This window comes from Umezawaea sp., from assembly GCF_057122925.1.
Window position 1 is genome coordinate 1 of the sequence record NZ_DBNGPQ010000085.1, and the last position, 56211, is coordinate 56211.

56 protein-coding genes and 1 pseudogene (1 of these 57 only partly in view) are annotated in these 56211 nt (G+C 72.7%); 25 read left to right on the plus strand and 32 right to left on the minus strand.

Features of this window, described 5'->3' with window-relative positions; genetic code table 11:
• Positions 1-367: STAS domain-containing protein (locus tag AC156L_RS19120; protein ID WP_484407124.1), on the plus strand; the 367-nt coding region annotated here is incomplete at its 5' end.
• On the opposite strand, the gene AC156L_RS19125 is transcribed toward AC156L_RS19120, so the two are convergent.
• Positions 364-516: a hypothetical protein gene (locus AC156L_RS19125; protein WP_330883251.1), complete on the minus strand. Its 153-nt coding sequence runs from the start codon at positions 514-516 to the stop codon at positions 364-366. The two genes, AC156L_RS19120 and AC156L_RS19125, sit on opposite strands and share 4 nt — an antisense overlap.
• A 172-nt stretch (positions 517-688) precedes the next feature.
• Between AC156L_RS19125 and AC156L_RS19130 the strand changes: the two genes are divergently transcribed.
• Positions 689-1126: a response regulator gene (locus AC156L_RS19130; protein ID WP_330883260.1), complete on the plus strand. Its 438-nt coding sequence runs from the start codon at positions 689-691 to the stop codon at positions 1124-1126.
• Positions 1127-1132: 6 nt separating this feature from the next.
• On the opposite strand, the gene AC156L_RS19135 is transcribed toward AC156L_RS19130, so the two are convergent.
• On the minus strand, positions 1133-1489 hold the full coding sequence (locus AC156L_RS19135) for a DUF6292 family protein (protein WP_330883249.1): 357 nt from the start codon (positions 1487-1489) through the stop codon (positions 1133-1135).
• Between the two features lie 95 nt (positions 1490-1584).
• Positions 1585-2028, minus strand: coding sequence for an Hsp20/alpha crystallin family protein (locus AC156L_RS19140; protein ID WP_330883247.1), 444 nt, complete (start codon positions 2026-2028; stop codon positions 1585-1587).
• 101 nt (positions 2029-2129) lie between these two features.
• Between AC156L_RS19140 and AC156L_RS19145 the strand changes: the two genes are divergently transcribed.
• Positions 2130-2693 carry an HSP18 transcriptional regulator gene (locus AC156L_RS19145; RefSeq protein WP_330883246.1) on the plus strand — a complete coding sequence of 188 codons (564 nt, stop codon included), beginning with the start codon at positions 2130-2132 and terminating at the stop codon, positions 2691-2693.
• A gap of 31 nt (positions 2694-2724) precedes the next feature.
• On the opposite strand, the gene AC156L_RS19150 is transcribed toward AC156L_RS19145, so the two are convergent.
• From AC156L_RS19150 to AC156L_RS19190, 9 genes are all read right to left on the minus strand, one after another.
• Positions 2725-2865 carry a hypothetical protein gene (locus tag AC156L_RS19150; protein ID WP_330883244.1) on the minus strand — a complete coding sequence of 47 codons (141 nt, stop codon included), beginning with the start codon at positions 2863-2865 and terminating at the stop codon, positions 2725-2727.
• Between the two features lie 779 nt (positions 2866-3644).
• Positions 3645-4850, minus strand: coding sequence for a cytochrome P450 (locus AC156L_RS19155; RefSeq protein ID WP_330883242.1), 1206 nt, complete (start codon positions 4848-4850; stop codon positions 3645-3647).
• Positions 4847-5128: a hypothetical protein gene (locus AC156L_RS19160; protein ID WP_330883240.1), complete on the minus strand. Its 282-nt coding sequence runs from the start codon at positions 5126-5128 to the stop codon at positions 4847-4849. The genes AC156L_RS19155 and AC156L_RS19160 overlap by 4 nt, the downstream gene beginning before the upstream one ends.
• Before the next feature lie 97 nt (positions 5129-5225).
• A complete protein-coding gene (locus AC156L_RS19165; protein WP_330883238.1) occupies positions 5226-5426 on the minus strand; it encodes a ferredoxin in 201 nt (66 codons plus the stop codon).
• A gap of 14 nt (positions 5427-5440) precedes the next feature.
• The gene (locus AC156L_RS19170; protein WP_414720118.1) at positions 5441-6148 is read right to left on the minus strand and encodes a TetR/AcrR family transcriptional regulator; all 708 of its coding nucleotides are present in this window, start codon (positions 6146-6148) and stop codon (positions 5441-5443) included.
• Positions 6142-7410, minus strand: a complete 1269-nt coding sequence (locus tag AC156L_RS19175; RefSeq protein WP_330883234.1) for a cytochrome P450 — start codon at positions 7408-7410, stop codon at positions 6142-6144. Before AC156L_RS19175 ends, AC156L_RS19170 begins: the two co-directional genes overlap by 7 nt.
• 72 nt (positions 7411-7482) lie before the next feature.
• The gene (locus AC156L_RS19180) at positions 7483-8142 is read right to left on the minus strand and encodes a TetR/AcrR family transcriptional regulator (RefSeq protein WP_330883232.1); all 660 of its coding nucleotides are present in this window, start codon (positions 8140-8142) and stop codon (positions 7483-7485) included.
• Between the two features lie 183 nt (positions 8143-8325).
• Positions 8326-8904, minus strand: a complete 579-nt coding sequence (locus tag AC156L_RS19185; protein WP_484407126.1) for a TetR/AcrR family transcriptional regulator — start codon at positions 8902-8904, stop codon at positions 8326-8328.
• A 126-nt stretch (positions 8905-9030) separates the two neighbouring features.
• Positions 9031-11334: a LuxR C-terminal-related transcriptional regulator gene (locus AC156L_RS19190; protein WP_330883228.1), complete on the minus strand. Its 2304-nt coding sequence runs from the start codon at positions 11332-11334 to the stop codon at positions 9031-9033.
• A gap of 237 nt (positions 11335-11571) precedes the next feature.
• Between AC156L_RS19190 and AC156L_RS19195 the strand changes: the two genes are divergently transcribed.
• Entirely contained in the window at positions 11572-12258 is a 687-nt protein-coding gene (locus AC156L_RS19195) for an IniB N-terminal domain-containing protein (RefSeq protein ID WP_330883225.1), read from the plus strand.
• Between the two features lie 124 nt (positions 12259-12382).
• Here AC156L_RS19195 and AC156L_RS19200 read toward each other — a convergent pair whose 3' ends face one another.
• Positions 12383-14692, minus strand: a complete 2310-nt coding sequence (locus AC156L_RS19200; protein WP_330883223.1) for a M20/M25/M40 family metallo-hydrolase — start codon at positions 14690-14692, stop codon at positions 12383-12385.
• A gap of 111 nt (positions 14693-14803) precedes the next feature.
• On the opposite strand from AC156L_RS19200, the gene AC156L_RS19205 reads away from it, so the two are divergent.
• The 3 genes from AC156L_RS19205 to AC156L_RS19215 all read left to right on the plus strand — a co-directional run bounded on the left by AC156L_RS19205 (position 14804) and on the right by AC156L_RS19215 (position 18169).
• A complete protein-coding gene (locus AC156L_RS19205; RefSeq protein WP_330883221.1) occupies positions 14804-14980 on the plus strand; it encodes a hypothetical protein in 177 nt (58 codons plus the stop codon).
• Positions 14981-15016: 36 nt separating this feature from the next.
• Positions 15017-16060, plus strand: coding sequence for a Gfo/Idh/MocA family protein (locus tag AC156L_RS19210; RefSeq protein ID WP_330883219.1), 1044 nt, complete (start codon positions 15017-15019; stop codon positions 16058-16060).
• Between the two features lie 246 nt (positions 16061-16306).
• Entirely contained in the window at positions 16307-18169 is a 1863-nt protein-coding gene (locus AC156L_RS19215) for a glycosyl hydrolase family 28-related protein (RefSeq protein WP_330883217.1), read from the plus strand.
• A 27-nt stretch (positions 18170-18196) separates the two neighbouring features.
• Here the strand turns inward: AC156L_RS19215 and AC156L_RS19220 are convergent, their stop codons facing one another.
• The 3 genes and pseudogenes from AC156L_RS19220 to AC156L_RS19230 all read right to left on the minus strand — a co-directional run bounded on the left by AC156L_RS19220 (position 18197) and on the right by AC156L_RS19230 (position 19600).
• The gene (locus tag AC156L_RS19220; protein ID WP_330883215.1) at positions 18197-18325 is read right to left on the minus strand and encodes a hypothetical protein; all 129 of its coding nucleotides are present in this window, start codon (positions 18323-18325) and stop codon (positions 18197-18199) included.
• Positions 18326-18395: 70 nt separating this feature from the next.
• Positions 18396-18626, minus strand: a pseudogene (locus AC156L_RS19225) (MmyB family transcriptional regulator); the annotation flags it as partial.
• A gap of 80 nt (positions 18627-18706) precedes the next feature.
• Positions 18707-19600, minus strand: coding sequence for an alpha/beta fold hydrolase (locus tag AC156L_RS19230; RefSeq protein WP_330883213.1), 894 nt, complete (start codon positions 19598-19600; stop codon positions 18707-18709).
• Between the two features lie 84 nt (positions 19601-19684).
• Here AC156L_RS19230 and AC156L_RS19235 point away from each other — a divergent pair, with 84 nt between their 5' ends.
• Complete coding sequence (locus AC156L_RS19235) at positions 19685-20146, plus strand: MarR family winged helix-turn-helix transcriptional regulator (protein ID WP_330883211.1); 462 nt, start codon at positions 19685-19687, stop codon at positions 20144-20146.
• Between the two features lie 151 nt (positions 20147-20297).
• Here the strand turns inward: AC156L_RS19235 and AC156L_RS19240 are convergent, their stop codons facing one another.
• From AC156L_RS19240 to AC156L_RS19250, 3 genes are all read right to left on the minus strand, one after another.
• The gene (locus AC156L_RS19240) at positions 20298-22535 is read right to left on the minus strand and encodes a bifunctional SulP family inorganic anion transporter/carbonic anhydrase (RefSeq protein ID WP_330883209.1); all 2238 of its coding nucleotides are present in this window, start codon (positions 22533-22535) and stop codon (positions 20298-20300) included.
• Between the two features lie 202 nt (positions 22536-22737).
• Complete coding sequence (locus AC156L_RS19245; RefSeq protein WP_330883207.1) at positions 22738-23358, minus strand: NAD(P)-dependent oxidoreductase; 621 nt, start codon at positions 23356-23358, stop codon at positions 22738-22740.
• On the minus strand, positions 23355-24161 hold the full coding sequence (locus AC156L_RS19250; RefSeq protein ID WP_330883205.1) for an inositol monophosphatase family protein: 807 nt from the start codon (positions 24159-24161) through the stop codon (positions 23355-23357). Before AC156L_RS19250 ends, AC156L_RS19245 begins: the two co-directional genes overlap by 4 nt.
• Positions 24162-24255: 94 nt before the next feature.
• On the opposite strand from AC156L_RS19250, the gene AC156L_RS19255 reads away from it, so the two are divergent.
• Both AC156L_RS19255 and AC156L_RS19260 read left to right on the plus strand, forming a co-directional pair.
• Positions 24256-25176 (plus strand): LysR family transcriptional regulator, encoded by a 921-nt coding sequence (locus AC156L_RS19255; RefSeq protein WP_330883203.1) that lies wholly within the window; start codon positions 24256-24258, stop codon positions 25174-25176.
• Positions 25173-26030: an SCO6745 family protein gene (locus AC156L_RS19260; RefSeq protein ID WP_330883201.1), complete on the plus strand. Its 858-nt coding sequence runs from the start codon at positions 25173-25175 to the stop codon at positions 26028-26030. The genes AC156L_RS19255 and AC156L_RS19260 overlap by 4 nt, the downstream gene beginning before the upstream one ends.
• Before the next feature lie 31 nt (positions 26031-26061).
• Here the strand turns inward: AC156L_RS19260 and AC156L_RS19265 are convergent, their stop codons facing one another.
• A complete protein-coding gene (locus tag AC156L_RS19265; RefSeq protein ID WP_330883199.1) occupies positions 26062-27405 on the minus strand; it encodes an extracellular catalytic domain type 1 short-chain-length polyhydroxyalkanoate depolymerase in 1344 nt (447 codons plus the stop codon).
• A 349-nt stretch (positions 27406-27754) separates the two neighbouring features.
• Between AC156L_RS19265 and AC156L_RS19270 the strand changes: the two genes are divergently transcribed.
• The gene (locus AC156L_RS19270; RefSeq protein ID WP_330883197.1) at positions 27755-29137 is read left to right on the plus strand and encodes a cellulose binding domain-containing protein; all 1383 of its coding nucleotides are present in this window, start codon (positions 27755-27757) and stop codon (positions 29135-29137) included.
• A gap of 3 nt (positions 29138-29140) precedes the next feature.
• On the opposite strand, the gene AC156L_RS19275 is transcribed toward AC156L_RS19270, so the two are convergent.
• Complete coding sequence (locus AC156L_RS19275) at positions 29141-29878, minus strand: SDR family oxidoreductase (RefSeq protein WP_330883195.1); 738 nt, start codon at positions 29876-29878, stop codon at positions 29141-29143.
• An 86-nt stretch (positions 29879-29964) separates the two neighbouring features.
• Between AC156L_RS19275 and AC156L_RS19280 the strand changes: the two genes are divergently transcribed.
• The gene (locus AC156L_RS19280; protein ID WP_330883193.1) at positions 29965-30564 is read left to right on the plus strand and encodes a TetR/AcrR family transcriptional regulator; all 600 of its coding nucleotides are present in this window, start codon (positions 29965-29967) and stop codon (positions 30562-30564) included.
• 310 nt (positions 30565-30874) lie between these two features.
• A complete protein-coding gene (locus AC156L_RS19285; RefSeq protein WP_330883191.1) occupies positions 30875-32236 on the plus strand; it encodes a glycoside hydrolase family 43 protein in 1362 nt (453 codons plus the stop codon).
• A 97-nt stretch (positions 32237-32333) separates the two neighbouring features.
• Here AC156L_RS19285 and AC156L_RS19290 read toward each other — a convergent pair whose 3' ends face one another.
• From AC156L_RS19290 to AC156L_RS19300, 3 genes are all read right to left on the minus strand, one after another.
• Positions 32334-33713: a glycoside hydrolase family 10 protein gene (locus AC156L_RS19290; RefSeq protein WP_330883189.1), complete on the minus strand. Its 1380-nt coding sequence runs from the start codon at positions 33711-33713 to the stop codon at positions 32334-32336.
• An 818-nt stretch (positions 33714-34531) separates the two neighbouring features.
• Complete coding sequence (locus AC156L_RS19295) at positions 34532-34789, minus strand: hypothetical protein (RefSeq protein ID WP_330883187.1); 258 nt, start codon at positions 34787-34789, stop codon at positions 34532-34534.
• Positions 34790-34886: 97 nt separating this feature from the next.
• On the minus strand, positions 34887-35696 hold the full coding sequence (locus tag AC156L_RS19300) for an aldo/keto reductase (RefSeq protein ID WP_414720117.1): 810 nt from the start codon (positions 35694-35696) through the stop codon (positions 34887-34889).
• Positions 35697-35797: 101 nt separating this feature from the next.
• On the opposite strand from AC156L_RS19300, the gene AC156L_RS19305 reads away from it, so the two are divergent.
• From AC156L_RS19305 to AC156L_RS19325, 5 genes are all read left to right on the plus strand, one after another.
• Positions 35798-36715: a CPBP family intramembrane glutamic endopeptidase gene (locus AC156L_RS19305; RefSeq protein ID WP_330883183.1), complete on the plus strand. Its 918-nt coding sequence runs from the start codon at positions 35798-35800 to the stop codon at positions 36713-36715.
• Positions 36712-37470, plus strand: coding sequence for an ABC transporter ATP-binding protein (locus AC156L_RS19310; RefSeq protein ID WP_330883181.1), 759 nt, complete (start codon positions 36712-36714; stop codon positions 37468-37470). The genes AC156L_RS19305 and AC156L_RS19310 overlap by 4 nt, the downstream gene beginning before the upstream one ends.
• A 3-nt stretch (positions 37471-37473) precedes the next feature.
• The gene (locus tag AC156L_RS19315) at positions 37474-39993 is read left to right on the plus strand and encodes an FtsX-like permease family protein (RefSeq protein WP_330883179.1); all 2520 of its coding nucleotides are present in this window, start codon (positions 37474-37476) and stop codon (positions 39991-39993) included.
• 64 nt (positions 39994-40057) lie between these two features.
• Positions 40058-41266, plus strand: a complete 1209-nt coding sequence (locus AC156L_RS19320) for a sensor histidine kinase (protein ID WP_330883177.1) — start codon at positions 40058-40060, stop codon at positions 41264-41266.
• Between the two features lie 3 nt (positions 41267-41269).
• The gene (locus AC156L_RS19325) at positions 41270-41914 is read left to right on the plus strand and encodes a response regulator transcription factor (RefSeq protein WP_330883175.1); all 645 of its coding nucleotides are present in this window, start codon (positions 41270-41272) and stop codon (positions 41912-41914) included.
• A 12-nt stretch (positions 41915-41926) separates the two neighbouring features.
• On the opposite strand, the gene AC156L_RS19330 is transcribed toward AC156L_RS19325, so the two are convergent.
• The gene (locus AC156L_RS19330) at positions 41927-42379 is read right to left on the minus strand and encodes a DUF4395 domain-containing protein (protein ID WP_330883173.1); all 453 of its coding nucleotides are present in this window, start codon (positions 42377-42379) and stop codon (positions 41927-41929) included.
• A 494-nt stretch (positions 42380-42873) separates the two neighbouring features.
• On the opposite strand from AC156L_RS19330, the gene AC156L_RS19335 reads away from it, so the two are divergent.
• Together AC156L_RS19335 and AC156L_RS19340 are read left to right on the plus strand one after the other, a co-directional pair.
• Positions 42874-44052, plus strand: a complete 1179-nt coding sequence (locus tag AC156L_RS19335) for a glycosyltransferase (RefSeq protein WP_330883171.1) — start codon at positions 42874-42876, stop codon at positions 44050-44052.
• A gap of 186 nt (positions 44053-44238) precedes the next feature.
• A complete protein-coding gene (locus AC156L_RS19340; RefSeq protein WP_330883170.1) occupies positions 44239-45834 on the plus strand; it encodes a DUF1996 domain-containing protein in 1596 nt (531 codons plus the stop codon).
• A 66-nt stretch (positions 45835-45900) separates the two neighbouring features.
• On the opposite strand, the gene AC156L_RS19345 is transcribed toward AC156L_RS19340, so the two are convergent.
• Positions 45901-47625 (minus strand): serine/threonine-protein kinase, encoded by a 1725-nt coding sequence (locus AC156L_RS19345; protein WP_484407129.1) that lies wholly within the window; start codon positions 47623-47625, stop codon positions 45901-45903.
• 132 nt (positions 47626-47757) lie between these two features.
• On the opposite strand from AC156L_RS19345, the gene AC156L_RS19350 reads away from it, so the two are divergent.
• Positions 47758-48492 carry an SDR family oxidoreductase gene (locus tag AC156L_RS19350; RefSeq protein WP_330883166.1) on the plus strand — a complete coding sequence of 245 codons (735 nt, stop codon included), beginning with the start codon at positions 47758-47760 and terminating at the stop codon, positions 48490-48492.
• Position 48493: 1 nt separating this feature from the next.
• On the opposite strand, the gene AC156L_RS19355 is transcribed toward AC156L_RS19350, so the two are convergent.
• Positions 48494-49621: a cellulose binding domain-containing protein gene (locus tag AC156L_RS19355; RefSeq protein WP_330883164.1), complete on the minus strand. Its 1128-nt coding sequence runs from the start codon at positions 49619-49621 to the stop codon at positions 48494-48496.
• A gap of 178 nt (positions 49622-49799) precedes the next feature.
• Here AC156L_RS19355 and AC156L_RS19360 point away from each other — a divergent pair, with 178 nt between their 5' ends.
• Together AC156L_RS19360 and AC156L_RS19365 are read left to right on the plus strand one after the other, a co-directional pair.
• A complete protein-coding gene (locus AC156L_RS19360) occupies positions 49800-50057 on the plus strand; it encodes a hypothetical protein (RefSeq protein WP_330883162.1) in 258 nt (85 codons plus the stop codon).
• A gap of 73 nt (positions 50058-50130) precedes the next feature.
• Positions 50131-50457 (plus strand): DUF6204 family protein, encoded by a 327-nt coding sequence (locus tag AC156L_RS19365; RefSeq protein WP_330883160.1) that lies wholly within the window; start codon positions 50131-50133, stop codon positions 50455-50457.
• A 144-nt stretch (positions 50458-50601) separates the two neighbouring features.
• Here the strand turns inward: AC156L_RS19365 and AC156L_RS19370 are convergent, their stop codons facing one another.
• The gene (locus tag AC156L_RS19370) at positions 50602-51120 is read right to left on the minus strand and encodes a molybdenum cofactor biosysynthesis protein (RefSeq protein ID WP_330883158.1); all 519 of its coding nucleotides are present in this window, start codon (positions 51118-51120) and stop codon (positions 50602-50604) included.
• A 32-nt stretch (positions 51121-51152) separates the two neighbouring features.
• Between AC156L_RS19370 and AC156L_RS19375 the strand changes: the two genes are divergently transcribed.
• On the plus strand, positions 51153-52040 hold the full coding sequence (locus AC156L_RS19375; protein ID WP_330883156.1) for an NAD-dependent protein deacetylase: 888 nt from the start codon (positions 51153-51155) through the stop codon (positions 52038-52040).
• A 1-nt stretch (position 52041) separates the two neighbouring features.
• Here the strand turns inward: AC156L_RS19375 and AC156L_RS19380 are convergent, their stop codons facing one another.
• A complete protein-coding gene (locus AC156L_RS19380) occupies positions 52042-53346 on the minus strand; it encodes a cation:proton antiporter (protein WP_330883154.1) in 1305 nt (434 codons plus the stop codon).
• Between the two features lie 172 nt (positions 53347-53518).
• On the minus strand, positions 53519-54424 hold the full coding sequence (locus AC156L_RS19385; RefSeq protein WP_330883152.1) for a LysR family transcriptional regulator: 906 nt from the start codon (positions 54422-54424) through the stop codon (positions 53519-53521).
• Positions 54425-54541: 117 nt separating this feature from the next.
• Here AC156L_RS19385 and AC156L_RS19390 point away from each other — a divergent pair, with 117 nt between their 5' ends.
• Positions 54542-55216 carry a type 1 glutamine amidotransferase domain-containing protein gene (locus AC156L_RS19390; RefSeq protein WP_330883150.1) on the plus strand — a complete coding sequence of 225 codons (675 nt, stop codon included), beginning with the start codon at positions 54542-54544 and terminating at the stop codon, positions 55214-55216.
• 9 nt (positions 55217-55225) lie between these two features.
• On the opposite strand, the gene AC156L_RS19395 is transcribed toward AC156L_RS19390, so the two are convergent.
• Together AC156L_RS19395 and AC156L_RS19400 are read right to left on the minus strand one after the other, a co-directional pair.
• A complete protein-coding gene (locus AC156L_RS19395; RefSeq protein WP_330883148.1) occupies positions 55226-56047 on the minus strand; it encodes a GAF and ANTAR domain-containing protein in 822 nt (273 codons plus the stop codon).
• Positions 56048-56204: 157 nt separating this feature from the next.
• Positions 56205-56211: the final stretch of an STAS domain-containing protein gene (locus AC156L_RS19400; protein ID WP_330883146.1), read on the minus strand. Its footprint extends 398 nt past the window's final position; 7 of the gene's 405 nt are visible here — the last part of the coding sequence; the start codon falls outside the window, past its right edge; the stop codon is at positions 56205-56207.

Below are 56211 nucleotides of genomic sequence, written 5' to 3' on the forward strand. Positions count from 1 at the left end.
CGCCATGTCGGGGGGCGGGACCGGCCTGGAGGCGGGGGAGCCCCTGGCCGACGCCCGCGACCTCGGCGCCGACGCCTCCCTCGCCAAACCCTTCACCGTGGACGACCTGCGGGCCGCGGTGCTCCACCGGATCGACGGCGCCGACCAGCCCCGCACCGACGTCGACCTCACCGGTCTGAGCTACCTGAGCAGTTCCGGGATCGCGCTGCTCCTGGAGGCCGCGACCGCGGCCTCGCGCAACGGCCGGTCCCTGACCGTGCTGGCCGGGGAGGGGTCCACGCCCGCCCGGATCCTGGAGCTGTCCGGGCTCAGCGGGGTCTCGACCGGTCGGGACCTGGTGGTCAGGACCGTCGCGCCGGAGCGCTAGAAGATGATGACCAGCAGGAGGACCACGGCCAGCACGATGGCCAGCACCATCCAGTGGAAACCCGGCTTGCGGCGGTGGTGCGCCTGCACGGTGGTCGTGCGGAACCAACTGCCCGGCAGACGGCGTCGGTGTCGGTCAACCCAAGGCATGTCCGCTCCCCTGCTTCCGGTGTGCCCCTCGGCACGGTCGACTGGGGACTACCCCGCACAGGCCTCCGGAACACCTCGGATTTGAAATATCTTCAAATCCCCTGTTCCTCCTCTGTGGAGCGACGTGGCAGAATTTTCGGGTCCCGCACCCGTTCGAACGGACCGGCCGTTGATCGAGACCAGCGCGAAGGTGGTCACCGTCCTGCTCGTGGAGGACGACCTGGAGGACGCCTTCATGACGCAGGAGGCCTTCGAGCACCACCGGGTGGCCAACCCGCTGCACGTGGTGCGCGACGGCGTCGAGGCGATGGCGTTCCTGCGGCGCACCGGCGAGCACACCGACGCCCCGCGCCCGGACCTGATCCTGCTGGACCTCGGCCTGCCCAGGATGGACGGCCACGAGGTGCTCGCGCAGGTCAAGTCGGACGACGGCCTGCGCACCATCCCCGTGGTCGTGCTGACGACCTCCGACGCCGAGGGCGACGCGCTGCGCGGCCACCTCCCGCGCGCCGACGCCTACGTGACCAAGCCGATCGACTTCCAGGCGTTCACCGGCACCGTCCGCGAGTTCGACGACTTCTTCGTCGCGGTGGTGCGGTCGACCGGCTGAGCGGCCTCACACGAGCGCGGGCAGGTGCCCGCTCGGCACGTGCCCGTCGCCCAGGAAGTCCTGTGCCCACCGCGCCACCTCGTGCGGCGACGGCACCGGGTCCCCGCCCATCCGCGCCAGCACGACCGGCTCCTCCACGCCGTCGGGTTCGACCGCGACCGCCCACCCCTCGTCCTCGCGCCACAGCAGGGCGACGTCCCAGTTCGGGAAGCTCGGGACCCTGCCGTCCAGCGCCAGGTAGGCCCCCAGGGGCCGGTCCACCTCGACGCACGAGCACTCACCGCTCAGCCCCAACGCCCGACCCACGCGCCTCACGTAGTCGCGCAGTCCGCGAACCGAGCCGTCGTCGAAGTAGACGTCCACCGACACCACCGTCCTTCACGGAATGAACGTGCGACCGGTTCACGCGCCACGACAGGGGTCCGGCACACCGGACCCCGCGCGGCACAGCTCCCCGGTCAAGCGTCGATCTGCTTGACCTCCTCGGCGCCACCGCTGCTCGTGATCGAGATCTTGCGCGGCTTCGCCTTCTCCTGCACCGGGATCCGGAGCGTGAGGACACCGGCGTCGTAGTCGGCCGTGATGCGCTCGGCGTCGAGGGTGTCGCCGAGGAACAGTTGACGGGAGAACACGCCCAGCGGCCGCTCGGCGACCTGCATCTCCACGTCCTCCTTGCCGATCGCGGGCCTGCGCTCCGCCTTGACCGTCAGCACGTTGCGCTCGACGTCCAACTCGATCGCGTCCGCCGCCACACCCGGCAGGTCGAACGCCACCACGAACTCGTCGCCCGTCCGGTAGGCGTCCATCGGCATCGCCGTGGGCCGCGACCACGTACCCGGCCCGGTGAACACCTGCTGCGCCAGCCGGTCCAGCTCCCGGAACGGGTCAGTGCGCATCAACATCCGGCACCTCCTCGTACGTTCTCGACTCCTGTCAACGCGCACTTCTGTTGTAACATGTCATCCAAGTGATGACAACCCCCATGTCGTCGAAAGGATGACAAATGCCGATCGGTGACTACGAGACCCTCCGCGCCGCCGCCTCCACACCCGACCTGAGCGCGGCACAGGCGTTGAGCGCACTGGAACTCCTCCGCGAACTGCGAGCCGAACTGGCCGACTGGGAACCGAGGCTGATCGCCACGGCTCGCGACCACGGCGCGAGCTGGGCCGACCTGGCACCCGCGCTGGGCGTCGCCAGCCGCCAGGCGGCGGAACGCCGCTACCTGAGACTGCGCACCTCCGACATCGGCGAATCCACGGGCGAGGAACGCGTGCGGGCGGAACGGGACCGCAGAGCGGGAGACCGCGCGGTCTCCCAGTGGGCCAGGGCGAACTCAGCCGTGCTCCGCAGCCTCGCAGGCCAGATCGGCGACCTGGACCCGTCCGTGCACAGGGCACTGGGCGAGAACGACGCGGCAGCGCTCCTCAGCCCGCTGGCGGGCGCGCACGACCACCTGCGCACCACCCACCCCGACCTGGCGGACCGGATCGGCCTGATCGGTGAGCACACGGACCGAGTCCGCCGCGACACGCAAACCCAGCGGGAGGAACGCGGCCCCCGGTGAACCGACGCCGTTGGCGGCACCGGGTCGCACGTCAGGGATTGGCAGAACGAAGCGCTCCAGCACTGCAATGAACGCTGAACCCCAGAAACTCGAACTGCTGGACCACGGGCCGATCGAACTCCAGGATCTCCAGGTCAACATCGTCGACGAGAGCGGTGGCGGTGGTGCTCATGGTGTCTCCCCAAGGGTTTCACACGGACGGTCGCCGTGGCCGTGACCTGAAGTCTGCTGACCGGAACAGCAGCCCGGTAGTTACGCCGTAACACGGACCGACATGAAGCCGTCACACCCCGAATCCGGCGAATTCACACCCCACCAGCGGTATCCACAGAACTCACGACAGCCGACGCCCCACCCCGCCAAGGAGGACCACCAACCGAACCCACCACCAAGGAGGACCAGCAAACAAGACCCACCACTGCCAACGGGGACCACCAAACCAACCCACCACCGTCAACGGGACCACCAAACCGGACCCACCACCGTCAACGGGACCACCAAACCGGACCCACCAATGTCAACGGGGCCAACAGAACCCAGCCCTCTACCCAACCAGACCCCCCAACCGCCCCCACCGGCCCCCTCCGCCGCCCCGCTCCCCAGCGCCCTCACAGCTTCCGACGTTTGTCAAGGCATCTTTCCCGCCTTGACAAACGTCGGAAGCTGTACGAGACAATCGCGCGAGCGGGGTGGTGGAGGGGTCTCACGAACCACGACTTCCAACAGTGCGATCCCAGCGCCCCCAGCGAAACCCCACCGCAACTCCCAGCGGAGGTGACCGACAAGACTCGGGGCCCCCTGGATCTGCCCCTCGACCGGGCTTGCGAGCAGAGGCGGTGGCCTGCCCGATCAAACAATAAGGGGCAATCCCCGAGCAAATCGGCCGCGGTTCAGGGAAGGCCCTGTCCTGCTTGTGCCGTAGCGCTACCAGGTGCCCCTTGTGCCGTAGCGCTACCAGGTGACCGGCAGCGAGTAGACGCCGTAGACGAAGCCGTCGTGCTTGAACGGGATGTCGTCGAAGTCGGCCGCCAGCCTCAGTTCCGGGATGCGGCGGTAGAGGGTGCGGTAGACGGTCTGGAGTTCGAGCCTGGCCAGTGGTTGGCCGAGGCACTGGTGCACGCCGAACCCGAACGCGAGGTGGTGGCGGGCTTCGCGGGTGAGGTCGATCGTGTCCGGGTCGGTGAAGACGTCCGGGTCGCGGTTGGCGATGTCGTTCGGGAGCACCAGGCCTTCTCCCGCCTTCACCAGTTGTCCGGCGACCTCGATGTCCTCCAGGGCCACGCGGCGCCTGCCGCCGTGGGTGATGTTGAGGTAGCGCAGGAGTTCGTCGGTCGCCGTCACCGCGATGTCCGGGTCGTCGGTGTCGCGCAGCAGCGCCAGCTGTTCCGGGTCGCGCAGCAGGGCCAGCGTGCTGAGCGCGATCATGTTGGCGGTGGTCTCGTGGCCCGCGATGAGGAGCAGCACGGCCATCTCGGTGGCGCCGCGGTGGGTCAGCTCACCCGCCCGGACCTTCTGCCCCAGCCTCGACAGCAGGTCGCCGCCGGGGTTCTCGATCTTCTCGGCCACCAGGCGGCCCAGGTACTCGGCGAGCGCGCCGGACGCGGCCGCGCGCTGGTCCGGCGTGGAGTTGCGGTTGATCATGGTCTTGCTGTTGCCCTGGAAGAAGTCGTGGTCGGCGTACGGGACGTCGAGCAGGTCGCAGATCACCAGCGACGGCACGGGCAGGGCGAACGCCTCGACCAGGTCCACCGGCTTGTCCCCGGCGAGCAGGGCGTCCACGGCGTCGTCCACGATCTTCTGCACGGCGGGCCTCATGGCCTCGACGCGCTTCACCGTGAACGTGGAGCCGACCATGCGCCGCAGCCGCGAGTGCTCGGGGTCGTCCATGCCGATGAAGCTCAGCGTGGCGTTGCCCGGCGCCTGGCGCGGGTAGGTCGGGTGGGTCATGTCGGCGCTGACCCTGGGGTCGCCGAGCACGGTGCGCTGGTCGGCGTAGCGGGTCACGAGCCACGGCGTGCTGCCGTCCCACAGGCGCACGCGGGTCAGCGGGGCCTCCTCCTGGAGCGCGCGCAGCTCCGGCGGCGGGTCGAACGGGCAGCCCCGCGCCCTGGGCATCGGGTACTCCGGGACCCCCGCGGGGTCCAGCGTGGTGGTCATGGTCGTCCTTCCGGGATCGGTGCCGCGACGGGACGCGGCGCTGGGTGGTGCAGGCGGAGCCGTCGGGCCTGCGTGGGCGTGTTCCAGCCCAGGACCCCGACCGGGTCGCCGAGGGCGAACCGCGCGTCGAGCACCTCCGGCACCCCGGCCGTGCGCGGGTGGGCCCGCGCGGGCGTCCACGTCCCGGCGGGCACCCGCTCCGACGACGACGACAACGACAACGACGACAACAACGACGACGGCGGCCGGTCGTGCGGCGGGTGGACCTCGTCGCCCACCAGCGTCAGCGAACCGAGACAACCCCGCGCCGCAACGCCTCCGCCGTGACGAGACCGGCGGCGGACGCCCCGACGACCACGACCCCGGAGGGTGTGGTCACGCCGTCCCGTCCAGCGTGATCGCCGCCGCGGGGCACACGCCCGCGGCCTCGCGGACGGCGTCGTGCAGGTGCTCGCCGGGCCGGTCGTCCAGCAGCACCACGACACCGTCCTCGTCGCGCTGGTCGAAGACGTCGGGCGCGACCAGCACGCACGAGCCCGCGCCGCAGCACCTGTCCTCGTCCACGGAGACCTTCATCGGTTGTCGCTCCTTCACCGGCGGGCGTCCGGGGACCCGGCGCCCGCCTCCTGGGTGGTTCTTCCGGGTCGCGCGCCGGTCGCGGTGACCGGTGCCAGCCACAGCCCGGTGATCGCGTCGACCAGGCCGGCGGCCGTGTCCTCCCAACTGGACCTGGAGGTGGGGGTCCCCTCGGCGAGCGCCCGCTCCCGCTCGGCGCACGTGTGCGTCATCAGGGTGCGGGCCATCGCGCTGCGCTCGACGTGCACCGCGAGCGGCAGCGCGGGCAGGCACCGGTTGAGCCCGTCCAGCACCCGCTGGATCGGCTCGGTGGCGAGCGCCTCGTCGACGATGATCTGCCGCAGGCCGGGGTCGGTCATCACCTGCGCGCCGAACCGGGCGTACCAGGTGGGGACGCCGAGGTCGGCCAGGTGCCCGGTGAACGGCCGGATCAGGCACGCCACCCAGTCGCGCACGGCGGCGCCGCGGCCGATCCCGGCGAGCATGCACGACCGCGCCTCCTCCACCGGTTCGGCGTGGCGGCGCACGATCGCGCGCACCAGCTCGGCCTTGGCGCCGAAGTGGTAGCCGACGGCGAAGTTGTTGCCCTGCCCCGCCGCCTCCCCGACCTGGCGGTTCGACACGGCGAACACCCCGTGCTCGGCGAACAGCCGCTCGGCGGCGACCAGGATCAGCTCACGCGTCCCGACCGCCCGCTCGGTGCGACCGCCCGACGTCACCAGCGCACCGGCACTTCGGCCAGCCCGCCCACGACGAGACCGTCCACGCGCTCCAGCTCGTCGACCGCGACGGCGAGGTCGAGACCGGGCAGCCTGCGCAGCAGCACGTCGAGCACGGCCTGGAGTTCGGTGCGCGCCAGCGACTGCCCGAGGCAGGAGTGCGCGCCGAAGCCGAACGCCAGGTGCGCGTTGGGGCTGCGGTCCAGGCGCATCTCGTCGGCGCCGTCGAACGCCTCCTCGTCGCGGTTGGCGGCGGCCAGGTTGCACACCACGGTGGTGCCGCGCGGGACCACGACCTCGCCGACCTCCGCGTCCTCGGTGATGTAGCGCGGGATGCCGAAGCCGGGGTTCGCGTCCAGGCGCAGGACCTCCTCCACGGCGGACCGCACCAGCGTCCGGTCCGCGAGCAGCCGTTCCCAGCGGCTCCGGTCGGCCAGCAGCATCCCGACCATCTTGCCGATCATGTTCGCGGTCGTCTCGTGACCCGCGACCAGCAGGCCCTGCGCGGTCGCCAGCAGCGCGTCGTCCGGCATGACGTGGCCCGCCCCCGCCGCGGCGGTGATCAGCTCGCTGACCAGGTCGTCGCCCGGATCCTCCCGCTTGGTCGCGATGTGGGCCGACGTGTAGGCGGCGAAGTCGGCCTGCGCGGCGTCGACCTCCTCCTGCGTGTACCGGGTCAGGCTCAGCAGGGTGTCGGACCAGTGGGCGAAGCGGTCGCGGTCGCTCGCGGGCACGCCGAGCATCTCGCAGATGACCCACACCGGCAGCGGGAAGCCCAGTGCCGCCTTCAGGTCGGCGGGCGCTCCGGCCGCGACCATCTCGTCGACCAGCTGGTCGGCCATCGCCTCGATCCCCGGCCGCAGCGCGGACATGCGCTTGGCGGTGAACCACCGGCCCACCATCCGCCGCCAGAGCTGGTGCGTCTCCTCGGGCAGCGCCTTCGCCATCGACCCGTTGAACACGCCGCCGGACTCGGTGTCGGACACGCGGGCCGCGTCGTCGGCGTCGAGCCGCCTGCGGAAGCGCGGGTCGGCCAGGACCTGCTTCACGTCGTCGTAGCGCGTCAGCAGCGAGGCGCCGTCGCCGCTGGGCAGCCTGACGTCGGCGACCGGGCAGCTCCTGCGCAGTCGCGCCCACTCCGGCGGCGGCTCCAGCGCCGTCGGCGACGGGATCGGGTAGTCGATGACCTGATCTGCCTCACCGGGTGCCACGTCGACCTCCTCCACGATGATCTCGGTCGACGCCCAGCTAACCGGGTTCCCCATTTTGAGTCAAGCGACTGACTTAAGCATGCTTCCCACCTCGGCGCCCACCGGTCGAGCACGGGGAGAAGTGGATCAGGCGCGGGGCGTGACGGGCGCGAGCCACAGCCCGACGACCGCGTCGACGAGCCCGTCCGCCGCGTCGTGCCAGGTGGCCCTCGGCGTGGCGATGCCCTCGGCGAGGGACCGCTCCCGCTCGGCGAAACCGTGGACCATCAGGTGCCGGGTCATGTCGCCGCGCTCGGCGCGCACCTCGGCGGGCAGGTCCGGGAGGCGGCGGTCGAGCCCTTCGACGACCTGCCGAAGCGAGGGCGTCGCGAGCGCCTCCTCGGACATGATCGCCCGGAACGCCGGGTCCGTCATGACCTGCGCGCTGAACCTGGCGTACCAGGTGGGGTCGCCCAGCGCGGCGAGGTGGCTGGCGGTCGGGTGCACGAGGCAGGCCACCCAGTCCCGGATGTCGTCGGACCCGCGGATCCGCGACACCATCTCCAGGCGCAGCGATTCCACCCTCGACGCGTGCCTGCGGACGATGGCGCGCACCAGGTCCACCTTGGTGCCGAAGTGGTAGCCGACGGCCGCGTTGTTGCCCTGGCCCGCGGCGGCGCTGATCTGCCGGTTGGACACGGCGTAGAGACCCTGCTCGGCGAACAGCCGCTCGGCGGTGCGGAGGATCTGCTCGCGCGTGGCGCCGACCTGCTCCGCCCGCGGCGTTCTGCTGACGTCCGTCACCACGATCACCACCGTACAGGCACGTCGGACACCGTCGACCGACAGTTCGGACAAGCGGGACGCCCGGACCGCCGAGCGCCCGCGGGGCGAGGTCACCGTCCCATTCGGACAGATCGGGCACAGTGAAGCCGACCGACTATTCTAAGTCAAGCGACTGATTTAGATCGGTGCGGGTCGCGCGACCGCTCAGCCGACGCGCAGGCCCGCGACGAGGACCCCCACCAGGCCGCGCGCGTCGTAGCGGTCGTCCTGCTCGGCGCCGATGCAGAGGTTCCCGACACCGCGCATGAGCTGGTAGGCATCCAGGTCGGAGCGGATCTCACCGGACGAGACGGCGGCGTCGAGCAACCGCGCGCAGACGGGCAGGAGGCGGTCGAGGAAGTAGCTGTGCAGCGCGTCGAAGCCCGCGTTGTCCGACCGCAGCACGGCGGCGAGCCCGTGCTTGGTGACCAGGAAGTCGACGAAGAGGTCGATCCACCGCGCCAGCGCGACGTGCGGGCTCGCACTGCTCTCCAGCAGGGCGGGGCCCGCGTCGGCGCAGTCCTCGACCTGGTGCCGGTACACGGCGATGATGAGGTCCGCCCTGGTGGGGAAGTGGCGGTAGATCGTGCCCATGCCGACACCGGCCCTGGCGGCGATGTCGCGGACCGGCGCCTCCACCCCCGACTCGACGAAGACGGCGGCGGCCGCGTCGAGCAGGGTTCCCTCGTTGCGCCGGGCGTCCGCCCGCTTGGGTTTGCCCGTGCCCTCGTCGCCGTCGTCCACCGCGCCGCTCCTCCCGCCACTCGACCCGCCCCGCCACCGGAGCGGAGCCGGACAACCCAACCACGGAGGAGCACCCGGTGCGGTACCGCACCGGGTGCGGGCCGATCGCGCCGCCGACCGCTCCCCTCAGCCCAGCAGCTCCCCCAGCGCGACGAGGAGTTCGCGGCGGCTCTGGCAGCCGAGCTTCTGCCGCATCCTGGTGACGTGGTGCTCGACGGTCTTGCCGGAGATGAACAGCCGGTCGCCGATCTGCTTGTACGTCAGGCCCTCCAGCACCAGCGCGGCCACCTCCTGCTCGCGCTCGCTGAGCACCCCCGTCTCGGACTCGTGCTCGGACGACACCGCGCTGAGCCTGCGCGCGAGTTCCAGCAGCCTGGTGATGGTGGCCCGGTCGGTGGTGCGGATGGCCGCCTGGCCCGCCAGGCGGGAGGCGTCCCAGTGCAGGCCGTGGCCGTGCAGGGCGGTGGCCGTGCGCTCGACCTCGTCGGGCTCCACCGCACCGGTGCTGACGGCCAGCCAGCACTCGGCCGCGTCGGCGAGCACGCGGCCCGCCGGCGTGTGCTCGCGGTGCCGGGCCAGCGCGTCGACCTGGAGCCGGGCCGCCGCGGTGTCGCCGCCGATCAGGTCGGCGTGCACGGCCCACCAGCGCAGCATCACCGACCAGGCGGGCGGGTGGCCCGACCGTTCCAGCAGGTCCCACGCGAGGTCGAGGTGGCCCGCCACCTGGTGGGCGCGACCGAGCCTGGCCGCCGCGGCGACGAGTTCGCCCAGCGGCAGCAGGGTGAACAGGTCCACCGGCTGCACCAGGAGCGCGTGGTAGGCGTTCTCCCAGCCCGCCTCCAGCGCGCGGGGGTCGCTGCGGCGGCGGGCCAGTCCGAGGTCGACGGCGGCCGTGAGGAGCGCGTCCCTGGGTTCCAGGCCGCGCAGCGCCTTGAGCGGCGCCAGCCGCTGGGCCGCGGTGGCCAGGTCGCCGCCCAGCAGCGCGGTGCAGGCGAACAGGACCTGGTGGCGGACGCCGAACACGCCGTGCTTGTCCGCTCCGCCGAGCAGCGTCGCGGCGAGCGGGAGTTCCGCGAGGTGCAGGCACACGTGCGCGGCGAGGGCGGTCGGGCTGTCCGGCAGCAGGTGCGGCGCGCCCAGCGAGTCGGCGACCGACGCGGCCGAGACCAGTGTGGACAGCGCGGTCGCGGGTGCGCTGTCCACACTGGTCAGCAGCCCCCGCGCCATGCGGCGGGTGAGGCCCGCGGCGAGCGTCGGCGCCGCCGGGGTGCCGTCGAGCAGGTCGGCGGCGCGCCGCCACCGCCCGGTGGCCACGTGGGCGATGGCGGCGAGGTCCACCGCCCGCGGGTCGGTGGCGGTGGCGGTGGGCAGCACCTCGGCGCCGCGGGCCAGTTCACCGCGCTGGGCGAGCACGATCGCCGCGACCACGGCGCCCGCGGCGCGCACCCGCTCGTCCCCGGAGCCTGCGGCCAGGTCGGCCGTCCTCAGCGCGGCGTCCGGGTCGCCCGCCAGCGCGTGCGCCTCGGCCGTCAGCGGCGCCAGGTCGACGGCCGAGCCGCCGAGGTCGACGGCGGCGGTGAGGAACCGCACGGCGAGCGCCGGGTCGTCGCGCAGGGAGTCCTGGGCGGCGGCGACGTAGGCCCCCGACTGGTCGGCCACGGCGCCGGGCAGCTCCAGCAGCGACGTCGCGAGCGCGCGGATCGACTGCTTGCGCTCCTGCTGGAGCCGCAGCAGGGTGCGCGCCAGCCCGACCCGTTCCTCCATCGGCGTGAGGACGCGCACGGCGTGCGCCACGATCGGCGGGACGCCCCCGTCGGTGCCGATCACGCTGGCGGCGCGGGCCGCGTCGGCCACGGCCTGCACGGCGTCGGGGGTGGTCCGCAGCGCTTCGGCCAGCAGGTCCAGGTCCAGCGGCGCGCCGAGCACCACGGCGAGCAGCAGGGTGCGGACGTCGGCGCCCAGTTCGTCGAGCGCCGGGGCCAGCGCGCCGACGGGGTCGGTCGAGAGCGCGGCCTCCACGAACGCGGGCACGCCCCCGGTGCGCTGGTGCAGCGCGTGCGGCTGGCCTGCCGAGGGCTGGCGCCCGGTGCGCTCCCGCAGGAAGTCGCCGATCTGGTCCCGCCCCCACGGGTCGAGCCGGACCCGGACGACGGAGGGCGAGAGCGCGGCCAGCAGGACGGGCAGCCGGGGGTTGCGGGTCGGCCGGTGGGCGACGGCGAGGTCGGCACCGGCCTCCACGTCGGCGACGAGGGCCTCGATCGCGGCGTCCGACAGCGTCTGGGCGTTGTCGACCGCTCTCCTGTCCAGCGTGGACAGCAGCGCTGTCTTCCCCGTCCCGGAGGGACCGGCGACCACCACGTGCCTGGCCTTGGCGGCCCGGTCGAGTGCGTCGGCGACGGCGGGGGCGAACACGAGAGCGGACTGGGTCATGCGACGGGCTTCCTCCTCGGTGCGGGTGCTGTCGCAAGGTTCGGACAGGGGGCACCACCGGGTTCATCCCGAGGTCGGTTTACGGGGATAGCCCCGTCCCCTAGTGCTTCCCCCAGTCATCCCCCTAACGGGTTAACTCGTTCGAGACTAGGAGTGTCACCCGATGTGCGCACGGTGACGACGGACCTACCGTTTGGTCTCGTAAGGAACACCGATCCACCTCAGGAGCTCACACAGATGGACACGTTCGAGACGCTGCAAGACTTCGCCCTCCACCTGCTGAACGACTCGCAGGCCCTCTCGGCGTTCCAGACCGCCCCCGAGGCCGCACTCAGCGCCGCGGGCCTGGGCGACGTCTCCGCGCTGGACGTCCAGGAGATCCTGCCGCTCGTCCTCGACTACGCCCCCACGCAGGGCCTCGGCGACCTGACCTCCACCTTCGACACCCTCCCCCTGCTGGAGGACAGCCCCGTCTCCGGCGTCGTGTCGCACGTCGAGGACCTGGCGGGCGACTTCTCCCCCGTGACCGACCTGGGCCAGGGCCTCGACGCCGACGTGCTCGGCGGCGCGCTCGACAGCGTGGGCGACCTCGGCGGTGTCGGCGGCATCGGCGCGCAGAGCCAGGTCACGGACCTCGTCGGCGACATCACCTCCGGCGTCGGCGTCCTCGACAGCACGGACCTGGACTCGACCGTCAAGGACATCACCACCGGTGACCTGACCGGCGTCGCGGACAGCGCCCTGCACGTCACCGACGTGGTCGAGGTCGCCGACGTCGTCTCCGACATCGGCAACGTCGAGGACATCACGTCCGGCGTCTCCGGCATCGGCGACATCTCGGGCATCGGCGACATCACCGACGTGGCCGACCTCGGCGACCTCAACCTCAACGGTGTCCTGAGCGGCAACGACATCTCGTTCTGACCCACCGCCCGGAGGGGCTGGTCCACCGCACCCCGGTGGACCAGCCCCTCCGGCGTGCGCCGACCCGCGTCGGCGCGCCCCCCGCGCAGGGTGACGCTCCGCTTCGTCGACGACCGGGTCCGCGTCAGATCCGCACGGCCCTCCGCACGACCGCCGAGTCGACCGGCCGGTAGCCCGACGGCACCAGGACGGTCCCCTCGGGGCGTGGACCGACGAGCGCCTCGACCTCCGGGGGGAGCCCGAGGGAGAAGTCGGCGACGTCGACCGGGACCTCGGCCCCCTCGGACGCCTCGCAGGTGAGTTCCGCGCCGTCGTCCGCGCCGTAGAACTCGAACACCAGGTTCTCCGGCACGCTCTGGGCCGCGGACTCGACGCGCTGCCCCGCCACCACGCACGCCCGCACCGCCCCCCTCGGCAGGGAGACCTGGATCCGCCAGCCCCTCCGGGGCGAGTCCACCCGGAACCGGACCGTGCGGACGCCGTCGGCGGTCGTGTCGGCGAGCGTGGTCACCGTCGGCTCGGCCAGGGCGAGCGCCGGGGCGGGGGCGCGCAGCACGGGGGCCTTCAGCAGCGGGAACTCGCGGGTGAGCGACACCCGTTCCGGTGCGGCGCCCAGGACCCGGCCGGTCCAGTCGTCGGGTTCGGGGTCACCGGTCAGCCACACCGACCGGCCGGTGGTGGCGTCGCGCAGGTAGAGCAGCCCGTCCGGACGGGGTTCGCGAACGTCGAACCCCGAGACGAGCGCACTGGTCGTGACCAGCACCGCCGCGACCACCGAGGCCACCGCCGCGAGGAGCCCCGGCCGGGGCAGGGCGGTGAACAGCGGCAGCACCAGCACACCGGCCAGCACCGCGACGGCCATCGCCACCCCCACCAGCTTGATCCCCAGCGCGACCGTCAGCGTCGACACGACCGGGGCGAACAGCACCACCGCCACCGCGGGCGCGAGAGCCGCGAGCGGCAGGCTCCCGGTGCCGCGCCGAACCGCCCACCACAGCGCGGGCAGCCCGGCGAGCAGCGGCCACTGGAACAGGTAGGTGGCGCCCGGCACGACGACCGCGACGGCGACCAGCGACACCCCCACCAGCAGCAGCCCGCCCGCGAGCACCTCGGCCGGGCTCCAGCGCCGCACCAGGCGGGCCACCAGCAGCAGGACGGCGGCGGCGACCGTCGTGAACGCGGCGATGAACCACCCCCGGTCGTACGGTTCGGACAGCGGCAGCGCCGCCAGACCGGGGCGCACCAGCGTGAGCAGCCGCCAGAGCCCGAAGCACAGCGCGGCCGTGCCGACCACGGCGCCGAGGGCCGCGCCCGCGACGGCCGCCGCGCCGACCGGCCGCAACCGTCCACGGCGGACACCCACCACGACCAGCAGCACCAGCGCCACCACCGAGACCGCGGCGAGCACGAGCGCCACCCACACCGGGTAGTGCACGAGGACCCGGCCGACCAGGTCGAAGTAGACGGCGGTCCGGTTGTCCAACCGCCGCAGGTCGCGCTCGCCGAGCGCGGCGACCAGCCCGGTCATGGTCTCGCCGTGGTGCTGCACGGTGTCGCGGTCCAGCGTCCCGACGTCGTCGTTCGGCGAGTGGTAGTCGTGCAGGCCCTCGATGAACGCCGCGTTGAGTCCGGTGGCGCCCGCGTCGCGGAAGACGGTGAAGTCGGTGTAGTTCGGCATCCGCAGGTAGACCTCGTAGGCCAGCGAGTTCGCGATCGGCCTGCTGCTCGCCCCGGCGAACGCGTCGACCAGGCCCGCGTTGGCGGTGCTGGTCTCGAACATCACCACCGGTCCCCGGCTGCCGCGCGCCTCCCAGTTCAGCACCGCGCCGAACTCGGCGACCCCGTGCTGCCGCACGAACAGCCGCGCGCCGAGCGAGCCGAGTTCCTCGCCGTCGGTGAACAGGAACACCACGTCGTTGCGCACCCCGCCGGACGCCGTGAGGACCCGGATCGCCTCCAGCATCGACACGACCGCGGCCCCGTCGTCCGCCGCCCCCGGCCCCGTCGGCACGGAGTCGTGGTGCGACACCAGCAGCAGCGCCCGCCCGCCGCTGAGCCCCGGATCGGTGCCGGGCACCGTCGCGACCACGTTCCACGCCACCGCCACCCTCACCGGTTTCCCCGGATCGGCCAGCACGACCTCGCCGGACTCGACCCGCACCCGCGCCCCGGCCGCGCGGGCGGCGGCCACGACGTGCTCGCGCACCCGGTCGTTGTCCGCCGTGCCCAACGGGTGCGGCCGTTGCGCGATCTCCCGCAGGTCGGCCTCCACCCGCGCGGCCGAGAACTCCGTCGGAGGGACGTCGGCCGGGGCGGCGGCGGGCGGGCGGAACGCCAGCAGCGACAGCGCGCCGAGCGCCACCAGGACGACGACCAGCACGACCGCCACGGCTGACGGCCGGACACCCCTGGGAACGTTCGGTTCGGCGGTCATCGGCAGAACCTACCCACGCGGGAGCCCCCGGTGGCCGTCCGACTTCGGCGTCCTGTTCGGAACTCCGCGTTTCCGCCTCGCGGGCACGGGCGCGGGGGCAGAATGGCGTCCGTGCCGCTCCCCCGCCTGCCGCGTCCGCCCCGGCGTCCCGTGCGGACGGCCCTGCGCTTCCTCGTGTGGCTCGTGCGCGAGACGATCGCGGTGTGGCTGGACCTCGACCGGCCGAAGCCCTTCGAGAGCCGCCCCCGGCCCGCTCGGGAGATCAACCGCCGCGCTCGCGAGCGGTAGTCCCGCACGGGCCCGCCGTCGTGTTGGATGGGGTGGGTGACGACCTTCGCGATCGTGGGTTCCGGCTGGCGCGCCGAGTACTTCTGGCGCCTCGCCGCGGCGCTGGACGGCCTGGAGTGCGTCGGCGTGGTGTCGCGCCGGGCGCGGGAGCTGCCGGTTCCGGTCTTCCCGTCGCTGGACGAGTGCCTGGCCGCGAAACCGGACTTCATGGTCACGGCCACGCCGTGGGGCGTCACGCCGTCGCTGGTCGCGGACCTGGTGGAGCGCCGCGTCCCCGTGCTGGCCGAGACGCCGCCCGCACCCGACCTCGACGGCCTGCGCGCGCTGTGGCACGGGGTCGGCGCGAGCGGGCTGGTGCAGGTCGCCGAGCAGTACACCCGGATGCCCGCGCACGCCGCGCGCCTCGCGCTGGTCCGCTCGGGCGCGATCGGCGACCCGACCAGGGTGGACGTCTCCTCGACCCACCAGTACCACGCGGTCTCGCTCATCCGGGCTCTGCTGGGCACGGGCCGCGGCCCGGCGGAGGTGCGGGCCGTGCGGACGACCGCGCCGCTGGCCGACCCCATCACCCGCGCCGGGTGGACGGACCCGGTCGAGGTGAAGCAGGCGACCACGACGATCGCCACCGTCGCGTTCGACGACGGCGGCTTCGGCCTCTACGACTTCACCGACAACCAGTGGCACAACCAGTTGCTGATGCGCCGCCTGCTGGTCCGCGGCACGACGGGCGAGCTGCGCGACCAGGAGGTCGTCCGGCTGGTCGCCGACCGCACGATCGTCCGCACGGAGGTCGTGCGCCGCCAGACCGGGTACGACCTCGACCTCGACGGCTTCGACACCGACCACATCACGTTCGGCTCGGACGTGCTGTACCGCAACCCCTACCAGGGGCGGCGGTGGAACGACGAGGAGATCGCCATCGCGACCCTCCTGGAGGACACGGCGGCCTGGGTCTCCGGCGGCGGCCCCGAGCCGTACCCGCTCGCCGACGGCATCCACGACCACCGCGTCGCGCTGGCGGTCGAGGAGGCCGCGGACGGCGGCGCGGCGGTCCGGGTGGACGTCGAACCCTGGCGGTGAAACGCCCTGGCCTGCTAGTTCGCCGTCCTACGACCTGAAAACCGGTCGTCAGACCGTAGCGCGGGATCGATTCACGGGGTAGAAATGTCCAACTCGATGGGAGCGCTCTCTCGGCCCTACCGCCGCAGCGTGGCTCCCCACTCCCCCGTGAACAGGCAGGTCGACGATGATCGTGCGTCGCATAGGCTCCCCCGCCGGAGCGCTCCCCGTCCCGCCACCGACCACCCGACTGAGAGGACGATCCGCATGATCTTCGCGGGCTCCACGAAGCGGCGACTCGGCCGCGTGCTCACCCTCGGCCTGGTGGTGACGCTGGCCGCCGCGACCACCGCGACGGCCGCTCCCGACACCCGGTCGCACGGCGGCAGCGCTCCCAACTTCGGCGTCAACACCACGGTGTTCGACCCGAGCACGCCGGTCGCGCAGATCCAGGCGACGCTGGACGCGACCTACGCCAAGCAGGTCGACAACGAGATGGGCACCGAGCGGTACGCCTACCTCTTCAAGCCGGGCACCTACGGCACGGCCGAGCAGCCCCTCCAGATCAAGGTGGGCTACTACACCGAGATCACCGGTCTGGGCGCGGCGCCGACCGACGTCGTCATCAACGGCAAGGTCGAGGTCTACAACCGCTGCCTCGCCGACGGCGGCACGAGCAACTGCCTGGCGCTGGTGAACTTCTGGCGCACGATCTCCAACCTGACGGTCAACGTGAACGCGACCGGCCAGGACGGCTGCCGCTCGACCGCGAACTTCTGGGCCGTGTCCCAGGCCGTGTCGATGCGCCGGGTGAACTTCACCAACGGTGGACTGTCCCTGATGGACTACTGCACCGCCGGTCCGCAGTACGCGAGCGGCGGGTTCATCGCCGACTCGAAGCTGCCCGCGACCACCAACGGCTCGCAGCAGCAGTGGCTGACCCGCAACAGCGAGGTCGCGAGCTGGTCCAACGGCGTGTGGAACCAGGTGTTCTCCGGTGTCGTCGGCGCCCCCGACGACTCGGCGTTCCCGGACCCGCCGTACACCACGGTCGCGAAGACGCCGGTGAGCCGCGAGAAGCCGTACCTGTTCGTGGACGCCAAGGGCAAGTACAACGTCCGCGTGCCCGCCGCGAAGCAGAACACCTCCGGCACCTCCTGGTCCGCGGGCGCCACCGCGGGCCGCACCATCCCGTTGAGCGACTTCTACGTCGCGAAGCCGACGGACTCGGTGCAGACCATCAACTTCAACCTGCTGATCGGCAAGAACCTCCTGCTCACGCCCGGCGTCTACGACATCGCGCGGAGCATCGAGGTCCGGCTGCCCAACACCGTCGTCCTCGGTCTCGGGCACGCCACGCTGACCGCCGTCAACGGCGCGATCCCGCTGGACGTCGCCGACGTCCCCGGTGTCGTCGTCGCGGGCGTCACGGTCGACGCGGGTCTGAAGGAGTCGCCGGTCCTGCTGCGCGTGGGCAAGAAGAACGGCTGGGCCTGGAGCAGCGCGTCCAACCCGACCACGCTGTCCGACGTGTACTTCCGCGTCGGCGGCCCGCACGTGGGCAAGGTCGACACCGCTCTCGAGGTCAACAGCGACGACGTGCTCATCGACCACACCTGGGTGTGGCGCGCGGACCACGGCGTCGAGGGCTTCACCGACACGCAGCGCTGGAACACCAACACCGGCCGCCAGGGCGCCGTCATCAACGGTGACCGCGTGACGGCGACGGGCCTGTTCGTCGAGCACTTCCAGAAGTACAACACCACCTGGAACGGCGACAGGGGCACGACCATCCTGTACCAGAACGAGCTGCCGTACGACCCGCCCACGCAGGCGGACTGGATGAACGGCCCCGTCGAGGGCTACGCGGGCTACAAGGTCGGCGCGAAGGTCAAGACGCACTCGCTCTTCGGCGCGGGCGTCTACGTGTTCAACCAGAACAACCCGACCATCCACACGGAGAACGGGTTCGAGGTGCCGAACACCCCCGGTGTGAAGCTGCACCACATCATGACCGTCAACCTCAGCGCGGGCGTCGTGGACCACGTGGTCAACGGCGTCGGCGAGGCGGCCGACATGACCAAGGTCGGCGTGCCGGTGTACGTGAAGGACTACCCCGCGGTCCCGTAGGGGCACGGGTGTCGAACGGGCCGGGGGCTACGCGCTCCCGGCCCGTTCGGCCGTGCAGACCGTGAGCCGCAGTTCGGGGTCCTCGTCGAGCCGGAACGTGGCGCAGTCGTGGACCACCCCGTGCAGGGTCTTGCGGCCCGCTCCCCCGCCGACCACCTCGTGCGCGTCCCACCAGCCCTCGAACTCGGCGGAGCCGGTCGGCGAACGCCGGGTCCGGCTCCCACAGGTCGTACGCCACCCGGAACTGCGCCACGGCGTGCGCGGCCCCCTCCTCCCACCCCGCGCCGAACGACTCCCGCGCGGCGGGGTCGAGCAGCAGGTGCTCCAGGACGTTGTCGGGCACGCCGCCGAACAGCTCCTCGGCCGCGGCGTCGCGCACCAGCAGGTCCCACCGGCGGCCCGTCACGTAGGCGGGCTCGGCCGGCGCGGCCACCACCCCCCGCGTTGCCTCCGGCACGACCTCGCACTCGAACGGCCTTCGCTTCCCGTTGCGCGCCAACGCTTCCAGGTGCGCGCGTTCGGGAGCGCTCCCCTGGCCTACCGGACGCCGTCCACCCGCCCCACGAACTCCAGGACGGCGGCGGCGAGGGCCTCGGGAGCCTCCTGCGCCACCAGGTGCCCAACGCCCCCGAAGCGCACGGAGGTGACGGCTCCCGCGGTCACCTGGCGGAAGGTCCGCTCGGTGGCGGGAGCGCCGGAGGCGTCGACGGTGAGCACCGGAACGGTCAGCGGCCGCGCTTCGGCAAGGGCCCTGGTCCGCCCGGCGTCGGTGAAGATCGACCGGTAGAGGTGCTCCGTGCCCCGCCAGCCGTTCGGCCGCGCGTAGGTGCGGGCGAACTCGTCGACGTCGTCGTCGCCGATCACGCCCTTCGCCCCCGTCATGGCGGGGAAGGCCCACTCCGCGATGAGTTCGCGCTCGTGACCCGCCAGCAACATCCCCGGAATGCCCGGCGCGCCGAGGAACCCGACGTGCCACGAGCCGCCGTGGTTGACGTCCGCGAGGTCTTCGAGCCCGTAGCCCGCCAGGGTCGTCTCGACGGCGGTGAGGCTGCGGACGTCCTCGGGGTGCGCGGAGGCGAAGCGGAAAGCGAGACCGCCGCTGATGTCCTGGCACAGGACGTGGACCGGGCCGACGCCGAGGTGCTCCACCAGGTGGTGCAGGTCCTCGGCGAACGTCGCTTCGTCGTGGTCGCCCTCCGCGGTGCTGGAATCGCCGAACCCGCGGAGGTCGACGGCGAACACCCGGTGTGCCGCCGCCAGCAGGGGGATGACCTCGCGGAAGGCCCACCACGTCTCCGGCCACCCGTGGACCAGCAGGACCGGAGAGCCCGAGGTGCCCGCCGAGACGTGGTGGAGCCGGGTTCCGTTGACGTCGGCGAGGTGGTGGGTGACCCCGGGAACCGTGGCACCGACCGGATCGATGACGGGCATGGGCGCTCCTCAATTGGACAACCTTGGTTGTCCAAACCATAGACAACCAAGGTTGTCGTTGTCAAGGTGACCTAAGCTGGGCCCATGTCGCGCCCCGGCTCCGACCTCGCCATGCTCCTGCTCGGCGGGTTCCGCGCCTTGGCCGATCGGGCCACCGCGGAACTCGTCGCCCGCGGGTACGACGAGGTGCGGCCCGTTCACGACTTCGCGTTGCAGGCGATCCTGTCGGGCGCGGACAACGCGTCCGAACTCGGACGGCGGATGTCCGTCACCAAGCAGGCCGCCGCGAAGACCATCACCGCCCTGGAGGAGCGCGGCTACGTGGCACGGGAACCCGATCCCGTGGACAAGCGCCGCATGCGCCTCTTCGTCACCCCGCACGGGCTGGCGATGCTCCGCGAAGGCACCGCGATCTTCGACGACCTGCGCCGGGAGTGGGAGGAGCGGGTGGGCGCGGTTCCCCTCTCGCAGCTGGAGAGCACGCTGAGGCAACTGGTCGACGAGAGTGCCGACTACCGCCACCACGGGACCGAGTGGATGGCGTAGGACCCCTTCGCCCCCACCCGACCACCGCGCCCCGAGCAGGTCGCCCACCGGCGGTCCTCGCGGTCGACCGACGACGACCTCGCCACCGTCGATCGACCGCGGTGCGCCGTCCACGACCCCGCCCGGCGTGCCGCCCCCTGGTCACCGCGCGCTAGTGCAGCACGTCAACGCCCTCCGGCAGCGCCGAGAAGGCCGTGCGGTCGTCGGTCAACAGGGACAGCCGGGCCGCGCCGATGTCGAAGAACATGCCGATCACCTTCAGCCGTCCCTCGGCCACGGCGTCGCGCACCACCGGCAGGCGTTCCAGCGACGCCACCTGGACGGCGACGTTCACCATGGACAGCCGGTCGGCCACGGCGCCCGAGCGCGGGTCGGCGGGGTGGCCCGCGCGCAGGGCCGCGAGGCTGCCGACGCCCGAGCGCAGCCAGCGGCCGACCGGGTCGTCGGAGCCCGCGGCACCGTCGAGCAGCGCCTTCATGCCGCCGCAGCCGGAGTGGCCGCACACGACCAGGGCCGGCACGCGGAGCACCTCCACCGCGTAGTGCACCGAGGCGCCCACGCCGTCGTCGTCGAGCGGGGCGAGGTTGCCGACGTTGCGGACGGTGAACAGGTCGCCGGGGCCGCTGGCGGTGATCACGTTGGGCACGATGCGGGAGTCGGCGCAGGTCAGGAACATCGCCTGCGGCTCCTGCCCGTCGGACAGGCCCTCGAACACCGGCCGCAGCAGAGGGGCCGACCGCCGGTGGTACTCCTGCACGCCCGACACCAGCGGGCGGGCGGCCTCGTCGTGGTCGCTGTGGCGCTGCGCGGGAACGGACGTCTGCCACGACGACCACGGGGCGAACCAGCGCGGCAGCGCCGCCGCCGGACCGCCTCGCGACATGCCGCTGCGGACGCCGGACACCTCGTCGACGTGCACGACGCCGCCGGTCTTCTCGTGCTGGTCGCGCCACATCGCCAGGTGCTCGTAGGTGGCGTGGTCGAGGAAGTCGACGGCGAGTTCGACGTCGACCGGGGCGCCGTCGGGGACGTGGGACAGCACCCGCGACAGCCTCGGGATCGACAGGAAGCTCAGCGTGCCCTCGACCAGCACGGTCCAGTGGTCGTGCCCGCCGGGCACGGGCGTCCTGGACACCTTCAGCTTCGCCCACACGACCCGGCGCAGCATCAGCGCCACCGACAGGGAGAACCCGATCAGCACGCCCATCAGCAGGTCGAGGAACACGACGCACCCGACGGTCGTCAGGTACACGAGGAGTTCGGACTGGCGCCGCGCCGTGCGCACGTCGGCGACCTTCAGCAGCTTGATGCCCACGTAGACCAGCAGACCTGCCAGCGCCGCCATCGGCACCTGCTCGATCAGGCCGACCAGCGCCAGCGAGAACAGCAGCACCCACACGCCGTGCAGCACGGCCGACGCCCTGGTGCGCGCCCCCGCGGCCACGTTGGTGGAGCTGCGGACGATGACACCGGTGACCGGCAGCCCGCCGAGCAGGCCGGACACCGTGTTCGCGGCGCCCTGGCCGACCAGTTCGCGGTCGAGGTCGGCGGCCCTGCCCCGGTCCTTGAGCTTGTCCACCGCGACCGCCGACAGCAGGCTCTCGACGCTCGCGATCACGGTCATCGTGAACACCGCCAGCGCGACCGCGCCCCACCGGCCGTCGGGGAGTTCGGGCAGCCGCACGGAGTCGAGCACCGAACCGGGCAGGTCGACCCGCGCCACGTCCCAGGACAGCGACCAGGCGAGCAGCGTGGCGCCGACGATGCCGACGAGCGAGGCCGGGACGGCGCGCACCGCGGGAGGCGTCAGCGGCCACACCAGCAGCACGGCCAGCACCACGAGACCCACGACGGCCTCGCCGGTGTGCACGCCGAGGAGCTGGGCGGGGAGCTGGGTGATGTTCTCCCACGCCCCCGTGCCCGGCGCGCCGCCGAGCAGCACGTGCAGCTGGGCCAGCGCGATCGTGACGCCGATGCCCGCGAGCATCCCGTGCACCACGGCGGGTGAGATGGCGAGCGCCGCGCGCGCGACCCGGCTCAGCCCCAGCACGACCTGGAGCAGGCCCGCAGCGACCGTGATGGCGCAGGTGACGGCCCAGCCGAACTGCTGGACGAAGCCCGCCACCACCAGGGTCAACCCGGCCGCGGGTCCGCTGACCTGCAAGGGGGCTCCGCCGAGGAGTCCGGCGACGACACCGCCGACGACCGCGGCGATGAGGCCGGCCGTGACCGGGGCGTCGGAGGCGACGGCGATGCCCAGCGACAGCGGCATCGCCACCAGGAAGACGACGAGGGACGCGGACAGGTCGTGGCGGGAGTCCTCTCTGATCCACCGGCGCACGGCGGTGCGGCGGGGTTCGCGGGTCGAGGGCGCGTCGCGTGGTTCCACGTGGGGTCCTCCGGGAGAGCAGCGGTGGTCCTGGCCGGCGCACCACTGGGCCGTTGAGCGGTATCGGCTCCGCTCACGTGCCTCCAAACGGCGCAAATGTCCGATTGGTTCCCACCCTACGTGTTCGTGCGATTGCTCACAGTTCCTGCCCGGTTGGGATCGCGGAGGGGCGGTCGGGTGGACCGCCCCCTCCGGCGCACCGTCAGCGCTCGACCGGGATGACCGTCCCGCCGACGTGGCGGCGGTTCTCGGCCTCGTCGATCATCGCGGCGGCGACGGTCGCCCGGCTGACGCGGCCGGGGAGCAGCCGCCGGGGCGCGTCGGCGAGACCGTGCGCCCGGCGGTCGGCGCTCAGCGGGCCGTTGGTCAGCGGACCGGCGTGGAACACCGTGCCGCCCGCGGCGAGCACCGCCGTGTCGGCGGCGACCTTGTCCTCCAGCTCGCTCTTGAGGAGCACCCGCAGCAGGGTCCTGGTCACCGGCCCCGCGACCTCGGCCGACGTGCCGGTGCCGAGCGCGCCCAGCCAGATGATCCGCTCCGGCCGCGCCCGGACGAGCGCCCTGGCTCCCGCGGTGAGCACGCCGGGTTCCTCGCCCTTCGCGATGCCGAGTCCGGAGAGGACGACGGAGCCGTCGGGCACGACCCGCGCGAGGGAGTCCGGGTCGCGCAGGTCGGCGGCCACGCGGGTGAGGCGGTCGGAGTCCGCGACGGTGACGCGGCTCGGGTTCCGCGCGACGGCGGTCACGGTGTGGCCCCGGTCGAGCGCCTGGCGGGTGAGTTCGAGGCCGGTCGCGCCGGACGCGGCCAGGACGGTGATGTTCACGAGGTCCCCGCGGTGGACAGGGCGTCGAGGACCGGGCCGTGGACGCCGGGAGCGGCGGCCACCACGTCGGTGCTCGCGACGGTCCACGGCACGCCCTGGAGGTCGGTGACCACGCCGCCCGCCTCGGTCACCAGCAGCACGCCCGCCACCAGGCCGGAGCGCACGTCGCTGTGCTGCCAGAAGGCGTCCGTCCGACCGGCGGCGACGTGGATGAGCTGGAGGGTCGCGGGCACGGACACCCGCAGCACGCTCCCGGCGGTCAGCAGGGCGGTCACCGAGCCGCCGATGCTCCGGAACGTCTCGACGCTCTCCCCCGGCCGCGCCTGCCCGGTGCCGACCAGCGCCCCCAGCAGCGCCGTCTTCCTCGACGGTCGCAGCGGCACACCGTCCTGGTGGGCTCCCCCGCCCTCGACGGCGGTGTAGGTGGTGCCCGTCAGCGGGAGGTGGACGACCGTGAGCACCGGCCGGTTGTCGCGGACGAGCGTGGCGGTCACACCCCAGTCGGTCAGGCCGTGGACGTGGTTGATGTTGCCCTCGGCGGGGTCGGTGACCCACCACTCGCCCGGCGGCAGCGGACCGCCCGCCAGTTCGTCCTCCACCCAGCCGGAGCCGGGGCGGGCGGCGAGCAGCGGCTCGCGCAGGACGTCGAGCACGGCGTCGTCGTTGGCGTTGATCGCCGCGACGATCTCGTCGAAGGTGGTCAGCGTCGGGGGTTCGGTCGTGAAGCGCTTCTGGAGCAGCGCACCCGCCGCCTCCACGATGGGGACGACCTCGGCCAGGAGCGCGGTTTCGTTGTGGGACATGGGGTTCCTCGTTCCGTTCGCTGGTGTTGGCACCAACCTATGAGCGCCCAGACATAACGGCAAGTGCATCCTTGCTCATGATAGATTTACTCTCATGCAACTGGATTTGAACCTGCTCACGGCGCTGGACGCCCTGCTGGAGGAGGGCAGCGTCACGGGAGCCGCCGACCGGCTGCACCTGTCCGCGCCCGCGATGAGCCGCACGCTCGGGCGCATCCGCCGCGCGACCGGGGACCAGATCCTGGTGCGCACCGGCCGGACGATGACCCCGACGCCCCACGCGACCGCCATCCGGGAGGAGGTGCACGCGCTCGTCCAGCAGGTGCGGACCGTGCTGTCCCCCGAGCGCGAGGTGGACCTCGGCACGCTCGACCGCGTGTTCACCCTGCGGTGGCACGACTCCATCACGACCGCGGTCGGCGCCGAGCTGCTCACGGCGGTGCGCGCCCAGGCGCCGGGCGTGCGGCTGCGGTTCCTGGTCGAACCGCTCGCCGACACCGACGACCTGCGGCGCGGCCACGTGGACCTGGAGACGAGTTCCGACGAGCCCGAGCTGCCCGAGATCAGCCGAGAACTGGTGGGCCGCGACCGCCTCGTCGTCCTGCTGCGCGCCGACCACCCGCTGACCGCGCGACCGCTGACGCCGGAGGCGTACGCGGCGGCCGAGCACATCACCGTGTCGCGGCGCGGCAGGCTGCGCGACCCCGTGGACGACGTGCTGGAGGGCACGGGGCTGCGCCGGGCGGTCGTCGCGGCGGCCCCCACCACGCTCGCGGCCGTGCGGCTGGTGCACCGCACCGACCTCCTCACCGTCGTCGCCGAGCGCACGAGCAGGGCGCTGGTCGCCGACCTCGGCCTCGTCGCGCTGCCGCTGCCGGTGGCGATGCCCGACGTGCCGCTGTACCTGGCCTGGCACCAGCGCTACGACGGCGACCACGCGCACGTGTGGCTGCGGGGGCTGGCGCTGGCGGCGCTGCGGGCGCTCCAGGCCGATGGGGCATCATCGACCGGATGAGGGACGACGAGGGACCCGCGCTCGCCCGGCACCTGTGGGCGCGGTACGAGTCGGTGCACGCGCTCGTCTACTTCCACCCGACGGCACTGGCCGCGCTGGAAGCCGTGGGGCTGCGGGGTTTCTGGCGGGGCTACTTCGCCCAGCGGGCGGCTCCGCTCGGCCCCGTGGGCGAAGCGGTGGTGCGGGCGTCGTTCTTCGGGTTCTCGGCCGCCATGACCGCCCGCGCGCTGCCCGCCGTGTGGGCGCTCGCCTCCCCGGCCGCGGCGCTGGCCGCCCGGCTGGACGGCGCGGGGCGGGCGCTGGCGGAACTGCTGCCCGACCTCGACGACCGGCTCGCCGACGAGCTGTGGGCCGTGGCGTCGGCCCTGCCGTGCGACGGCCGGGTGCTGGCGGCGGCGAACGCGGCCGTGCCCCGCCCGGACGACCCGCGCGAGCGCCTCTGGCAGGCGACCGCGGTCCTGCGCGAGCACCGCGGTGACGGCCACGTGGCCGCGCTGCTGGCGGAGGGGCTGACCGGGATCGAGTCGCTGGTGCTGCGCACGGCGTCCGACCTGGACCGCCGGGTGACGCAGGCCGCGCGCGGCTGGACCGACGAGGAGTGGTCGGCCGCGGCGGAAGGCCTGCTGGCGCGCGGTCTGCTGCGCGCGGAGGACGAGATCGGCGACGCGGGCCGGGCACTGCTGGCCCGCGTCGAGCGGGTGACCGACGACCTGGCCTGGGACGGCTGGACGCGGGCGGGCGCCACGGTCGCCGACGCCCGGCGCCTGGTGCGGGAGCTGCGCGGCCCCGCGCTGACGTGCCAGACGGCGCTGCCCGCGACGCACCCGATCGGGCGGCTGGAGATCACGGACTGAGCGGAGGCCCCCCGGAGGGCCTCCGCCGCCGTCACGCGATCGAGCAGGCGGCCCCGTTCAACGTGAACGAGGTCGGTGCCGCGGTGTTGCCGGTGTGCGTGGCCTGGAAGCCGATCCCCGTGGACGCGCCCGCGGCGATCGTCCCGTTGTACGAGGCGTTCTTCGCGGTCACCGCCCCGCTGGTCGGCGTGTAGGTCGCGTTCCAGCCGGACGTGATCACCTGTCCGCCGGGCAGCGTGAACGCCAGCGTCCAGCCGCCGTCCACCGAGGCGCTACCGGTGTTGGTGATGGTGATGTTCGCGGTCAGGCCGCTGTTCCACGCGGTGGTGGTGTACCCGACCCGGCACGCCCCCGCCGGCGGGTTGGTCGTGGTCGTGGTCGTGGTGGTCGTGGTGGTGGTCGTCGTCGTCGTGGTCGTCGACCCGCCCTGGTCGAGGCCGAAGAACTGGATCACCCGGAGACCCATGCCGGTGGCGTACACGTTGTGGCCGACGCCCTGGAGGGAGATGGCCTCGACCCCGGTCCCGTAGCGGGTGCGGGTCCAGCCCGACTGCGGGCTGTCCGTGGACGTCGGCGTGGTGGACACGCCGTGGACGTTCGTCCACTGGTCGATCTCCTCGCCGAAGTTGGGGTAGCGCAGGGTGTCGTCGGCGGTGCCGTGCCAGAGCTGCATCCGCGGCCTCGGCCCCGAGTAGCCGGGGTAGGCGGACCTGGCGATGTCGCCCCACTGCTGCGGGGTCTTGAGCACGGTCCCGTTGGCGCACGCGCTGTTCCAGCCGGACCCGTCCGTGGTGGCGAAGCAGCCGTCGGGCACGCCCGCGAACGCCGCTCCCGCCTGGAACACGTCCGGGTAGTTGGCCAGCATGACGTTCGTCGTCATGGCACCGGAGGAGACGCCGGTGACGAACACCCTCGCGGGATCGCCGTTGTAGCGCTGGAGCGCGTAGCGCACCATCGACACCAGGCCGACGGGGTCGCTGCCGCCGTCGCGCTTGAGCGCCTGCGGCGACGACACGTCGAAGCACTGTCCACTGCGGGTCGCGGACGGGTAGACCACGATGAAGCCGTACTGGTCGGCCAACCGCGCGAACTCGGTGCCGGAGTGGAACGCGGGGCCCGTGCCGGTGCAGTAGTGCACCGCGAGCAGCACGGGCGGTCGGGCGGCGAGGCGGTCCGGCACGTAGATGTGCATCCGCAGGTTGCTCGGGTTCGTGCCGAACCCGGTCACCTCCGTCAGCGCCGCGGCCGACGCGGGTGGAGTCGGTGGTGCGACCAGCACGGCGAGCACCGCGGCGAGTGCGGCGACGAGGACTCCGAGGGTTCTCGCCACGACGGCGCCGTGGCGGGCAGGGGGTGGAGAGGTGCTGAGGTGCATCCTTCCTCCTTGAAGGATGGCGGCCAGGGGCGGCTTCACCGTACTGCCGCGTCAGCTCTTTGGGCGCGTAGTTTCGAGTGGTTTCGAGTCTCATTTGGCGATCTGACTAGCGCAAATGTCGAATATGCCATTCGACCCGGTTCGAAACTTTCCCATAGTCTTCGAAAGTTTTGGTCACGGTGGACCGACTGCCGCCCGCCGTTCCTTGACATCGCGCGCGCCGGTGAGAAGTCTGATCCCGCTCCCAGCCGATCATCACCAGAGCCGGACCCGCCGTGCGCGCCGGTCCGCGCGAGAGGGCGAAGTGACCACCGCGGCCCCATCCCACAGACCTTCCACGCGCAGGGCGGTGCTCGCCGGGACCGCCCTGGCCACCGTCGCCCTCGTGGTGACCGCGATCCTGGTGTCGACCAGCGGCGCGGAGAGCACCCCGTCGCAGACGGGCAACGCGACCCACTTCGCCGGGTTCGACTCCGCCTACGGCGGCTGCGGGCTCCCCCAGGACGTCCTGGACTCGCCGGACTTCGTGGCGCTCAACGTGTTCGACACCCCCGGCGACTACGGCCCCCACCCGAGGCCGCTGCCCGCGTCGGAGTCGCACCGGATCGGCCGGTGGGAGAACGGGCGCAACTGCGGCCGGTACGTCCAGGTCACCATCGGCGACTTCTGCACCGGGGTGAACGACGGCGCGCAGGGGAAACCGTTCTGCCGCGAGGGTTCCTGGATCGCCGACGACCTCAACGGCGCCACGCTGACGATGGTCGTGGCCGACGGCTGCGCGGCGCCCACCGCCTGGTGCCGCGACGACCCGGACCACATCGGACTGTCCACGACGTCGTTGACCAGGTTCACCAAGAACGGCGTGTCCGTCGGCCACATCGACCCGAGCCGCTGGAACAACCGGCACGTGTCGTGGTCCTACGTGCCGACCCCGCGCTACAGCGGCGACCTCGAACTGGGGTTCCTGCGGGGTTCCCAGGCCTCCCGGCCCGTGCTCGCGGTCTCGCACCTGCCCAACGGCATCCACGGCGTGGAGTACCTGGGCCCGGACGGCACGTGGCGGCAGGCGCAGCCCAACGAGGACATGGGCCAGGCCTTCGTCATCGGCCCGGCGAGCGAGGGCGGGACGGACTACCGCGTCCGCGTGCGCGACGTGTCGGACGCGCTGGTGCAGCAGGGCAGGGTCTACCGCTTCGGCCTGCCCGCCGCGTGCTCGCCGACGTGCGCCGACGTGTACACGAAGGTCGACCACAGCACGGAGGAAGGGCCTCCGACGTCCTCGGACACGTGGACGACCGCGCCGATGGCCGGCACCACGCCCCCCGCGACCACCACCACGACGACCGCCGAGCCGACCACGACCACCACCGACGCGCCCGTGACCACCACCGCGCCCCCGGCCGCGACGACCACCACCACCCGCCGCCCGGCCGAGGCGTGCACGGCGACCTACTCGGTGGGGAACTCGTGGCAGGGCGCCCACCAGGTCGAGGTCGTGGTCCGCAACACCGGCTCGCGCCCGCTGTCCGGGTGGCGGGTCACCTTCTCGATGGCGGGTTCGCAGCGGCTGACCAACACGTGGAACGCCTCGGTGACCCAGTCGGGCAGGCGGGTGGCCGCGACCAACCAGGGCTACAACGGCACCCTGGCACCGGGCGCGTCCACGGGCTGGGGCTCGATCGTGTCCGGTGCGGACGAACCGGTGGCCGGCCTGACCTGCACGCCGCGCTGACCGTCACGCCTGCGCGGTGGGCCGGACGACGATCTCGTTCACGTCCACGTCGTCCGGCTGCTCGATCGCGAACACCACCGCCCGCGCCACCGCGTCCGCGGGCATCGCCACGGCGTCCCGCACCGCCTCCAACCGCGCCCTCGTCGCCGGATCCGTCACGGACGAGGCGAAATCGGTCGCCGTCATCCCCGGCGACACCACCGTCACCCGGAACCCGTCACCGGCCTCCTGCCGCAGACCGTCGCAGATGGCGCGGACGGCGAACTTCGTGCCGGAGTAGACCGCCTGCCCCGGCACGGTCTTGAACGCCGCCGTGGACGCCGTCGCGACGAACTGGCCCGACCCCTGCCGCCGGAACACCGGCAGCGCCGCCGCGATGCCGTTCAGCACGCCCTTGACGTTGACGTCGACCATGGCGTCCCAGTCGTCGACCCGCAGCTCGTCCAGCGGCGAGACCGGCATGACCCCGGCGTTGTTGACCAGCACGTCCAGCGCGCCGAACCGCTCGCACGCCAGTTCGACCAGCGCGGCCACGTCCTCGCGCCGCCGCACGTCCGTCGCCGCCCAGGCCACGTCCCCGCCGGAGGCGGCGATGCGCTCCGCCAGCGCTTCGAGCTGGTCCGGCCCCCGCGCGCCGAGCACGACCTTGGCGCCGTGGTCGGCGAGGCGCAGCGCCGTCGCCTCACCGATGCCCCTGCTCGCTCCGGTGATGACGACGACCTTGCCCGTGACTCCTGACATGGGGTTCCCTTCCGAGTGACGATGTAAGAGGGCTATCGCCAGCTAAAGTAAGTGGCCTATCGCATCGATGTCAACCGGGAGGCCGAGTGACCGGCACGGCGCGCCGCTACCACCACGGCGACCTGCGAGCGGCGCTGATCAGCACGGGTTACGACCTGCTGGCCGAACACGGGCTCGCCGCTTTCTCCGTCGCGCGGGTGGCGCGCGAGCTGGAGATCAGCACCGCGTCCCCGTACCGCCACTTCCCCGATCGCGACCACCTCCTGGCGGCCGTCGCCACGCGGGCCGCCGAGGAACTCGCGGCCGAGGTCGAGCGCGCGGTCGACGCGGCGGGCCCCGACCCGGTGGACCGGTTCGCCGCGACCGGGGGCGCGTACGTGCGGTTCGCGGCCGTCCGCGGGGCGGGGTTCAACGTCATCTTCGCGGCGGAACTGCGCGGGCTGCACGACGAGGCCCTGTCCGCCGCGGGCCGAGGGCTCATGGACCGGCTGCTGGACCTGGCCCGCGCGGCGGTCGGCGGGGACACCGAGCGCTCGCTGTGGCTGCTGGAGCAGCAGGTGGCGCTGGCCCACGGCTACGTGGCGCTGCTGGCGGACGGCTTCTTCGTCCGCCCCCACCAGACCGTCGACCACCTGGCGCGGCAGGCGACCGAGGCCGGTCGAACGCTCGCGCGCGGGCTGGCCTAGGGGCGACCCAGGCCGCAGCGGTCACAGGATGAGAACGTGAACATCCCACCAAGTGGACCTTGACCCAGCTTCAGCGGGCGTCCTACGGTCGAGCTGACAAGGGAATGTTATCGCTAACATCACTTTTGGCCCCTGCCTGGGGTGCGGGTCCACCGATGCGTCCAGCGGCACCCCGTCGCGGGTGGTCAGCCTGGTCGCCGCCCCCTCCACCACCAACCCGATCGAGACGGCACGGACCGCGGCGGTGGAGCCGACTCGGCGGTGGTCGATCCGACCCGCCTGACCCATCGAACCGACAACGGAGACGGTCATGAGTCGAAGAGTCCTGTCCGCACTGCTCGGGCTGCTGGTGTTCAGCGGCACGACGGTCGCGCCGAGCCCCGGAACCGCGTCAGCGGCCACGTACTCCGGGTACGTCATGGGGTACTTCACCGAGTCGCCGAACTTCAGCGGCGCCAACTACGGACTGCACCTCGCCGTCAGCCAGGACGGCCTGAACTGGACACCCCTCAACCAGAACAACCCCGTGGCGACACCGACGCAGGGCACGCAGGGCCTGCGCGACCCGTTCATCCTGCGCAAGCAGGACGGCACGTTCACCGTGCTCGCCACCGACCTCAAGGGCACCGACTGGAGCCTGCAGAACCAGTACGTCCACGTGTGGGACTCGACCGACCTGAGGTCCTTCACCGGCTACCGCAGGGTGAAGCTGCACTCGATGCCCACGCACTCCTGGGCGCCGGAGGCGTTCTGGGACGCCTCGCGCGGCCAGTACGCGATCATCTACTCGGCCGTCAACGGCGGCCACGACGTCATCATGGTCAACTACACCACCGACTTCACGACGGTCGGCGCTCCGCAGACGTTCTTCGACCCCGGCCACGCGGCGATCGACGGGCACCTGCACTCGGCGAACGGCGTGAACCACCTGTTCTTCAAGAACAACACGAACGGCACGCTGCTCGCCGCCCGCTCGTCCTCGCTCGCCCCCGGCAGCTTCACCACCTACGGCGGACCGGTCTCCCACGGCGGCACGGAGGCGCCGATCGTGGTGGCCTCGCTGACGTCCGGCACGCGGTACCTGTGGGGCGACACGTACACGCCGAACGGCGTCTTCTACGCCTGGCAGACCACGAACGTGGGCGGCACGTGGACCCCGGTCGACCAGCGGTCGTACACGCAGCCGCTGAACTCCAAGCACGCGACCATCCAGCCGATCACCGCCGCCGAGATGTCCGGGCTGCTGTCGAGGTGGGGCACGCCGACGTGGAACCGGCTGAAGTCCTACAACTTCCCGGACCGGTACGTGCGGCACCAGAACAACGTGGCCCGCGTCGACACCTACCCGTTCGAGCCGTACCAGGACCAGCAGTGGCGGATCGTCCCCGGCCTGGCGGGCTCCGGGGTCTCGTTCCAGTCGGTCAACGTCCCCGCGAGCTACCTGCGGCACTCCGGCTACGCCGTGGTGCTCGCGCCCGACGACGGGTCGGCCTCGTTCGACGCCGACGCGACGTTCACGCCGGTGGCGGGTCTCGCCGAGTCGAGCTGGACCTCCTACCGGTCGCACAACTACCCGGACCGGTACCTGCGGCACTCGGGTCACGTGCTGCGGATCGACCCGATCTCCACGGCGACCGACCGGCAGGACGCCACCTTCCGCGTCGGCTTCTGAGGGGTGCGGTGACCCCGGCCCCCCCCGGAGGCCGTGGTCACCGCACCGGGGACCCGGCGCGGGGGGTGGCGGCCCCCCGCGCCGGGCTGCGGACCGGTCAGGAAGCCGTGCAGCTCGGTTCCATGCCGGTGCCGGCTCCGGTGGCCTGGAAGCCGAACTCGGTCGACTGCCCCGCGGACACGGCGCCGTTGTAGGCGACGTTCGACCACGAGTTCCCGTTGCGCTGGACGTTCCACGAACCGGTGACCGTGGCACCGGACGGCACGGCGAGGTTCACCGTCCAGCCGGTGATGGCCGCCGATCCGGCGGTCACCTTGACGGTGGCGACGAAGCCGCCGTTCCAGGAGTTCAGCGACACCGAGGCCGTGCAGCCGCCGGGTCCAGGGGTGGTGGTCGTGGTCGTGGTGGTCGTCGTGGTCGTGGTCGTCGTGGTCGTCGTGGTGCCGCCGCCCGCGTTCAGGGCGTTGAGGGTCGAGGTGTAGGCGGCCTTCTTGTTCCCGGAGCCGTCGAACAGCAGCGGGGTGCCCGAGGCGCGCCACGAGTCGGTGTCGCGGATGCCCCACACGGTGATGCCGGTGCAGCGGGCCACGGCCAGGCACGCCGACACGACGCGCTGGTAGTTGGCCGCCTGCGCCGACCCCGAACCCTCGATGTCCAGTTCGGTGATCTGCACGTCCACGCCGAGCGCCGCAAAGCTGGACAGGGTCGTCTGGTAGTTCGACGGCACCGGGCTCTGGGGGTTGAAGTGCGACTGGAGGCCGACGCAGTCGATCGGCACGCCGCGGGACTTGAAGTCCTGCACCATCCGGTACACGGCCTGGGTCTTGGCGTGCGACCAGTCGTCGGTGTTGTAGTCGTTGTAGCAGAGCTTGGCGTTCGGGTCGGCCGCCCGCGCCGCGCGGAACGCGGCCTCGATCCAGTCGTTGCCCGTGCGCTGGAGGTTCGAATCCCGCCGAGCGCCCGAACTGCCGTCGGCGAAGGCCTCGTTCACCACGTCCCAGGCGTAGATCTTGCCCCGGTAGTAGGTCGCGACCTGCGTGACGTGGTTCAGCATCGCCGAGCGCAACGCCGACCCGCTCATGTTCTGCATCCAGCCGGGCTGCTGCGAGTGCCAGGCCAGCGTGTGCCCGCGCACCCGCATCCCCTGGGCCCGCGCGTGGTTCACGATCCGGTCGGCGTTGCCGTAGGAGAACTGGTTCTGGTTCGGCTCCGTCGCGTCGATCTTCATCTCGTTCTCGGCGGTCACCATGTTGAACTCGCGGTTCAGGATCCCGACGTACGTGGAGTCCGACAGCTTGTTGGCCGCGACCGCGGTACCGAAGTACCGGCCGGTCTGAGCCGCCGACGCGCCGAGCGTGGTCGCCGCGGAGGCGGGCGGGGCGGCGGACGTGGCGAGCACGAGCGCACCGCCAGTGGTGGCGACCACCAGGCTCGACACGAGCATTGCTCGTGACACTGACTTCGATGTCAGTTTCATGTGTTGGCACCTTCTGGGGGAGCACCTGTGTGTTGCGCAGGTGGGGTTGGCAGGGACCAAGCTCCGGCAGGCTCAGGCACCCGGAGTATTGACCGAAACATATAAGCCTGACAACCCCGGATCAGACCAATTCGCGCGGGCGAACCGGGGCTTTAGCACCGCTCCGGCGGGCTGGATTCCTGGCGAGCGGCCCTACAGCCAGGATGTTTCGGCGGAGCGACCCGAAGTCTCACGCCGAAGAGTTTCGCTCATTTGGACGAAACTTTTGCCTGCGGACATGCCCGGCGGCCGGTGCGCGGAGGGGTGCGGGGCGAGCGAGGAGACGGGCGGTCGAACGGGGACGGCGGCGGCGTGCGCGGCGGCGGGGAGCGGCACCGCTGTCGGGGACGCGGGGCGGTCGAGCGGGGAACAGCGGCGCCGTCCGGAACGCACGGCGGGCGGGCGACGGCACCGACGGCCAGGCGGGAAGCGGGTACCGATGTCAGGCACGCGCGGCGGCCGAGCGGGGAACGGTGCCGCCATCAGGGACACGCGGCGACCGAGCAGGGAACGGTGCCGCTGTCATGAGCACTCGGCGGCCGAGCAGCAGGCCGTACCGCCATCAGGGACACGCGCGACCAACCGGCAGTGCCGCCGTCAGGAACGCGCGGCGGCCGAGCAGCGAGCCGTACCGCCATCAGGAACTCGGCGACCGGACAGGAAGCCGTACCGCCGTCAGGAACACGCGGCCGAACGGGAGGCCTTACCGCCGTCCGAGCGTCCGGACCGCGGTGCCCCGTCCTCAGTGCGCGGCGGCGGGGCCCGCAGGGGACGAGGGGTCAGCGGGGGCCGCGGCGGCGGACCGCTCCGAACGCGAGCACGTCGCCCTGGGCCAGCAGGGCTCGGGCGAGGTCGTTGGCCTCGGTCGGGGTCAGGCTGAGCCAGGCCTCGCCGCGACCGCTGCCGTCGGGGCCGACGCGCAGCGTCACCCGTCCGATCGGCGTGGGGGCGCTGAGCTGCATCCGCCCGACCGCGATCTGCCTGCCGCACTTCGTGGTCAGCGCGGCGCCCTCCGGCGACCCGGATCGTTCGAGCATCACCCACACCCTTCTGCTGGAGCTTCTCCCCTCGCGGGTACCGGGTTCAGCGCGCACGCGGCTCGACCTATTCCCACCGGTGTCCGAAGAGGACGGGTCACCGATCCAGGCGGGCCAGCTGGTCGGCGGACAGGCGGAGGTCCGCGGCGGCCACGTTCTCCTCCAGGTGGGCGGGGTTCGCGGTGCCGGGGATCGGCAGGACGACCGGCGAGCGGGCCAGCAGCCACGCCAGCGCGACCTGGGCGGGCGTGGCGCCGAGTTCGTCGGCGACGGCCCCGACCGCCGCGTCCGTCGCCGCGCCGAGCACCGGCCGCCACGGCAGGAACGCGATCCCCGCCGCCCCGCACGCCCGGAGCACGGGTTCGTGCTCGCGGTCGACGAGGCTGTAGCGGTTCTGCACGCTGGCGACGTCGACGACCCCGCGCGCCTGCTCCAGTTCGGCGGTGGTGACCTCGGACAGGCCGATCCGGCCCACCTTGCCCGCGTCCCGGAGGTCGCGGAGCGCGCCCACCTGGTCCACGAGCGGCACGCCGGGGTCGACCCGGTGCAGTTGCAGCAGTTCCAGCCGTTCGACGCGGAGCCTGCGCAGGGCCTGGTCGACCTGCTCGCGCAGCACCTCCGGCCGCCCGTTCAGCTCCCACCCACCGCCGGGTCCCGTCCTGGCCACCCCGACCTTGGTGGTGACGAGCAGGCCGTCCGGGTACGGGTGCAGGGCCTCGGCGAGGAGTTCCTCGTTCGCTCCCCCGCCGTACAGGTAGGCCGTGTCGATCAGCGTGACGCCCAGGTCGACGGCCCGTCGGACGACGGAGACGGCGGCGGCGCGGGCGGAGTCCGGTTCGGTCGGCAGGTGCATCGCGCCGAACCCGAGGCGCCGCACCTCCAGGTCCCCGGCGATGCGGAAGGTGATCGACACGCGGCCACGGTACCGGCCGTGGTGGAGTTCGCTCCACCACGAGGACGCCCCTTGCCTGCACTGATTTCCGCGAGATCCGTTCCTAGCCTTTGAGCATGACCTCGACCCACGCCGCGGACACCGACCGCGTCCCCTCCACCAGCTTCCAGGCGCTGGTCCAGCGCTTCCCGCTGATCACGTTCTTCACGCTCGCCAACGCCATCAGCTGGATCGCGTGGACGCCGTACATCCTGTCGCTGGACGGCTTCGGAGTCCTGCACTTCCGCTACCCGGACCTGCTGATGGGCAACCAGCTCACCGCGATCCTGCCCGGCGCCTACCTCGGCCCGCTGACCGCCGCGTTCACCGTCACGGCGATCACCGAGGGCCGCGAGGGGCTGCGGCGGTGGCGCAGGCGGCTGTTCCAGTTCCGGGCAGGCGTCGGCTGGTACGCGTTCGCGCTGTTCGCCGTCCCGATCGCGGTCCTGGCGGGCACGGCGGCGATGCCGGGTGCCGAGGAGGCGATGCGCGTGCCGTCGCTGACGGTGCTCGCGATCTACGTGCCGATGCTGGTGCTCCAGTTCTTCACCACCGGCCTCGCGGAGGAGCCGGGCTGGCGCGACTTCGCCCTGAGCCGCCTCCAGGAGCGCCACCGGCCGATGCTCGCCACGGCCATCCTCGGCACCCTGTGGACCATCTGGCACCTCCCGCTGTTCCTCACCCCGTGGGGCGGCCCGGACGTCGACGCCGAGACGATCGTCCGCTTCGCCGTCCTGGCGATGGAGATGAGCTTCCTGATCACGCTGGTCTACAACAAGGGCCGCCAGAGCCTGCCGCTCGTCATGCTGCTGCACTGCTCGATCAACAACTTCCAGTCGGTCGCGTTCGCCGAGATCTTCCCCGGCGACAACCCCGACTGGCTCTGGGGCCCGGTGCTCGGCCTCGGTGTGCTCGCGCTGGTCGTCATCGTCGCCACCAGGGGCAACCTCGGTTACACCGCGCCCGTCCGGTCGAAGGTCGAGGTGTCCGCGTGAGCCGCGCGCTGACCACCACGTCCGTCGGCACCAGCGCCCTGCGCCTGGAGTCGGTGACCAAGACCTACGGTTCCGGGGAGAGCGCGGTGACCGCGCTGCGCGACGTGTCCATCGCGCTCGACCGGGGCACGTTCACCGCGGTCATGGGACCGTCGGGATCGGGCAAGAGCACGTTCCTGCACTGCGCGGCGGGGCTGGACCGGCCGACGACCGGCAGCGTCCGGCTCGGGGACGTGGAGCTGGCAGGCATGAAGGAGGCCGCGCTCACCGCGGTGCGGCGCGACCGGGTCGGGTTCGTGTTCCAGGCCTACAACCTGATGTCCGCGCTGACCGTCGAGGAGAACGTGGCGCTCGTGCCGAGGCTGTCCGGGCGCGACGTCGACCGGGCGTGGCTGCGGGAGCTGCTGGAGCGGGTCGGGATGGGCGACCGGGTGGGCAGGCGTCCCTCGCAGTTGTCCGGCGGCCAGCAGCAGCGGGTCGCCATCGCCCGCGCGCTGGTGAACCGGCCGGAGGTCGTGATGGCCGACGAGCCGACCGGCGCGCTCGACACCCGCACCGGCCGTCAGGTGCTGGAGCTGTTCCGCGCGCTCGTCGCCGACCTGGGCCAGACCGTGCTCATGGTGACCCACGACCCGGTCGCCGCCTCGTACGCCGACTCCGTGGTGTTCCTCGCCGACGGCCGGATCGCGGGCAGGCTGCACCACCCGACCGCGGCGCAGGTGTCCGAGCGCATGACCCACCTCGGGGAGGTGTGACCCGTGTTCTCCCTCGCCTGGAGCACGATCAGGGCCCGCCGCGGCGGCTTCGTCGCCGCCTTCGTCGCGCTGTTCTCCGGCGCCGCGGTGATCACCGCGAGCGGTGTCCTGCTGGAGTCCGGCCTGCGGGCCGGTGTCACGGCCGAGCGCTACGCCGCCGCGACCGCGGTGGTCGGCGGCAGGCAGGCGCACGTCGTCGCCGAGGGGCCGGACACGCCGTTCGCCGAGCGCGTCACGCTGCCCGCCGACGTGGCCGAGCGGGTCGCTCGGGTGCCCGGCGTCGCGAAGGCCGTGCCCGAGCGCACCGTGCGGGTGACCGTGCCGTCGGCCGCGGCGGGCGTCCCGGTGTACGCCCACGGCTGGTCGTCGGCGGAGCTGGCGCCGTTCTCGCTGACCGGGGGCAGGCAGCCCGAGGCCCCCGGCGAAGCCGTGCTGGACCAGGCGCTCGCCGCGAGCGCCGGGCTGTCCGTCGGGGACACGACGACGATCGCGGTCGGTTCCGTCCCCTCGGAGCACCGCGTGGTCGGGCTCGTGTCGGCACCCGCGCTGACCCGGCAGTCCGCCGTGTTCGTCACCGACGCCGCGGCCGGGGCTCTCACCGACCGGATCACCGCGGTCGGCGTGCTCGGCGCGCCCGGCGTGGACGCCGACGACCTGGCGGAGCGGATCACCTCGACCGTCACCGACGTCCCGCTGACCGCCTACACCGGGGCCGGGATCGGCGACGTGGAGTTCCTCGACGTCGGCCAGGCGCGGAGCCTCCTGACGATCCTGTCCTCCTCGCTCATGGGCACCGTCGCGATGGTCGTGCTGTTCGTGGTCTCCTCCACGCTCGGCCTGTCGATCCAGCAGCGGCGGCGGGAACTGGCGGTGCTGCGGGCCATCGCGGCCACGCCGAAGCAGGTCCACCGGATGATCGGCGCCGAGATGCTCCTGGTGTCGGTCGCGGGTGGTGTCCTCGGCAGCCTGCCCGGCTTCGCCGTGGCGGGGCTCCTGCGGGACGGGTTCGCCGCCGCGGGCGTGCTGCCCCCGGACTTCACCCTCGCGATCAGCCCGCTGCCCGCGCTGGCCGCGCTCCTGCTGTGCGTGCTCGGCGGTCTGACCGCGGGGTACTTCGCGGCCCGGCGGCTCGCCGGGGCCAACCCGGTGGACGCGCTCGGCGAGGCCGCGGTGGAACCCGCGGACCTCGGCACGACCCGGCGGGCGTTCGGCGTCGGCTTCATCGCGGTGGGCCTGGTGGTGGGCACCGTCGTGCCGCTGCTGGTGCCCGGCATCGCGGGCATGAGCGGCGCCGCGGGCTCCGTGCTGCTGCTGATGGTCGGCACGGCCATGCTGGGCCCGCACCTCATGCGGGTCGCCACCGCCACCGCCGCGCCGCTGCTCAACCGCAGCCGGATCAGCGGCTACCTCGCGGTCGCCAACACCGGGGCCAACGCCCGGCGGCTCAGCGGCGCGGTCGTCCCGCTCGCGCTGGCCGTGGCGATGGCGTCCGTGCAGCTCTTCACCATCACCACGGCCGACGCCGCGGCGGCCGACCAGGTCGAGGCGGGTGTGACGGCGGACTTCGTGCTCGCCGGACCGTCCGGTCTGGCCCCGGAGATCGCGGACGCCGTGCGGCGGGTGCCGGGTGTGCGGCACGCGTCGCCGGTCGTGCGGAGCCAGGTGCTGCTGGAGCAGAGGGTGTTCGACCAGGTCGAGGCGGAACCCGCCGCCGCGCAGGGCATCGCGCCCGAGCACGTCGGGGACACCGCGGACCTCGGGGTGACCTCGGGTTCCCTCGACGACGTGCGCGGCGACTCGATCGCCCTCAGCACCGCCGCCGCCGAGAGCACGGGCGTCGGGGTGGGCGGAACCGTGCGCGCGTTCCTCGGCGACGGCACGGGGAAGGACCTGACGGTGGTCGCGCTCTACGCCAACGGTCTCGGGTTCGGCGACGTCACGGCGTCGCGCGACCTGCTCGCCGCGCACACCGCGACCGGGTTCGACGACTCGGTCCTGGTCTCCACCGCCGACGGGGCCGACTCCGCCGGGGTCGGTGCCGCGCTGGGCGAGCTGGCGTCGAAGTACCCCGGCCTGGCCGTGCTCGACCGCACGGCGTTCGCGGGCGCGGTGCGGGACGCGCGGGACCAGCAGTCGTCGACCAACCTGATCGGCAACGGCTTCCTGCTGCTGTACCTGGTGATCGCCGTGGTGAACACGCTGGTGATGGCCACCGGGGCGCGGCGGCGCGAGTTCGCGATGCTGCGGCTGATCGGCACGAACCGCAGGCACGTGAGCCGGATGATGACGCTGGAGGCCGGGATCGTGGTCGGCGCCGCCGTCGTGATCGGCACGACGGTCGCGGTGGTGCCGCTGATCGGGATCAGCGTGGCGACCACGGGGCGGGTCCTGCCCACCGTCGACCCGGTCGTCTACGGGGTGATGGTGCTCCTCACCGCGGTGATCGGGTTCTCCTCGATCGTGCTGGCCACCCGGTCGGCGCTGCGCGGCCGTCCCGTGGACGCGGTCGGGGCGGGCGCCTGAGGTGACCCCGCGGGTGCTCGTGCCACGATTGTCCGTCCCGTCGTCCACAGAGGAGCCGTCGATCGTGACCGTCCCCGCCCCGGACCGGCAGTGGCGCGACGCCTGGCGGTTCCTCGCCTTCACCGCGCTCGTCGGGTTCCAGGCCATGGCCGCGCTCCTGGCGATGGTCGTGTGCGTCGCGATGATCGTCACGCTGCCGCTGCTGCCCCACGTCATCCGGTTCGTCCGCGGCCTCGCGGCGCGCGAGCGGGACCGCGTCGGCCGCTACCTGGCGACCGCGATCCCGCCGCCGCCACCGGGCACCAGCGGCAGCGTCGCGGAGGTGGCCACCAGCCTCCACGACCGCAGGGACGCCCAGTGGCTCGCCCTCCAGGGCACCCTCGGGCTGCTGGCGGGGTCCGTCGCCATCGGCTCGCCAGCCGGTCTGGCGCAGAACCTGTTCATCGCCCTGTTCTGGCCGTTCCTGCCCGGCGCGACCAGCACGGTGGACACCCCGGTGGACTCCTGGGCGGGCGCGGGCGTCGCGGCGCTCGTCGGGCTCGCGTACGGCCTGCTGGGCGTGTTCCTGGTGCCGCCGCTGGCCCGCTGGTGGGCCAGGGCCAGCGCGGCCCGGCTCGCCCCGCCGCGGCGGTCGCTCACCGAACGCCTCGCCGAGGTCACGGCGACGCGGGCGGCGGCGCTGGAGGCGCACGGCACCGAGCTGCGGCGCATCGAGCGCAACCTGCACGACGGCACGCAGAACCGGCTCGTCGCGGTGGTGATGCACCTCGGCATGGTGGAACGCGCGCTGTCCCGCGACCCCGCCGCGGCGCTGCCGATGGTCGCCTCCGCCCAGAAGGCGGCCACCGACGCCCTGGCCGAACTGCGCGAGGTGGTGCGCGCCATCTACCCGCCCGTGCTGGTCGACCGCGGGCTGACGGGCGCGGTGGCGTCGCTGGCCGGGCACTGCGCGATCCCGTGCGCGGTGGAGGAGCACCCGGTCCCCCGGATGCCCGCGGCCGTGGAGGCGGCGGCGTACTTCGTCGTGGCGGAGGCGCTCACCAACGCCGTCAAGCACAGCGGGGCCGACCGGATCACCGTCAGCCTGCGCGAGGAGGGCGGCGCGCTCGTCGTGGAGGTCACCGACGACGGCCGCGGCGGAGCCGACCAGGAGCACGGCAGCGGGCTGGCGGGCATCCGGGGCCGGGTGGCGGCGTTCGACGGCTCGACCAGGATCGTCAGCCCTCCAGGTGGACCCACTGTGGTGAGGGTGGACATCCCTGCGGGACCATGAGCCGTGCGCATCGTGATCGCCGAGGACGACGCCCTGCTGCGGGAAGGCCTGACGCACCTGTTGCGTGCCGAGGGCATGGAGGTCACCTCCGCCGTCGACAACCCCGATGACCTGCTGGCCGCGCTCGCCGCGGACCTGCCGGACATCGCGGTCGTCGACGTCCGGATGCCGCCGACGTTCCGCGACGAGGGCCTGCGCGCCGCGGTCCAGGCCCGCAAGCAGTGGCCCGGTCTCGCGGTGCTCGTGCTGTCGGCGCACGTCGAGGAGAGCTACGCGACCGAACTGCTGGCCGACGGCGCGGGCGCGGTGGGCTACCTCCTCAAGGAGCGGGTGGGCAAGGTCGCCGACTTCCTCGACGCGCTGGAGCGGGTCGCCGCGGGCGGCACGGCGATGGACCCCGAGGTGGTCGGCCAGCTCCTGGTGCGCCGCCGCTCCGACGACCCGCTGCAACGCCTGACGCCCCGCGAGCGCGAGGTGCTGGGGCTGATGGCCGAGGGCCACTCCAACGCCACGATCGGCAGCACGCTGGTGATCAGCGACGGCGCGGTCCACAAGCACATCGGCAACATCTTCACCAAGCTCGGCCTGCCGACCACGGACGCGGGGCACCGCAGGGTGCTCGCCGTGCTGGCGTACCTGAAGGCGTAGCCCCGCGGCGGGTCAGGTGAGCGAGGCGCGGCGGCGCACCCTGGCCACCGCCACGTACAGGTGGCAGCCGACGCACACCCCGAAGACCGCGTTCAGCAGTGCCGCGGCCAGCGCCAGCGCCGTGGCCGTCGTGCCCAGCGCGACCGACCCCGTGGCGTAGCCGACGGCGCCCACCACGGCGAAGGCGCACCCGACGCCCTGGGAGAACCGGAGCGGCCCCTCGCTCTCCATCCCGGCGGGCGGGGGGAGCCGCGACTGGAGCGTCCGCCGGTAGGCCACCCCGTACGGGTTGAGCTGGAGGCCGAACACCGCGCACAGCCCGAAGAGGAACGCCTGGGCGAGCAGCACCCTCGGGCTCTCGGCGACCAGCCCGACGGCCAGCACCACGCTCGTCATGGCCGCGGTGAACCGCACGCCCCTCGGGTCGACGCCGCGGGCGGGCTCGCGCACTTCTCGATCGGCCATGACGCAAACCAATCCCGGTCGCGGTCCACCAGTCAAGATCGAATCGGATACTTCGCCCGATCGGTCGACCTGTCCCCCGGCTGTCACAAAGCTGTCCGAAAACACCGGACCACCCGAACCCGCCCCCCTTGCCCGACGGCACCGCAACCGCGGATATCGACGAGCAGGTGAAATCATGAATGGCCGAGTCATCCCATGTTCGCTCCTCCTCGAAAGACCCGTCTCAATTCCTCCAGCCACCCTTCGCCATTCCCGCCAAGCAGGACAGAAGTGACATCACCGCACTACAGCGGGATGAAACGTTTCTGGATCGCTTACTCAACAGCAGAGAGAAAACCGAAGATGTTTTCGAAAAATCGCTTCCGACACCCGAGACGAGGCCTACACTCGACCCCGCCGATCACGTCCGCTATTCAACGCGATTGGGAATCGCACAGGGACGAAGAATTCACGAATGGCACAGGATAAGCAGTCAGCGGCACACGGGGACCGAGATGCGGATCGACATGGTGGCGGCGTCGTGGGAGAACGACCCCGTCGAGCAGAGGGCGCACGTGGCGGGGCTGGCGGGCGCGCTGAGCGGGCACGGGCACGACGTCACGCTCTACACCCGGTGCGACTCCCGCGCCCTGCCCGAACGCCGCCGCACCCAGCACGGCTACGACGTCGTGCGCGTCCCGGTGGGTCCGACCGCGCCGCTGCCCAAGGCGGAACTGCTCCAGCACCTCGACGGGATCGCGGCGTACCTCGACCGCGAGTGGGACGAGCGGACCCCCGACGTCGTGCACCTGCACTCCTGGATGTCCGGCCTGGCCGTGCGCGACTCCCGCGCGCCGCTCGTGCAGTCGTTCCACGCGCTCAAGGTCGTCGAGGACCGCTTCCAGCGCTCCACCGGCTCCGCGGGCCGCTGGCGGATGGCCCTCGAACGCCTGATCGCGATCTCCGCCGACCACGTCATCGCGGCCAGCAACGACGAGCTGGACGAGTTGGAGCGGATCGGCGTGCCCCGCTCCCGGATGTCGCTGGTGCCGTGGGGCCTCGACCCCGACCAGTTCCGCCCGGACGGCCCGATCGCCTCCCGCGGCCACCGGTCCAGGGTGCTCGCGATCGGCGAGGTGGTGCCGCGCAACGGGTTCCACACCGCCATCGACGCGATGACCGTCGTCCCCGGCGCCGAACTGGTGATCGCCGACCCGGTCCGGCGCACGGCGCCCCGGGTCAACCCCGAGGTCGGCAAGCTGGTCAAGTACGCCGAGAAGCGCTCCGTCGCGCACCGGGTTCGGTTCACCGGCGAGGTGACGACCACGGCGATGCCCGCACTGCTGCGCTCGGCCGACGTCGTGGTGTGCGCGCCCTGGTACGAGACCTCCGGCATCACGTCGCTGCGGGCGATGGCGTGCGGCATCCCGGTCGTCGCGGCGAAGGTGGGCGCGCTGGTGGACACCGTCGTCGACGGCCTCACCGGCGTCCTGGTGCCACCGCACGACCCCGTCGCGCTCGGACGGGCGGTGCGCGACCTGCTGTCGAACCGGCTGCGGTGCCAGTTCTACTCGATCGCGGGCACCGACCGGGTGCGGGCCTACCACTCCTGGGACCACGTCGCGGCGGAAACGGTGCGGGCCTACCGCCAGGCAGCCGCGCCGAACTCGGCGGCGGCCGAGGGGACCGGCTGACCGGCCCCCAACCCCGCGGTAACACTGCGCGATCTATCCATCACGCAGGGACAAGGGGGCGAACATAACGGATCGATAACACCGAGAACACGGTTGAGGTACGTCGAACCGACTGTCCGTATGCCCCTCTGAGCGGGTCGTCGAACGCCGCGCTCGAAGCACCCCGACGACAGAGGTGAGCAGCAGATGAGCCGGACCGGTGGGCGGCACCAGATCTCCCGCAGAACGAAGTTCGCCACGTTCGGCGCGGCCGTGGCGATCGCGGCCGGTGCCGTGGTCGTGGTCACGACCACCGGCGACGACGAGGCCTACGCGGACGGGGTGGACAGGTCCCTGTTCGTCGACATCACCAAGGTGAAGCCGAACGTCAAAGCCGTCCAGAAGCAGGGCAACGCGTCCAGGGGCACGTTCACCGTCAACTGCGGCACGAACAAGAACGGCCACTTCAACGGCGACAACTTCATCGCCGCCCCCGGTGTCGAGAACGGCGCCCAGCACCTCCACGACTACGTCGGCAACCTGTCGACGAACGCGTTCTCCACCAACGAGAGCCTGCGCAAGGCCGGTACCACCTGCAAGAACGGTGACAAGTCCGCCTACTTCTGGCCCGTCGTCCGGATCGACACGGAGGACGAGGAGGCCGAGGCGAAGGTCGACCAGAACGCGCCCGCCGCGAACGACCAGGCGGCCATCGCGAACGACGTGGCGGCCAACGAGAGCGCGGCGCCGCTGCCCGAGAGCGCGACCGCGACCGCGAACCCGCCCGCCAAGGTCGAGGAGCGCAAGGAGCAGGCCGCCGCCGACAAGAAGGACAAGGAAACGCCCCGCGTGGTGTGCCCGGACGTCGCCAGCAAGCTGGAGGACGTGCCCGACGCCGCCGTGCAGGAGGTGTCCAAGCAGCTCGCCGAGGTCGACAAGATCACCGAGGACGCGGACAAGAAGCTCGCCGCCGAGGCCGCGGGCGCGCCCGTGGTGAGCCAGGCCGAGGCCGCGGAGGTCCTCGCCCCGGTGGCCGACCAGCGCCAGGCCGCCCTCGACAAGATCATCGAGGAGCTGAAGAAGCTCAGCGACCAGGTCGCCAACCTCCAGAAGCAGATCGACGAGCTGAAGAAGCTCGGCGAGTGCGGCATCAAGGACGAGAACAACCCCGCCCCGGTGCCGGACGGTTCCGAGAACAGCGAGAAGCCCCCGGCCCAGACCCCGCCCGCCGCGGACGAGGACGAGAACAACGAGCTGCCCGGCAACGACGGCGTGATCCAGCGGCCGGAGAAGGCCGAGATCACCTTCCGCGGCAGCCCGGTCGGCAAGGTCACCGCGATGCCGAAGTTCCTCCGCGTGCTCTACGGCGACGCCAAGATCTCCATCAACGGCACCAAGAACGCCCGCGACTCGTGGACCTGCTCCGGCTTCGAGGACAAGGTGCAGATCAAGGAGTACCCGATCTGCCCGCGGGGCGCGAAGGTCAAGCGCATCCACGACTTCCCGAGCTGCTGGGACGGCAAGAACACCGACTCGGCCAACCACCGCACGCACATCGTGTTCCCGGACCCGAACACCGGGAGGTGCGGCCAGGGCTTCAAGGCCGTTCCCCAGCTGCGCATCACCCTGACCTACAACATCCCCAGGGACGTGCAGCGCAAGGGCCAGTACAAGGTGGACGCGTTCCCGACCGAGAACCACAACCCGGTCAGCGACCACGACGACTTCGCGAACGTCATGTCGCAGAGCATCATGAACCGCCTCGTGTGGTGCGTGAACCGCGGCAAGACCTGCCGGGAGTAGCGAGCACGGCGTGAACGACGACGAGGGCCACCCCGCGACCGGGGTGGCCCTCGTCGCGTCGGGGGGTCAGTTCATCTTGGACAGGATCATGTGGTTCCACCACAGGTCCAGCTTGTCCAGGGCCTCGTTCGTGGTCGCCTTGGACGAGACGAGCTGGCCGATGGTCAACGTCTTCGAGTCGACCCACCAGAGCTGACCGGTGCCGTCCTTGACGAAGCACGTGGTGAACTCGCCGGGCAGCGGTCCCGCCTCGGTGCGCCAGATCTCCGCGTAGTGCAGGGGCTGCGTCACCGGGCGGCAGCCGCCCTGCTCGTCGATCCGCGGCAGGTTGTTGTCCTGCACCAGCTTGAGGAAGTACGCGTCCTGCGCGGCCCGGTCGGCGAACAGCCGGAACACCGCCCGCTCCGGCGGCGGGACGTAGCCGTCCACGCCGTTGGCCTCGGTGCACTCGACGGTCGCCAGCTCGCCGCCCCCGCCGTTCTCCTCCTCGACGCACGTGGGGTTGCCGACGTAGGACGTCGGCAGCACGGCCTGGAGCGCGGCGACCGACGGGTTGGGCGGCGGCGGTGGCGACGTCGTGGTCGGCACCGCCGAGGTCGTCGGCGTGGCCGAGGTCGTGGTGGACGACGTCGGCGCGTCCGAGGACCGGCCGGACGCCTGGCCGCCCTCCTTGTCCTTCAACACCACCAGCGAGACCACGACCGCGGCGATCACGAGGACCGCGCCGACGGCTCCGACGAGCACCGCCCGGTCGCGGCTCGACGGACCGGGCCGGGTCGGGGGCCCCGGCGGCGCGGGCGACCACGGCGGCGGCGTCGGCGGGCGGAGCTGCCCGTGCGGCGGCGTCGGGAACTGCTGCCCCCGCGGCGGGGTCGGGAACTGCTGCTGCCCGTGCGGCGGCGTCGGGACCGGGGGCTGGAACCGCGGCGCGACGGGCTGCCCACGGGGCGGGGTCGACACCGGCGGGGCCGCGGGCGCCTGGTCGAGCGCCGCCGCGGCGGCGGCGGCGAGCGCCCCGGCGGTCGGGTAGCGCTGGGCCGGGTCCTTCGCCATCCCCCTGGTGATCACGTCGTCCAGGGCGGGTGGGACGGCCGGGTGCGTCTGGGACGCGCGCGGCGGCGGTTCCTGCATGTGCGCCCAGATCTGGGCGGCGGTGGTGTCCGCGGTGAACGGGCGGCGGCCGGTGACGCTGGTGAACAGCACGCAGGCCAGCGCGTAGACGTCCACGCGGCCGTCGACCGGGCCGCCGCTGAACCGCTCGGGCGCCATGTAGTCGAGCGTGCCGACGACGTCGCCGGACGCGGTGAGGTGGGTGGCCGTCGGCGACGAGCTGCGGGCGATGCCGAAGTCCACCAGGTACACGAAGTCACCGGCGGCGACCAGGATGTTCGACGGCTTGACGTCGCGGTGCACCAGGCCGTCGGCGTGCGCCGCGTCCAGCGCGCTGGCGACCTGCTCGACGATCCGCACGGCGCGGCGGGCGTCCACCGGACCGGTGATCAGGTCGGTGAGGTCACGACCCTCCACCAGCCGCATGTCCAGGTACAGGTGGCCGTCGATCTCGCCGTAGGCGTGGATCGGGATCACGTGCGGTTCGCGCAGCCGGGCGACGATCTTCGACTCGGCGCGGAACCGGGCCCGGTAGTCGGCGTCGGCGTTGAACTGCGCCGACAGCCGCTTCAACGCCACCACGCGGTCGTGGACGGTGTCGTAGGCGCGGTGCACCTCGCCCATGCCGCCGCGACCGAGCAGCTCCTCGATGCGATAGGGCCCGAAGGTCTCCGCCGCCATCGCTCTCCCGGATCTCTCGTCGTCCACCACACCGCATCGACGCAGATGGTAACCGCGCGGTTCCCCCGGAAGGCGCACGCCGGACGGCACTACGATCACGGTGGCGAGCCCCCGAGCTGCGAGGAGACGACCATGTCCGGTGTCGCGGTGGTGACGGGCGCGGGGTCCGGGGTGGGTCGCGCGGTCGCGCGGGACCTGCTGGAGGCGGGCTACCGGGTGGCGCTGGCCGGGCGGCACGCCGACACCCTCGCCGAGACCGCGACCGGCGACGACGTGCTCGTGGTCCCCACCGACACCAGGGTCGAGGAGGCCGTCGTGGCGCTGTTCGCCGCGGTGCGCGAGCGGTGGGGCCGGGTGGACGTGCTGTTCAACAACGCGGGCACGAACGTGCGCGCGACCCCGGTCGAGGACTTCTCGCTCGGGCAGTGGTCCAAGGTGGTCGACACGAACCTGACCGGCACGTTCCTGTGCGCCCGCGAGGCGTTCCGGACCATGCGCGACCAGGACCCGCGGGGCGGGCGGATCATCAACAACGGCTCGGTGTCGGCGTACGCGCCCCGGCCGGACGCCATCGCCTACAACGCGACCAAGCACGCGATCACCGGCATCACGAAGTCGCTGTCGCTGGAGGGCCGCCGGTACGGCATCGCGTGCGGGCAGATCGACATCGGCAACGCCGCGACCCCGTTGACCGAGCGGATGGGCCAGGGCGTGCTCCAGGCCGACTTCACCACCGCGCCGGAGCCGACGATGGACGTGGCGGACGTCGCGACCGCCGTGCGCTACATGGCCGGGCTGCCGCTGGAGGCCAACGTGCAGTTCATGACCGTGATGGCGACCGCGATGCCGCTCGTGGGCCGCGGCTGACTCAGAGCGGCACGCAGGTCAGCGCGACGGCCTTCGGCGCGACCCCGGTGCCGACCATGCCGAAGGTGGTCGACCGGTCGACCTCGATCCGCCCGTTGTAGTCCGCGTTCACCGCGCGCACGGTCCGCCCCCGCTGGGTGACCGCGGCGTCCCAGGAGTTCTCGATCCGCTGGTCGCCGGGGAACGTCCAGTCGACCGCCCACCCCCTGACCGCCTGCCCGCCCGAGTTGGTGATCTTGACGGTCGCCTTGAACCCCTGCGGCCAGCTCTCGTCCACCGCGAGGCTCGCCGTGCAGCCCGCCGGCCCCTGCTGGGCGAGCTGCTCGGCGACGGTCACCTCGAACTCGTCGACCGAGTTGCCCGCGCCGCCGCGCCACAGGTCGAACCCCGCCTCGACGCCGACGAGGTACCAGTCCGGCTTGATCCACGCCCGGCTCGCCGCGTCCTTCCCGAACGCGCGGATGTCGAGGTCCCGCACCGAGGTGACGTCACCGACCCGCTCGTAGGTGATCCGGTTGAGCCCCTGCGCCCTCTCGAACCAGACGTCCCAGCTGGCACCGGAGATCGGCATCCCGCCTGCCACCATCATGCCCGCGGGCCGCGCGTCGCCGTTCGCGCGCAACCAGATCGCCAGCTCGGCCCCGTCGGGCCGCCCGGCCACCTCAGGCCCGCTGTGGAACCAGGCCGTGTAGGCCGCGGCGTAGTCGCCGTCCTCGGCCTGGGTGGTGACCAGGCTGCTGGTCAGCTCGGGCATCCGCGACACCTGCACGGGCAGGCCGCCGCCCTCCGAGCAGACGGTCCCGTGGCAGCCCTTGAGCAGCGACGGCGAGGCGGCGGGCGGCCCGCCGACCGGCAGGTGGTGCTCGGCGCTGTCGACGCGCAGCGCCCGGTCGCCGACCGTGACGCACTGCGCGGTGTCGGCGCCCGTGACGTTGTTGCCCGCCAGGTAGCCCCCCTCCCCCGCGGGCGCGACGTCGTTCTTCCCGCACAACTGCGTTCCAGCGGCCGTCGACGGCAGCGCCGCCAGCAGCACCAACCCCACGGCCGCGGCCAGCACGGCACCACCCACACCGATGGCCGCGATCGTGAGTGACACCCGGAAGGCCAACTGCGCCAACGGATTGCTCATCTGCGCGCTCCTCGGAAGATCCGCATCGTGCCCATCTGGGGAATACGGGTGGACCGCGCGGCCGGTTCAAGCGGGGAGGACGGGCCGGTGCCGCACAGGGCGCTCTCGACGAACGCACAGGGCCCGCACAGCCGCCGCCGTGAGGGTGGTGGTCACAGCCGATCACGAGGAGCGCACGATGACGACCCCCACCGAGCAGGTCCCCAGCGGCCAGGTCCCCGTCGAGCCCGGCGGGCGGCGGCCGTCGCGGTCGCGCACGGGGCTCGCCGCCGCGGCCGTCGCGCTCGCCGTCGCGGGAGGCGGCGCGGCCGTCGTGCACGCGGCGGGCGGGGCGGCGGGCACGGCGGCGGACGTCGTCGAGAGCGACACGGTCACCGTCGTGGCCACCACGTCCGGTGGCACGGCGACCGCCGTGCGGATCTCCGAGACCGCCTGACGCCGAATTCGGTCGCGCCGGACGGGCGCCTCGGGAGAGGATTCGCCGGTCGGTCGGCGGATGAGGAGCGGTGATGGCGGAGCACACCTACCGGGTCATGGTGCGGGGTCGGTTCACCGACCTCGACGAGGCCGGGCGAGCGCGGCTGCTCGCGGAGGTGGACGAGCACGGGCTGCTCACCAACGGGTTCTCCGAGGCGGGGTCGCTGGCCTACGACCGGACGCTGGACTTCTTCAGCTTCCGGATCCAACTGCGGGCGCCCGTGGAGCAGAACGACCGGGCGGTGTGCGACCGCGGGCTGGCCGCGGCGGCGCGCGCGGTGGACGGGCTGGGCGTGGACTTCCGCGACCTGAAGGCCTCTGCCACGGACATGGACCTGGTGAAGGTCCGCCGCAAGTAGCGGGCCGCGGTCGTCGGGGAGCCGCGCGTCACAGCGCGGTCAGGACGGCGGGCCCCCGCGCGGCACACCCGTCACAGCACGGTCGAGACGGCCGGGCCCACGCGCAGCACCCCGTCGCAGCGCACCGGACGCAGGCACCGCACGTCACAGCACGGTCAACACGGCCGGGCCCACGCGCAGCACCCCGTCGTCCAACGGCTCGCAGCGCACCCCACCGCGGCCCCGCAGCGCCCGGTGCGCGCCGGGCGCCAGCACCGCGTCCATCCAGCCGCACGGGCTGGCCGGGCGGTGTGCCTGGAAGCGGACCGGGCCGTCGCCGGAGTCGAGGCTGAACAGCGCGCCGCTCCTCGCCCGCCCGGCGGCGAGGCCGTCGACCGGGAACCCGCGCAGCACGACGTTGCGCCTGGGCAGCAGCGGGTTCGGCACGGCGGACAGGCCCAGTTTCGCGGTGATCGCGTCGAGCGACTCCACGGCGAACACGCTCACCGAGGCCTTGCGGTGCGCGGGCCGCGCGTAGTACCGGTCCCCCACCAGGCCGAGGCCCGCGCGCACCTCCACCCGGTCGCGCGACCCCAGCAGCGGATCGGTCGTCGGGCCGTCCTGCGGACGGCCTTCGAAGGCGTGCACCGGTGACACCAGCAGGGCGATGACCTGGACGTCCACCCGATCGACGGTACACACGTAAGCTCGGTGGCGTGCGAACTCGGCCGACGTTGAGCTGGACGGCGACGGGCGCCCCCCTGCCCCGCACCACCGACCTGGACGAGGTCGTCGAGACCGTCGCCCGCGGGCGCGTGGTCGTGCTCAGCGGGGCGGGCCTGTCCACGGAGTCCGGCATCCCGGACTACCGGGGCGAGGAGGGCAGCCTCCGCCGCCACACCCCCATGACCTACGAGGAGTTCGTCGGCAGCCCGGCGGGCCGCAGGCGCTACTGGGCCCGCAGCCACCTCGGCTGGCGCACCATCGCCCGTGCCGCTCCGAACGCGGGCCACCGCGCCGTCAGCGCGCTGCGCGCGAGCGGCCACCTGTCCGGGATCATCACGCAGAACGTCGACGGCCTGCACCAGGCCGCGGGCGCGCCGGACGCCGTGGAGCTGCACGGCAGCCTCGACCGGGTGATCTGCCTCGACTGCGGCGGCACCAGCCCGCGCGAGGACCTGGACCGCAGGCTGCGCGCGGCCAACCCGGCGTTCGAGGGCACCGCGACGCGGATCAACCCCGACGGCGACGTGGAGCTGGCCGCCGACGTGGTCGCGACCTTCCACCTCGTGGCGTGCGGGGCGTGCCGCACCGGGGTGCTCAAGCCGGACGTGGTGTTCTTCGGCGAGAACGTCCCGCGCGCCCGCGTCGAGCGGTGCTACCGGCTGGTCGACGAGGCCGACGCCGTGCTGGTGCTCGGCTCCTCGCTGACCGTCATGTCCGGCCTGCGGTTCGTCCGGCACGCCGCCAAGGAGGGCAAGCGGGTCCTCATCGTCAACCGCGGCGAGACGCGCGGCGACGCGTGCGCCGCGGTGCGGGTCGACCTGCCGCTCGGCCAGGCCCTCACGGAGCTGACCGAGCGGCTGGGCGTCGCCACCGGCTGAGCTACCCGCTGAACGCCTTCTCCCGGTCCTGCTCCTCGGTCGTCTCGGTGATCCGGCCGACGGCGTAGCGCAGGGTCGGCGGCGCCATCAGCGACGTCACGACGGCCACCAGGATGATGATCGTGTAGGTCTCGGTGGTCAGGACGCCGAGGCGCAGGCCCACCATCGCGACGACGACCTCCACGACACCGCGGGCGTTGAGCCCGGCGCCGAGCGCGAGGCCCTCCCAGTGCGTGAGCTTGCCCGTGCGGGCGCCGATGTAGGCGCCGATGAACTTGCCCCCGATCGCCACCGCGAGCACCAGGACGGCCGCGCCCAGCACAGCGGGCTCGCGCAGCGCGGTCAGGTCCATCCGCAGACCGGCCGTGGCGAAGAAGATCGGGGCCAGGACGGCCATGACGAACGTCCGCAGCGGCGCGAGCTTCGTGCGGTCGAGCAGGCCGGACGAGCTGAGCAGCACACCGCAGACGAACGTGCCCAGGATCGGTTCGAGGCCGAGCGCGTGGGTGCCCGCCGCGGACAGGACGAGCAGCAGCACGACGACGGCGACGGTCACGCCGGGGTCGCTGGACCTGTTCGCGTACTCCAGGCTCTTGCGCACCAGCGGCCTGCCGATCAGCAGGGCCACCACCGCCACCACGAGGAGGCAGCCGACGGTGAACAGCACCAGGCCCGCGCGCAGGCCCGTGGTCGCCATCGCCGAGACGATCGAGAGCAGCGACCAGCCGACGATGTCGTCGACCGCCGCCGAGCTGATGATCAGCTGGCCGATGTTGCGGTGCAGCAGCCGCATCTCCAGCAGGGTCTTCGCGATGACCGGGATCGCGCTCACGCACATCGCCACCCCGAGGAACAGCGCGAAGACGTCGCGCTCCGTCCCCTCGGCGATCAGCGACGTCGGCAGCACCATCCCGACGGCGAAGCCGAGGCCCAGCGGCACGAGCAGCCCGCCCGTGCTCACCCACGCGGCCGTCTTGCCCTTGCGCCGCACCAGGCCGAGGTCGATGTGCATGCCGGTCAGGCCGACCAGCAGCAGCACGCCGAGCTGGCCGACGGCGTCGAGCAGGTGGATCTGCTCGGGGTTGGTGGGCAGCAGCCACGCCGACAGCGCGGGGAGGGCGTGCGCGAGCAGCGACGGCCCCAGCAGCACGCCCGCGGCCAGTTCGCCCACCAGCGCGGGCATCTTGACCCTGATCGCGAGCCTGCCCAGGAGGAACGCGGTGCCGAGCAGCAGGGAGACCTGGAGCAGGAACACCAGCATCTGGTGCGCTCCGATGGGGCTGACCGGTGCGGCGAGGACCGTCATCCGGGTTCTCCTTCGGTGTGTGCCGTGGACTCCGCACGACCGTCTCACCCCGGTACCACCAGCCCGGCCACGACACTGCGGGACTCCGCCGCGCGACCGGCGTTCACCTGCGGCACTCCGAAGTGGACTCCCGTGCTCGCCGCGCGAGCGCCGACCACCGGCACCGTCCGACCTACAGCCCGGTCCACTCCTTCGAGCGGGCCAGCAGGCTCCGGTGCACGAGCGCGACCGACGGGTTGGCCAGCGCTCCCGCCCTGGTCGCCAGGTACAGCGTGTTGAGCGGGCGCACCGCGGGCTGGTGCAGCAGCTCCACCGAGCCCGCGGCGAGCGCCGGTTCGGCCAGGTAGCGGGGCAGGGCGGTGACGCCCGCGCCCGCGACGACGGCCGCGAGGACGGCCCGCAGGTCCGGCACGGTGACGGCGACGTGGTTGGGCGGGCGGCGGCCGAACTCGCCGCGCCAGTAGCGCCGGATGATCGGCAGCTCCTCCGCGTAGGCGACCAGCGGCAGGTGGGCGAGGGCCTTGACGGGGTCGGCGGCGAGCCGTTCCCGGTCCACGGTGCGGGCCAGCGCGGGCGGCGCGACCAGCACGAACTCCTCGTCGACGAACGGGGTCGCGACGAGCGTGCGGTCGGTGGGCCGGACGGCCGAGACGACCACGTCGAGCCGGGCGTTCGCCAGTGCGGCCAGCAGGTCGTCGGCCAGGCCGAGGGTGACGCGCAGGCGCAGGCCCCTGGTCGTGAGCGGGACGAGGGCGGGCAGCACCCGCGCCGACACGAGTTCGGCGGGCCCGGCCAGGTGCACGGCCCCCGCGTACGCCTCCTGGTCGTCGGTGTCGCTCAGCGCGGACCGCAGCTGGTCGACGTGCGGCCCGACGCGCCGCGCCAGCTCGTCGGCCCGTTCGGTGGGCGTCACGCCCCGGCTGGACCGGGTGAACAGCGGCTCGCCCAGGTCGCGTTCGAGCCGCGCGAGCTGGCCGCTGACCGCGGGCTGGGTCAGGCCGCGGCGGGCGGCGGCCGAGGTGAGGGAGCCGCCGCGGTAGATCTCCAGGAACGTCGCGAGCAGGTCGAGGTCGGTCACCGCACCAGCCTCCAGTCATAAGAAATCTGATGATCCACGAAAAGGTACCGGACTACTGGTGATGGCAGGGTGGTTGACGTCAGCAGATCCGGTCGATCCGAGTGGAAGAGGAAGAGCATGACGAAGGCACTGATGGTCGTGTCCGGCGCCGACGCGCTGGTGCTGGCGGACGGCACGAGCCACCCGACCGGCTTCTGGGCGGAGGAGGTCGTCGAGTCGTTGCGCGTGCTGCGGGAGGCGGGCGTCGAGGTGGCCGTCGCCACGCCCGGCGGCGTGCGGCCGACCGTGGACGCGGCGAGCCTGGAGGGCAACGACTTCGGCGCGGCCGTGGACGCGATCGCCGACGAGCTGGCCTCGCCGCTGGTGCTGGCGGACGTGGACGCGGCGGACTTCGACGCGGTGTACCTGCCCGGCGGGCACGGTCCGATGGCGGACCTGGCGGTCGACGGGGCCCTGGGGCGGCTGCTGGTGCGGTTCGAGGCCGAGGGCAAGGTCGTCGCGGCCCTGTGCCACGGTCCGGCCGGGCTGCTCAGCGCGGTGCGCGAGGACGGCGCGTTCGCGTTCGCGGGCCGCGAGCTGACCGTGTTCACCGACGAGGAGGAGCGCCAGGGAGGCCTCGACGTGCCCTACTCCGTCGAGGCGCGGCTGCGCGACCTCGGCGCGCGGGTGGCGGCGGGCCCGGCGTGGAGCAGCACCGTGGTCGTCGACGGGAACCTGGTCACCGGCCAGAACCCGCAGTCCAGTGTGGACACCGCGAGGCAGGTGGCCGGACTGCTGGCCCGGCGCGGCTGACCGGCGTTCCTACAGCTCGATCTCGTGGTGCCTGCTCGCCAGCGTGGACGCCAGGTCGGCCAGCTTCACGTTGAGGCTCTGCGACGTCGTGCGCAGCACGTCGAACGCCTCGTCGGCGGTGATCCCCCTGCGGTGCATCAGGATCCCCTTGGCCTGGCCGATCACGTCGCGCGTGTCGATCGCCTTGCGGAGCTGGGCCACGTCCAGGTCGGCGTTCGTGCGGGCGTTCGTGGCGGCCAGGGCCAGCGAGGCGTGGGTGGCGAGCAGCAGCGCGGTGGTGCGGTCCTCCGGCCGGAAGCCGTGGGTCTTGCGGGAGTACAGGTTCAGCGCTCCCGTGAGCTGCGGCGGCCGGGCCTCGGGCAGCAGGGCCGTGGACAGCAGCGACCCCATGCCCCGCGCGGCCGCGGCGGGACCGAACCTCGGCCAGTTCGGGTCGTTGGCCAGGTCGTCGCTGCAGGCGAGCGCGGGGCCGGGCATCCGGGCGGCGTCCACGCAGGGCCCCTCCCCGGTCGCGTACTGCACCTGGTCGAGCTCGTAGCCGATCGAGTCGGTCTCGGTGGGCGTGTGGAACGTGCCGTCGGGGTCGCGCATCGTCACGCTGGCCACGTCGACGGCGGGGATGGCCCTGGTGCACGCCACCAGGATCCGGTCGAGCACCTCGCCGAGCGTCTCGGCGTCCAGCAGCGACCGGGTCAGGGCGGTGAACTGCTCCACCAGCGGGCTGCTGGACGGGGAGTCGTCGGCGACCGGGGTCGGGTGCTGTTCGGCGACCCGGCGGGCGTCCTCGACGAAGCGGTCCTTGTCGCCCGCCCAGTCCTGTTCGTCGGCCATCTGCCGGGCCCTCCTCGTCGGATCGCACAGACCGGTCGGGCCCGGCGCGCACCAGCACCGCGTCGAGCCCGACCGACCGGGGCGTCGATGGCGCTGTCTGTTCAACGCGCGACCACCCGCGTCGGAAACCGGGGCGGTCACCCGCCTCCGGAGATTGTCACGCC

Coding starts and splice junctions, on each gene's coding strand:
- AC156L_RS19125 (WP_330883251.1), bottom strand. CDS start 516: ATGCCTTGGGTTGACCGACACCGACGCCGTCTGCCGGGCAGTTGGTTC.
- AC156L_RS19140 (WP_330883247.1), bottom strand. CDS start 2,028: ATGTTGATGCGCACTGACCCGTTCCGGGAGCTGGACCGGCTGGCGCAG.
- AC156L_RS19145 (WP_330883246.1), top strand. CDS start 2,130: ATGCCGATCGGTGACTACGAGACCCTCCGCGCCGCCGCCTCCACACCC.
- AC156L_RS19150 (WP_330883244.1), bottom strand. CDS start 2,865: ATGAGCACCACCGCCACCGCTCTCGTCGACGATGTTGACCTGGAGATC.
- AC156L_RS19155 (WP_330883242.1), bottom strand. CDS start 4,850: ATGACCACCACGCTGGACCCCGCGGGGGTCCCGGAGTACCCGATGCCC.
- AC156L_RS19165 (WP_330883238.1), bottom strand. CDS start 5,426: ATGAAGGTCTCCGTGGACGAGGACAGGTGCTGCGGCGCGGGCTCGTGC.
- AC156L_RS19175 (WP_330883234.1), bottom strand. CDS start 7,410: ATGGGGAACCCGGTTAGCTGGGCGTCGACCGAGATCATCGTGGAGGAG.
- AC156L_RS19190 (WP_330883228.1), bottom strand. CDS start 11,334: ATGACCCAGTCCGCTCTCGTGTTCGCCCCCGCCGTCGCCGACGCACTC.
- AC156L_RS19195 (WP_330883225.1), top strand. CDS start 11,572: ATGGACACGTTCGAGACGCTGCAAGACTTCGCCCTCCACCTGCTGAAC.
- AC156L_RS19200 (WP_330883223.1), bottom strand. CDS start 14,692: ATGACCGCCGAACCGAACGTTCCCAGGGGTGTCCGGCCGTCAGCCGTG.
- AC156L_RS19215 (WP_330883217.1), top strand. CDS start 16,307: ATGATCTTCGCGGGCTCCACGAAGCGGCGACTCGGCCGCGTGCTCACC.
- AC156L_RS19230 (WP_330883213.1), bottom strand. CDS start 19,600: ATGCCCGTCATCGATCCGGTCGGTGCCACGGTTCCCGGGGTCACCCAC.
- AC156L_RS19235 (WP_330883211.1), top strand. CDS start 19,685: ATGTCGCGCCCCGGCTCCGACCTCGCCATGCTCCTGCTCGGCGGGTTC.
- AC156L_RS19250 (WP_330883205.1), bottom strand. CDS start 24,161: ATGTCCCACAACGAAACCGCGCTCCTGGCCGAGGTCGTCCCCATCGTG.
- AC156L_RS19255 (WP_330883203.1), top strand. CDS start 24,256: ATGCAACTGGATTTGAACCTGCTCACGGCGCTGGACGCCCTGCTGGAG.
- AC156L_RS19260 (WP_330883201.1), top strand. CDS start 25,173: ATGAGGGACGACGAGGGACCCGCGCTCGCCCGGCACCTGTGGGCGCGG.
- AC156L_RS19265 (WP_330883199.1), bottom strand. CDS start 27,405: ATGCACCTCAGCACCTCTCCACCCCCTGCCCGCCACGGCGCCGTCGTG.
- AC156L_RS19275 (WP_330883195.1), bottom strand. CDS start 29,878: ATGTCAGGAGTCACGGGCAAGGTCGTCGTCATCACCGGAGCGAGCAGG.
- AC156L_RS19285 (WP_330883191.1), top strand. CDS start 30,875: ATGAGTCGAAGAGTCCTGTCCGCACTGCTCGGGCTGCTGGTGTTCAGC.
- AC156L_RS19290 (WP_330883189.1), bottom strand. CDS start 33,713: ATGAAACTGACATCGAAGTCAGTGTCACGAGCAATGCTCGTGTCGAGC.
- AC156L_RS19295 (WP_330883187.1), bottom strand. CDS start 34,789: ATGCTCGAACGATCCGGGTCGCCGGAGGGCGCCGCGCTGACCACGAAG.
- AC156L_RS19305 (WP_330883183.1), top strand. CDS start 35,798: ATGACCTCGACCCACGCCGCGGACACCGACCGCGTCCCCTCCACCAGC.
- AC156L_RS19330 (WP_330883173.1), bottom strand. CDS start 42,379: ATGGCCGATCGAGAAGTGCGCGAGCCCGCCCGCGGCGTCGACCCGAGG.
- AC156L_RS19335 (WP_330883171.1), top strand. CDS start 42,874: ATGCGGATCGACATGGTGGCGGCGTCGTGGGAGAACGACCCCGTCGAG.
- AC156L_RS19340 (WP_330883170.1), top strand. CDS start 44,239: ATGAGCCGGACCGGTGGGCGGCACCAGATCTCCCGCAGAACGAAGTTC.
- AC156L_RS19345 (WP_484407129.1), bottom strand. CDS start 47,625: ATGGCGGCGGAGACCTTCGGGCCCTATCGCATCGAGGAGCTGCTCGGT.
- AC156L_RS19350 (WP_330883166.1), top strand. CDS start 47,758: ATGTCCGGTGTCGCGGTGGTGACGGGCGCGGGGTCCGGGGTGGGTCGC.
- AC156L_RS19355 (WP_330883164.1), bottom strand. CDS start 49,621: ATGAGCAATCCGTTGGCGCAGTTGGCCTTCCGGGTGTCACTCACGATC.
- AC156L_RS19360 (WP_330883162.1), top strand. CDS start 49,800: ATGACGACCCCCACCGAGCAGGTCCCCAGCGGCCAGGTCCCCGTCGAG.
- AC156L_RS19365 (WP_330883160.1), top strand. CDS start 50,131: ATGGCGGAGCACACCTACCGGGTCATGGTGCGGGGTCGGTTCACCGAC.
- AC156L_RS19380 (WP_330883154.1), bottom strand. CDS start 53,346: ATGACGGTCCTCGCCGCACCGGTCAGCCCCATCGGAGCGCACCAGATG.
- AC156L_RS19390 (WP_330883150.1), top strand. CDS start 54,542: ATGACGAAGGCACTGATGGTCGTGTCCGGCGCCGACGCGCTGGTGCTG.
- AC156L_RS19395 (WP_330883148.1), bottom strand. CDS start 56,047: ATGGCCGACGAACAGGACTGGGCGGGCGACAAGGACCGCTTCGTCGAG.